Source organism: Bradyrhizobium sp. Ec3.3, from assembly GCF_000472925.1.
Taxonomy (GTDB): Bacteria; Pseudomonadota; Alphaproteobacteria; order Rhizobiales; family Xanthobacteraceae; genus Bradyrhizobium.
On sequence record NZ_AXAS01000031.1, the window covers coordinates 1 to 55,540 of the forward strand.

At 64.7% G+C, this 55,540-nt stretch carries 53 protein-coding genes, 1 tRNA gene, 2 pseudogenes and 1 riboswitch (1 of these 57 cut by a window edge); of the genes and pseudogenes, 32 read left to right on the plus strand and 24 right to left on the minus strand.

Going from position 1 to position 55,540, the window contains the following annotated elements; all coding sequences use genetic code 11:
- Window positions 1-409: pseudogene (locus tag YUU_RS51800) on the plus strand (acetyl-coenzyme A synthetase); the annotation flags it as partial.
- A gap of 427 nt (window positions 410-836) precedes the next feature.
- Window positions 837-1,352, plus strand: coding sequence for a L,D-transpeptidase (locus tag YUU_RS0126250; protein WP_027525051.1), 516 nt, complete (start codon window positions 837-839; stop codon window positions 1,350-1,352).
- Between the two features lie 47 nt (window positions 1,353-1,399).
- Here the strand turns inward: YUU_RS0126250 and YUU_RS0126255 are convergent, their stop codons facing one another.
- Window positions 1,400-1,993 carry a thermonuclease family protein gene (locus YUU_RS0126255; protein ID WP_027525052.1) on the minus strand — a complete coding sequence of 198 codons (594 nt, stop codon included), beginning with the start codon at window positions 1,991-1,993 and terminating at the stop codon, window positions 1,400-1,402.
- Between the two features lie 50 nt (window positions 1,994-2,043).
- On the minus strand, window positions 2,044-2,244 hold the full coding sequence (locus YUU_RS0126260) for a DUF1674 domain-containing protein (RefSeq protein ID WP_027525053.1): 201 nt from the start codon (window positions 2,242-2,244) through the stop codon (window positions 2,044-2,046).
- Window positions 2,245-2,438: 194 nt separating this feature from the next.
- On the opposite strand from YUU_RS0126260, the gene YUU_RS0126265 reads away from it, so the two are divergent.
- The 3 genes from YUU_RS0126265 to purH all read left to right on the plus strand — a co-directional run bounded on the left by YUU_RS0126265 (window position 2,439) and on the right by purH (window position 7,431).
- Complete coding sequence (locus tag YUU_RS0126265; RefSeq protein WP_027525054.1) at window positions 2,439-3,785, plus strand: RsmB/NOP family class I SAM-dependent RNA methyltransferase; 1,347 nt, start codon at window positions 2,439-2,441, stop codon at window positions 3,783-3,785.
- A 157-nt stretch (window positions 3,786-3,942) separates the two neighbouring features.
- The gene (locus YUU_RS0126270; protein ID WP_027525055.1) at window positions 3,943-5,661 is read left to right on the plus strand and encodes a heparinase II/III family protein; all 1,719 of its coding nucleotides are present in this window, start codon (window positions 3,943-3,945) and stop codon (window positions 5,659-5,661) included.
- Window positions 5,662-5,720: 59 nt separating this feature from the next.
- Window positions 5,721-5,802: riboswitch (ZMP/ZTP riboswitch) on the plus strand.
- 36 nt (window positions 5,803-5,838) lie between these two features.
- Window positions 5,839-7,431: a bifunctional phosphoribosylaminoimidazolecarboxamide formyltransferase/IMP cyclohydrolase gene (gene purH, locus YUU_RS0126275; protein WP_027525056.1), complete on the plus strand. Its 1,593-nt coding sequence runs from the start codon at window positions 5,839-5,841 to the stop codon at window positions 7,429-7,431.
- 44 nt (window positions 7,432-7,475) lie between these two features.
- Here purH and YUU_RS0126280 read toward each other — a convergent pair whose 3' ends face one another.
- On the minus strand, window positions 7,476-8,864 hold the full coding sequence (locus tag YUU_RS0126280) for an MFS transporter (RefSeq protein WP_027525057.1): 1,389 nt from the start codon (window positions 8,862-8,864) through the stop codon (window positions 7,476-7,478).
- 115 nt (window positions 8,865-8,979) lie between these two features.
- Between YUU_RS0126280 and ggt the strand changes: the two genes are divergently transcribed.
- On the plus strand, window positions 8,980-10,731 hold the full coding sequence (gene ggt / locus YUU_RS0126285) for a gamma-glutamyltransferase (protein WP_027525058.1): 1,752 nt from the start codon (window positions 8,980-8,982) through the stop codon (window positions 10,729-10,731).
- A gap of 106 nt (window positions 10,732-10,837) precedes the next feature.
- Here the strand turns inward: ggt and YUU_RS0126290 are convergent, their stop codons facing one another.
- A complete protein-coding gene (locus tag YUU_RS0126290) occupies window positions 10,838-11,503 on the minus strand; it encodes a glutathione S-transferase family protein (RefSeq protein ID WP_027525059.1) in 666 nt (221 codons plus the stop codon).
- Between the two features lie 151 nt (window positions 11,504-11,654).
- Between YUU_RS0126290 and YUU_RS0126295 the strand changes: the two genes are divergently transcribed.
- The 3 genes from YUU_RS0126295 (at window position 11,655) to panE (ending at window position 13,978) form a co-directional block, all read left to right on the plus strand.
- Window positions 11,655-12,239: a DUF2239 family protein gene (locus YUU_RS0126295; RefSeq protein ID WP_027525060.1), complete on the plus strand. Its 585-nt coding sequence runs from the start codon at window positions 11,655-11,657 to the stop codon at window positions 12,237-12,239.
- Between the two features lie 108 nt (window positions 12,240-12,347).
- The gene (locus YUU_RS0126300) at window positions 12,348-12,956 is read left to right on the plus strand and encodes a 2-hydroxychromene-2-carboxylate isomerase (protein WP_027525061.1); all 609 of its coding nucleotides are present in this window, start codon (window positions 12,348-12,350) and stop codon (window positions 12,954-12,956) included.
- A gap of 98 nt (window positions 12,957-13,054) precedes the next feature.
- On the plus strand, window positions 13,055-13,978 hold the full coding sequence (gene panE, locus YUU_RS0126305) for a 2-dehydropantoate 2-reductase (RefSeq protein WP_027525062.1): 924 nt from the start codon (window positions 13,055-13,057) through the stop codon (window positions 13,976-13,978).
- Between the two features lie 229 nt (window positions 13,979-14,207).
- Here panE and YUU_RS0126310 read toward each other — a convergent pair whose 3' ends face one another.
- From YUU_RS0126310 to YUU_RS0126325, 4 genes are all read right to left on the minus strand, one after another.
- A complete protein-coding gene (locus tag YUU_RS0126310) occupies window positions 14,208-14,807 on the minus strand; it encodes a c-type cytochrome (protein ID WP_027525063.1) in 600 nt (199 codons plus the stop codon).
- 166 nt (window positions 14,808-14,973) lie between these two features.
- Window positions 14,974-16,251, minus strand: coding sequence for a sorbosone dehydrogenase family protein (locus YUU_RS0126315; protein WP_027525064.1), 1,278 nt, complete (start codon window positions 16,249-16,251; stop codon window positions 14,974-14,976).
- Between the two features lie 278 nt (window positions 16,252-16,529).
- Complete coding sequence (locus YUU_RS0126320; protein ID WP_027525065.1) at window positions 16,530-17,516, minus strand: NAD(P)-dependent oxidoreductase; 987 nt, start codon at window positions 17,514-17,516, stop codon at window positions 16,530-16,532.
- 77 nt (window positions 17,517-17,593) lie between these two features.
- A tRNA-Gly gene (locus YUU_RS0126325) sits at window positions 17,594-17,668 on the minus strand.
- A gap of 276 nt (window positions 17,669-17,944) precedes the next feature.
- Between YUU_RS0126325 and trxA the strand changes: the two genes are divergently transcribed.
- Together trxA and YUU_RS0126335 are read left to right on the plus strand one after the other, a co-directional pair.
- Window positions 17,945-18,868 carry a thioredoxin gene (gene trxA / locus YUU_RS0126330; protein WP_027525066.1) on the plus strand — a complete coding sequence of 308 codons (924 nt, stop codon included), beginning with the start codon at window positions 17,945-17,947 and terminating at the stop codon, window positions 18,866-18,868.
- Window positions 18,869-19,053: 185 nt separating this feature from the next.
- Window positions 19,054-19,731: an LON peptidase substrate-binding domain-containing protein gene (locus YUU_RS0126335; protein WP_027525067.1), complete on the plus strand. Its 678-nt coding sequence runs from the start codon at window positions 19,054-19,056 to the stop codon at window positions 19,729-19,731.
- Between the two features lie 278 nt (window positions 19,732-20,009).
- Here YUU_RS0126335 and YUU_RS0126340 read toward each other — a convergent pair whose 3' ends face one another.
- Genes YUU_RS0126340 through YUU_RS0126350 form a run of 3 tightly spaced genes read right to left on the minus strand, consistent with a single transcriptional unit; the run spans window position 20,010 to window position 21,645 of the window.
- Complete coding sequence (locus YUU_RS0126340; RefSeq protein WP_027525068.1) at window positions 20,010-20,822, minus strand: SDR family oxidoreductase; 813 nt, start codon at window positions 20,820-20,822, stop codon at window positions 20,010-20,012.
- A gap of 3 nt (window positions 20,823-20,825) precedes the next feature.
- Window positions 20,826-21,284: a PaaI family thioesterase gene (locus YUU_RS0126345; RefSeq protein WP_051389906.1), complete on the minus strand. Its 459-nt coding sequence runs from the start codon at window positions 21,282-21,284 to the stop codon at window positions 20,826-20,828.
- A gap of 10 nt (window positions 21,285-21,294) precedes the next feature.
- A complete protein-coding gene (locus tag YUU_RS0126350) occupies window positions 21,295-21,645 on the minus strand; it encodes a hypothetical protein (protein ID WP_027525070.1) in 351 nt (116 codons plus the stop codon).
- Window positions 21,646-21,750: 105 nt separating this feature from the next.
- Here YUU_RS0126350 and YUU_RS0126355 point away from each other — a divergent pair, with 105 nt between their 5' ends.
- Complete coding sequence (locus YUU_RS0126355) at window positions 21,751-22,320, plus strand: TetR/AcrR family transcriptional regulator (protein ID WP_027525071.1); 570 nt, start codon at window positions 21,751-21,753, stop codon at window positions 22,318-22,320.
- A 68-nt stretch (window positions 22,321-22,388) separates the two neighbouring features.
- Here the strand turns inward: YUU_RS0126355 and YUU_RS0126360 are convergent, their stop codons facing one another.
- Window positions 22,389-23,219, minus strand: a complete 831-nt coding sequence (locus tag YUU_RS0126360) for an FTR1 family protein (RefSeq protein ID WP_027525072.1) — start codon at window positions 23,217-23,219, stop codon at window positions 22,389-22,391.
- Between the two features lie 10 nt (window positions 23,220-23,229).
- Window positions 23,230-23,577 (minus strand): cupredoxin domain-containing protein, encoded by a 348-nt coding sequence (locus tag YUU_RS0126365; RefSeq protein ID WP_027525073.1) that lies wholly within the window; start codon window positions 23,575-23,577, stop codon window positions 23,230-23,232.
- Between the two features lie 255 nt (window positions 23,578-23,832).
- On the opposite strand from YUU_RS0126365, the gene YUU_RS0126370 reads away from it, so the two are divergent.
- Complete coding sequence (locus tag YUU_RS0126370) at window positions 23,833-24,030, plus strand: Trm112 family protein (protein ID WP_027525074.1); 198 nt, start codon at window positions 23,833-23,835, stop codon at window positions 24,028-24,030.
- A 128-nt stretch (window positions 24,031-24,158) separates the two neighbouring features.
- Here YUU_RS0126370 and YUU_RS0126375 read toward each other — a convergent pair whose 3' ends face one another.
- On the minus strand, window positions 24,159-25,379 hold the full coding sequence (locus YUU_RS0126375; protein ID WP_027525075.1) for a ubiquinone biosynthesis hydroxylase: 1,221 nt from the start codon (window positions 25,377-25,379) through the stop codon (window positions 24,159-24,161).
- Window positions 25,380-25,646: 267 nt separating this feature from the next.
- On the opposite strand from YUU_RS0126375, the gene tesB reads away from it, so the two are divergent.
- A complete protein-coding gene (tesB, locus tag YUU_RS0126380; RefSeq protein ID WP_027525076.1) occupies window positions 25,647-26,510 on the plus strand; it encodes an acyl-CoA thioesterase II in 864 nt (287 codons plus the stop codon).
- A 3-nt stretch (window positions 26,511-26,513) separates the two neighbouring features.
- Here the strand turns inward: tesB and YUU_RS0126385 are convergent, their stop codons facing one another.
- Window positions 26,514-27,410 carry a DUF4339 domain-containing protein gene (locus YUU_RS0126385; protein ID WP_027525077.1) on the minus strand — a complete coding sequence of 299 codons (897 nt, stop codon included), beginning with the start codon at window positions 27,408-27,410 and terminating at the stop codon, window positions 26,514-26,516.
- 245 nt (window positions 27,411-27,655) lie between these two features.
- Here YUU_RS0126385 and YUU_RS0126390 point away from each other — a divergent pair, with 245 nt between their 5' ends.
- The 8 genes and pseudogenes from YUU_RS0126390 (at window position 27,656) to YUU_RS0126425 (ending at window position 32,406) form a co-directional block, all read left to right on the plus strand.
- Complete coding sequence (locus YUU_RS0126390; protein WP_027525078.1) at window positions 27,656-27,994, plus strand: P-II family nitrogen regulator; 339 nt, start codon at window positions 27,656-27,658, stop codon at window positions 27,992-27,994.
- Between the two features lie 195 nt (window positions 27,995-28,189).
- Window positions 28,190-28,504, plus strand: a complete 315-nt coding sequence (locus tag YUU_RS0126395) for a helix-turn-helix transcriptional regulator (protein ID WP_027525079.1) — start codon at window positions 28,190-28,192, stop codon at window positions 28,502-28,504.
- The gene (locus YUU_RS0126400) at window positions 28,501-28,857 is read left to right on the plus strand and encodes an SRPBCC domain-containing protein (RefSeq protein ID WP_027525080.1); all 357 of its coding nucleotides are present in this window, start codon (window positions 28,501-28,503) and stop codon (window positions 28,855-28,857) included. The genes YUU_RS0126395 and YUU_RS0126400 overlap by 4 nt, the downstream gene beginning before the upstream one ends.
- A gap of 41 nt (window positions 28,858-28,898) precedes the next feature.
- Window positions 28,899-29,501 carry an ATP-dependent Clp protease proteolytic subunit gene (locus tag YUU_RS0126405; protein ID WP_027525081.1) on the plus strand — a complete coding sequence of 201 codons (603 nt, stop codon included), beginning with the start codon at window positions 28,899-28,901 and terminating at the stop codon, window positions 29,499-29,501.
- Between the two features lie 4 nt (window positions 29,502-29,505).
- Window positions 29,506-29,656: pseudogene (locus YUU_RS62775) on the plus strand (ammonia channel protein); the annotation flags it as partial.
- 309 nt (window positions 29,657-29,965) lie between these two features.
- Window positions 29,966-30,304 (plus strand): P-II family nitrogen regulator, encoded by a 339-nt coding sequence (locus YUU_RS0126410; protein WP_027525082.1) that lies wholly within the window; start codon window positions 29,966-29,968, stop codon window positions 30,302-30,304.
- A 37-nt stretch (window positions 30,305-30,341) separates the two neighbouring features.
- Window positions 30,342-31,796, plus strand: coding sequence for an ammonium transporter (locus YUU_RS0126415; protein ID WP_027525083.1), 1,455 nt, complete (start codon window positions 30,342-30,344; stop codon window positions 31,794-31,796).
- A 205-nt stretch (window positions 31,797-32,001) separates the two neighbouring features.
- Window positions 32,002-32,406: a GFA family protein gene (locus YUU_RS0126425; RefSeq protein WP_027525084.1), complete on the plus strand. Its 405-nt coding sequence runs from the start codon at window positions 32,002-32,004 to the stop codon at window positions 32,404-32,406.
- Window positions 32,407-32,477: 71 nt separating this feature from the next.
- On the opposite strand, the gene YUU_RS0126430 is transcribed toward YUU_RS0126425, so the two are convergent.
- A complete protein-coding gene (locus tag YUU_RS0126430; protein WP_027525085.1) occupies window positions 32,478-33,263 on the minus strand; it encodes a GGDEF domain-containing protein in 786 nt (261 codons plus the stop codon).
- Between the two features lie 300 nt (window positions 33,264-33,563).
- On the opposite strand from YUU_RS0126430, the gene YUU_RS0126435 reads away from it, so the two are divergent.
- The 4 genes from YUU_RS0126435 (at window position 33,564) to YUU_RS0126450 (ending at window position 39,172) form a co-directional block, all read left to right on the plus strand.
- Window positions 33,564-34,778 carry an aminotransferase class I/II-fold pyridoxal phosphate-dependent enzyme gene (locus tag YUU_RS0126435; protein WP_027525086.1) on the plus strand — a complete coding sequence of 405 codons (1,215 nt, stop codon included), beginning with the start codon at window positions 33,564-33,566 and terminating at the stop codon, window positions 34,776-34,778.
- A gap of 4 nt (window positions 34,779-34,782) precedes the next feature.
- On the plus strand, window positions 34,783-37,254 hold the full coding sequence (locus tag YUU_RS0126440; RefSeq protein ID WP_027525087.1) for a DNA translocase FtsK: 2,472 nt from the start codon (window positions 34,783-34,785) through the stop codon (window positions 37,252-37,254).
- 170 nt (window positions 37,255-37,424) lie between these two features.
- Window positions 37,425-38,189 carry an outer membrane lipoprotein carrier protein LolA gene (locus YUU_RS0126445; RefSeq protein ID WP_027525088.1) on the plus strand — a complete coding sequence of 255 codons (765 nt, stop codon included), beginning with the start codon at window positions 37,425-37,427 and terminating at the stop codon, window positions 38,187-38,189.
- A gap of 167 nt (window positions 38,190-38,356) precedes the next feature.
- Window positions 38,357-39,172, plus strand: coding sequence for an exodeoxyribonuclease III (locus YUU_RS0126450; RefSeq protein WP_027525089.1), 816 nt, complete (start codon window positions 38,357-38,359; stop codon window positions 39,170-39,172).
- Between the two features lie 126 nt (window positions 39,173-39,298).
- Here the strand turns inward: YUU_RS0126450 and YUU_RS0126455 are convergent, their stop codons facing one another.
- On the minus strand, window positions 39,299-39,742 hold the full coding sequence (locus YUU_RS0126455) for a cyclic nucleotide-binding domain-containing protein (RefSeq protein WP_027525090.1): 444 nt from the start codon (window positions 39,740-39,742) through the stop codon (window positions 39,299-39,301).
- A gap of 58 nt (window positions 39,743-39,800) precedes the next feature.
- The gene (locus YUU_RS0126460) at window positions 39,801-40,487 is read right to left on the minus strand and encodes a response regulator transcription factor (protein ID WP_027525091.1); all 687 of its coding nucleotides are present in this window, start codon (window positions 40,485-40,487) and stop codon (window positions 39,801-39,803) included.
- Between the two features lie 201 nt (window positions 40,488-40,688).
- Here YUU_RS0126460 and YUU_RS0126465 point away from each other — a divergent pair, with 201 nt between their 5' ends.
- Window positions 40,689-41,249 (plus strand): L,D-transpeptidase, encoded by a 561-nt coding sequence (locus YUU_RS0126465; RefSeq protein ID WP_027525092.1) that lies wholly within the window; start codon window positions 40,689-40,691, stop codon window positions 41,247-41,249.
- 6 nt (window positions 41,250-41,255) lie between these two features.
- Window positions 41,256-42,041: a 2-keto-4-pentenoate hydratase gene (locus YUU_RS0126470; RefSeq protein ID WP_027525093.1), complete on the plus strand. Its 786-nt coding sequence runs from the start codon at window positions 41,256-41,258 to the stop codon at window positions 42,039-42,041.
- 159 nt (window positions 42,042-42,200) lie between these two features.
- Here the strand turns inward: YUU_RS0126470 and YUU_RS0126475 are convergent, their stop codons facing one another.
- Window positions 42,201-42,890, minus strand: a complete 690-nt coding sequence (locus tag YUU_RS0126475) for a YggS family pyridoxal phosphate-dependent enzyme (RefSeq protein WP_027525094.1) — start codon at window positions 42,888-42,890, stop codon at window positions 42,201-42,203.
- 107 nt (window positions 42,891-42,997) lie between these two features.
- Between YUU_RS0126475 and YUU_RS0126480 the strand changes: the two genes are divergently transcribed.
- The 4 genes from YUU_RS0126480 (at window position 42,998) to holA (ending at window position 49,007) form a co-directional block, all read left to right on the plus strand.
- Window positions 42,998-44,695 carry a diguanylate cyclase domain-containing protein gene (locus YUU_RS0126480; protein ID WP_027525095.1) on the plus strand — a complete coding sequence of 566 codons (1,698 nt, stop codon included), beginning with the start codon at window positions 42,998-43,000 and terminating at the stop codon, window positions 44,693-44,695.
- A gap of 115 nt (window positions 44,696-44,810) precedes the next feature.
- Window positions 44,811-47,435 carry a leucine--tRNA ligase gene (gene leuS / locus YUU_RS0126485; RefSeq protein WP_027525096.1) on the plus strand — a complete coding sequence of 875 codons (2,625 nt, stop codon included), beginning with the start codon at window positions 44,811-44,813 and terminating at the stop codon, window positions 47,433-47,435.
- Window positions 47,422-47,973, plus strand: a complete 552-nt coding sequence (lptE, locus tag YUU_RS0126490; RefSeq protein WP_027525097.1) for an LPS assembly lipoprotein LptE — start codon at window positions 47,422-47,424, stop codon at window positions 47,971-47,973. Before leuS ends, lptE begins: the two co-directional genes overlap by 14 nt.
- A gap of 5 nt (window positions 47,974-47,978) precedes the next feature.
- Complete coding sequence (gene holA / locus YUU_RS0126495) at window positions 47,979-49,007, plus strand: DNA polymerase III subunit delta (RefSeq protein ID WP_027525098.1); 1,029 nt, start codon at window positions 47,979-47,981, stop codon at window positions 49,005-49,007.
- A gap of 249 nt (window positions 49,008-49,256) precedes the next feature.
- On the opposite strand, the gene YUU_RS0126500 is transcribed toward holA, so the two are convergent.
- From YUU_RS0126500 to mnmE, 5 genes are all read right to left on the minus strand, one after another.
- Window positions 49,257-50,141, minus strand: coding sequence for a ParB/RepB/Spo0J family partition protein (locus YUU_RS0126500; protein ID WP_027525099.1), 885 nt, complete (start codon window positions 50,139-50,141; stop codon window positions 49,257-49,259).
- A 151-nt stretch (window positions 50,142-50,292) separates the two neighbouring features.
- Window positions 50,293-51,147, minus strand: coding sequence for a ParA family protein (locus YUU_RS0126505; RefSeq protein WP_027525100.1), 855 nt, complete (start codon window positions 51,145-51,147; stop codon window positions 50,293-50,295).
- A gap of 33 nt (window positions 51,148-51,180) precedes the next feature.
- A complete protein-coding gene (gene rsmG / locus YUU_RS0126510) occupies window positions 51,181-51,822 on the minus strand; it encodes a 16S rRNA (guanine(527)-N(7))-methyltransferase RsmG (RefSeq protein ID WP_245288103.1) in 642 nt (213 codons plus the stop codon).
- A gap of 109 nt (window positions 51,823-51,931) precedes the next feature.
- Complete coding sequence (mnmG, locus tag YUU_RS0126515; protein WP_027525102.1) at window positions 51,932-53,815, minus strand: tRNA uridine-5-carboxymethylaminomethyl(34) synthesis enzyme MnmG; 1,884 nt, start codon at window positions 53,813-53,815, stop codon at window positions 51,932-51,934.
- 495 nt (window positions 53,816-54,310) lie between these two features.
- Window positions 54,311-55,540, minus strand: partial view of a tRNA uridine-5-carboxymethylaminomethyl(34) synthesis GTPase MnmE gene (gene mnmE, locus YUU_RS0126520; protein ID WP_027525103.1) — the 3' portion only. It continues 171 nt past the right edge of the window; the window shows 1,230 of its 1,401 coding nt (coding positions 172-1,401); the start codon falls outside the window, past its right edge; it ends in the stop codon at window positions 54,311-54,313.

A 55,540-nucleotide genomic window follows, 5' to 3' on the forward strand; every position in this document is an offset into this window, starting at 1 on the left:
CGTCATCAACGTCTCCGGCCACCGCATGGGCACCGCCGAGGTCGAGAGCGCCTTGGTGGCGCATGAGAAGGTCTCGGAGGCCGCCGTGGTCGGCTTCCCGCACGACATCAAGGGCCAGGGCATCTACGCCTATGTCACCCTGATGGCCGGCGTCGAGCCGACCGAGGACCTGCGCAAGGAGCTCGTGACCTGGGTGCGCAAGGAGATCGGCCCGATCGCCTCGCCCGACCAGATCCAGTTCGCGCCCGGCCTGCCCAAGACGCGTTCCGGCAAGATCATGCGCCGCATCCTGCGCAAGATCGCCGAGGACGAGCCGGGCAGCCTGGGGGACACCTCGACGCTCGCCGATCCGGCAGTGGTCGACGACCTCGTCAAGAACCGCCAGAACAAGAAGCAGACCTCGGCGTAAGAACGCTCTCGTGCCCCGGACGCAGCGCAGCGCTTCTTCAGCGGTGCGCTGCAGAGCCGGGGCCTATCCATCCCCAACACTGGGTCCCGGCTCTGCGTCGCGTCATTCCATGCCGCGCCGCGTCCGGGACACGCGACTGCTTCCAGTCCGAAGCCATTTGATTCCGGCAAAACCCAACACCCTCACGCACTTGTCAGGGCGCGCGCCGGCGCGGCCGTATGTTTCCCGCCGAGTGTTGTTTTCCGGTCATTTACTTTAATTCGAACTTTTCCTTTGTTCCCCGTGCTGGCTGGGCCCAAGGCGCGGCGCGTGGAAACCATCCGGTTAACGCGCGCGGTTAAGAATGCGTGGGCGAGCGGGCGATTTCCGGGTTTTGCGTGCATTTTTTTGGACGACCCGTTCGGGGCAACGGATAAGGAAGCAAGTGATGTCGATGAGGATTGCGGTGGCGCTCGCCGCCACCATCGGGGCAGGGATATTGATGTCGACGGCGGCCGAGGCACGGCCGGAAATGGTGGGGCTGCACGGTGGCGAATATTCGCCGGGCACCATCGTGGTCAAAACCAACGAGCGCCGGCTCTATCTCATCCTCGATGGCGAGCACGCCATGCGCTACCCGGTCGGCGTCGGCAAGTCCGGCAAGCAGTGGGCCGGCACCACCCGCATCGACGGCAAGTACCGCAACCCGGCATGGTCGCCTCCGGCCGAAGTGAAGCGTGACAAGCCGAACATGCCCGACGTGATCCCGGGCGGCTCGCCGCGCAATCCGATGGGCGTCGCGGCGATGACGCTGGCCGGCGGTGAATACGCCATCCACGGCACCAACGTACCGGGCTCGGTCGGCGGCTTCGTCTCCTATGGCTGCATCCGCATGCTCAACGACGACATCAGCGATCTCTACAGCCGCGTCTCCGTCGGTACGACGGTGGTCGTCACGCGCTGAGAACCAACCGATTCAAGACGAAAAGCCGCGTCTTGACGCGGCTTTTTTCATTGCCAGAAGCGCCAGCTGCGCGCGCACCAGCCCTCGCGATGACCGCCATTGTAGCTGCGCGCATAACCGCCCGCGAGCAGCGCGGCCGAGACGTTGGGCGTGCGCTTGGTGGCAACATCGGCGAGAATGCGCCCGTATTTCTCTGGGCCAAGATTGTAGATCACAATGCCGCCCTGGCCGAGCAGATGGCGTAGCGCATCGGTGGCAGCTTCGGCCTTGTCCAACTCTTCCCGACAGGACGCCTTCATTTCGGGCGCATCGATGCCGCGCAGGCGAACCCGTGCGACGAGATCCCGCCCGTCGCGCTGATGCACGCGTGCGAGAAATGTGTCGCCGTCGATGGTGCGGATGACATCAACCGACTGGCGAATGTCGGGATTGCCTGCCTGCTGCAGGATGATCTCGGCGTCCTGCGCCCGTTCGTCACCGGCATGCGGCACGGGCCAGTTGGTGCCATGCCGGTAGATGAGCACGACCGCGGTTATGACAACGACCACGAACATCCACGGCAGCAAGCCCGCGAAGCGGCGGCCAAACGGTGCGCCACTGAACGAGGGCCGATACGGATTGATTCGGTCGCGGGGAGACATCAGCCGACGCTAGGGCTGAGTCGGGCGAGCCTGCAAGAGACCACCCGGTCTCAGAAATCCGAGGCGATGCCCTTGCGCTCCCAGTCGCCATAGCGCGTGGGCTCGGGACCCTTCGGCCCCTGCAATTCTTTTGGTGCGGCTTCGGCATTGGCCGCGGCGGCCTGCCGGCGTGCCTCGGCTTCCGCCAGCGCGCGCTGCGCGGCCGGCGTCAGCGGCTTGCGCTGGGGAGGGCTGGACGGAGTGTCGTTCATCTCTGGCTTCCTAGCCCAGGGACGCGCCGCGCGCGATCGGAAAAAACGCCGCGCATAGGGCAGAGATCGACATGCAGGGCTGAAAAAACCAGAGCCGATTCTTACATTTGGCATATTCGCGTGCCACAGATGCGCTTCTTCAGGCATGCGCCCATACCGGCGGAACTGCCGCTCGCTCAGAACCTTACCACCGCATGCCATCTCAACGTTTTGCTCCACCCTCCGAAGTGCCTGGTCTTGCGGCGCGGCGGATCGCCGCCGACATCGTCGACGGTGTCCTGCATAAGCACCGTACGCTGGACGACCAGCTCGACGGTGGCGGCGCCCATCCCGGGCTGAAGACGCTCGCCGATCGCGACCGCGCGCTGATGCGGCGCATGGTGGCAACCGTCCTGCGTCGGCTCGGCACGCTCGGCCACGTGCTGTCGCGTCTGCTCGACAAGGGCATCCCCGGCGAGGCGCCGCGCGCGCAAAGCGCGCTCCTGATCGGCGCTGCGCAAATTCTCTGGATGGATGTTCCCGATCACGCGGCCGTCGATCTCTCGGTCCGCCTGGTGCAATCCGATCGCCGAGCCGCGCGCTATGCCGGCCTCGTCAACGCCGTGCTGCGCCGCTGTGCGCGCGAGGGCAAGGCGCTGGTGGAGGAAGTCGCGACGCAATCGCTCGATCTACCGCCCTGGCTGCTAGCGCGCTGGAGCGCGCAATATGGCGAGGCCACCGCGCGCGAGATGGCGCTTGCGCTCGGCCACGAGCCGTCGCTCGATCTGACGATGAAGTCGGATGCCGCGCAATGGGCGAGCCGCCTGCATGGCGAGGTGCTGCCGACCGGAACCGTGCGCACGCTGCTGCACGGCTCGGTGACCATGCTGCCCGGCTTCAGCGAAGGCCAATGGTGGGTCCAGGACGCCGCAGCCGCATTGCCGGCCCGGCTGTTCGGCGATATCGCCGGCAAATCCGTCGCCGATCTCTGCGCCGCTCCCGGCGGCAAGACGGCCCAACTGGTGCTCGCCGGCGCGAACGTCGTCGCGGTAGACCGTTCGCCGGCGCGCGTGGCACGGCTGCGCGAAAATCTCGCCCGATTGTCGCTACAGGCCGAAACCGTCGTCGCCGACGCCGTGGAATGGGCCGGACCGCAGCACGGCTTTGACGGCATCCTGATCGATGCGCCCTGCACCTCGACCGGCACGATCCGCCGCCATCCCGATGTGGCCTGGCTGCGCCAGGAGTCGGATATCGCGGCGCTCACGGCGCTTCAGCAGCGCCTGCTGCTGAAATCCGTCTCATTGCTCAAGCCCGGTGGAACGCTGGTCTATTGCACCTGCTCGCTGGAGCCCGAGGAAGGCGAGCACGCGATCGCCGCGCTGCTGGCCGCCGAGCCGGCGCTGCGCCGCGTGCCGATCCAGCCGTCCGAGGTCTTTGGGCTCAGTGAGATCATTACCACTGAGGGCGACCTGCGCACCCTGCCGAGCCACCTGCCAAACGCCGACCCAAGGCTCGGCGGGCTCGACGGATTCTTCGCTGCCCGGCTCGTTAAATCCTGATTTTGCACCGGATTTTGCGCCACTGATGCTGATTCGCCACCTTTCAAGGTGGTGTCAGCCGGCGGATTTTGGGATTAAAAGGATTCGTCAGGAATCCTCTCCCCCTTCAAGGCAAGGCGTGTCGGTCGCTCAACGCAGACGCATCTCGACGCTGGTCATGAACCGCTTCGCGCGGAACATGCTTGCGCGCGCGAGCGGCGGTTCCGTGGCAGTGTCGCGGCTCTGGCCAGGCCGCACCGACCGGCTGATCATCGCGCCGCACGACCTGCGCACCGCAGACGCCACGCGCGCGGCCGAGATCTATGCCGGGCGCTTCGTGTTCGCCGGCAAGATCGTCAATTGCCACGGCCGCTCGATCTTCGATCTCGAGCCGCCGTCGGAAGACTGGGAGGTCGCCCTGCTCGGCTTCGGTTGGCTGCGTCACTTGCGCGCTGCCGACACCGCGCTGACGCGGGCCAACGCCCGCGCGCTGATCGAGGACTGGATCTCCAATCCCGCCAACAAGCGACGCGCCGTGGCTCGTCGCGCCGACGTGCTGGCGCGGCGCGTGATCTCGCTGCTGTCGCAGGCGCCGCTGGTGCTCAACGACACCGACAACAAATTCTATCGTCGTTACCTGCGGGCGCTGACGCGCGAGATCCGCTATCTGCGTTTCACCATGGTCGACATCCCGGATGGGGTGCCGCGGCTGCAAGTGTTGATCGCGCTCTGCTACGCCTCGTTGTGCCTTGCCAACCAGGCGCGCCACATCCGCAGCGCGTCGCGCAAGCTATCCGATGAATTACAGCGGCAGATCCTCCCCGACGGCGGACACGTCTCCCGCAATCCCGGCGCGTTGATCGAGCTCCTGATCGATTTGCTGCCGCTGCGGCAGACCTTCGCGGCGCGCAACATCGCGCCACCGCCGGCGCTGCTGAACGCGATCGACCGCATGATGCCGATGCTGCGTTTCTTCCGGCACGGCGACGGCAACTTTGCGCTGTTCAACGGCATGAGCGCGACGTCGTCGGATCTGCTCGCCACGCTGCTGGCCTATGACGACACCCACGGCGCGCCGATGGCGACCATGCCGCATACCGGCTTCCAGCGCCTCGATGCCGGAGCGTTGACGCTGATCATGGATACCGGTGCCCCGCCGCCGGCCAATGTCAGCCACGACGCCCATGCCGGCTGCCTGTCGTTCGAATTGTCCTCGGGCACGAGCCGCATCGTGACCAATTGCGGCATGCCGACGACGGGACGCGACAATTGGCGGCCATTCGCGCGCGGCACCGCGGCGCATTCGACGCTCACCTATCACGAAACATCATCATGCCAGTTCGTCGGATTGTCGGCGATGAAGAAGCTGCTGCACGGCGCGCCTGTGACCAGCGGGCCGGCCATGGTCGAGAATTATCGCGAGGTCGTGCAGAACGGCACGCTGCTGACGACGTCGCATGACGGCTATCTCGCCAAGTTCGGTGTGATCCACCGGCGCGTGGTGATGGTCGCCAATGACGGCACGCGGCTCGACGGCGAGGACACGCTGTCGCCGCCGCAGGGCGGACGCCTGAAGGGCGCGGGTACCGATTTCGCGCTGCGCTTCCATTTGCATCCGGCGGTGAAGGCGAGCCGGCTGTCGGATGCCCGCGGCGTGATGCTCGTGCTGCCGAACCGCGAGGTCTGGACCTTTGAAGCACTGGACGACAAGGTCGATCTCGAGGACAGCGTGTTCCTGGCCGGCAATGACGGCCCGCGCCGCACCGCGCAGATCGTGATCCGGCAGGACGCGCGCCAGGCCCCCTCGATCCGCTGGAGCTTTGTCCGCTCCACGGCTTCGCCCCAAGTCACCAATGCCCGCCGCAACGCCCGGCGCGAGCCGGAACTTCCGCTGTAAACGCGCGCGGCCCACGCCTATCTAGCCGTTGTGAAGAGCACCGAAAGCTGGTACCGAGCACCCGCTCGCGCGACTGGCGACCTTGGATGGAGCACCATCGGGAAGCGCGGGATTTATCTGCCGCGCGCCTGGGCATAGGTACTCCCGACACAGAGGATCTTGCCCATGACTGATGCGATGAATGACCATCCCCGCCGCGTTACCCGCGCCCTGCTTTCCGTTTCCGACAAAACCGGTCTGATCGAGTTCGCCAAGGCGCTTGCCGCCCATGGCGTCGAGCTGGTGTCGACCGGCGGCACCGCCAAGGCGATTGCGAGCGCCGGCCTCAAGGTGAAGGACGTCTCCGAGCTGACCGGCTTTCCCGAGATGATGGACGGCCGCGTTAAGACGCTGCATCCGAAGGTGCATGGCGGCCTGCTCGCGATCCGCGACAACAAGGAACATGCGGACGCGATGAAGACGCACGGCATCGCGCCGATCGATCTGCTCGTCGTCAATCTCTATCCGTTCGAGGCAACCGTCGACAAAGGCGCGGGCTTCGAAGAGTGCATCGAGAACATCGACATCGGCGGTCCCGCGATGATCCGCGCCGCCGCAAAGAACAATGACGACGTCGCCGTGGTCGTCGAGGCGCAGGATTACCAGGCCGTGCTCGACGAGCTCGCCGCCCACAACGGTGCGACCACGTTGAAGCTGCGCCGGCGCCTCGCCGCAAAGGCCTATGCGCGCACCGGCGCCTATGATGCCGCGATCTCCAACTGGTTCAACCGGCAGCTCGAGATCGATGCGCCCGACTACCGCGCCTTCGGCGGCAAGCTGATCCAGGCCCTGCGCTATGGCGAGAACCCGCACCAGACCGCGGCGTTCTATGCGACGCCCGACAAGCGGCCGGGCGTCTCGACCGCGCGGCAGCTGCAGGGCAAGGAGCTCTCCTACAACAACATCAACGACACCGACGCGGCCTATGAGTGTATCGGCGAGTTCGATGCCAAGCGCACCGCGGCCTGCGTCATCGTCAAGCACGCCAACCCCTGCGGCGTCGCGGAAGGCTCTGATCTCGTCACCGCCTATCGCCGGGCGCTGGCCTGCGACTCGACCTCCGCCTTTGGCGGCATCATCGCGATGAACCGCGCGCTCGATGCCGACACCGCGCGCGAGATCACAAAGATCTTCACCGAGGTGATCATCGCACCCGATGCCAGCGAGGAAGCGATCGCCATCATCGGCGCGCGCAAGAATCTGCGCCTGCTGCTCGCCGGCGGCCTGCCCGACCCGCGTTCGGCGGGTCTCACCGCCAAGACCGTTGCCGGCGGCTTGCTCGTACAGAGCCGCGACAACGCCGTGGTCGACGACATGACCTTCAAGGTGGTGACGAAACGTGCGCCGGCCGACGCCGAGATGCGTGACCTGAAGTTCGCGTTCCGGGTGGCAAAACACGTCAAGTCCAACACCATCATCTACGCCAAGGATCTCGCCACCGTCGGCATCGGCGCGGGCCAGATGAGCCGGGTGGATTCGGCGCGGATCGCGGCACGCAAGGCGCAGGATGCGGCGAACGAGCTGAACCTCGCCGAGCCTCTCACCAAGGGATCGGTCGTGGCCTCTGATGCGTTCTTCCCGTTCGCCGACGGCATGCTCGCCTGCATCGAGGCCGGCGCCACTGCCGTGGTGCAGCCCGGCGGTTCGGTGCGCGACGACGAGGTGATCAAGGCCGCAGACGAGCACGGCATCGCCATGGTGTTCACAGGGACGCGGCACTTCCGGCATTAACTCTCCACGAGTCGTCCCGGCCTTCGCCGGGACGACTGCAGAAATCACGGCTCCCTCACCCGCGTCAACAGCGCGAGCCCGGCGGCAAAGAACGCCACCAGCACGCCCATGCCGGCTTTTTGGCTCGCGGTCCCGGCCGTGATTGCGCCGATCAGCAGCGGGCCGATGAAGGACGTCACCTTTCCGGTGAGCGCGAACAGGCCGAAATACTGCGCGATGCGGTCCTTTGGCGCCAGCCGAATGAGGAGCGTGCGCGAGGCGGCCTGGAGCGGGCCGCCAGCGGCGCCGATCAGGCAGCCCAGCACGAGGTAGGCACGCTCGGCCGCGCCCGCGAACAGGGCGCCGCCCGGCTCGGGCGGCGCGACGCTGATGAACAAGATCGAATCCTTGTCGACCAGCAGGATCGCGGCGAGCGACAGCAGCAGGATCAGCATGCTGATGGCAATCACGCGCTTCGGTCCCAAGAGATCATCGAGCTTGCCGCCGAGCCACGCGCCGAACGTACCGGCGATCGCCAGGATGATGCCGAAGGTGCCGATCTGGATCGTGTGCCAGCCGAACGTGCCGGCGGCATAAATGCCGCCGAAGGCGAACAGCGACACCAGGCCGTCGGTGTAGATCATGTTCGCGAGCAGGAAGATCGCGAGCGATTTCTGCCGCGGCAGTTCGCCGAGCGATTGCTTCAGTTGCGCGAGTCCTGCGCGCAGCGCCGCGCGCACCGGCCGCTTGGCGGGATAGTCCGGCGTGAACAGGAACATCGGCGTCACGAACACGATGAACCAGAGTCCCGTCAGCGGTCCGGTGATGCGATCGCCCTCATGCATGGCCGGATCGAGCCCGAACAGCGGCTTGAAACCAAGCAGCGTGCGCCCCGTCTCAGGGTTCGCGGCGAGGAAGCCGAGCACGATGATCAGGCTGATGATGCCGCCGACATAGCCGGTGGCCCAGCCATTGCCGGAGAGGCGGCCGATTCGCTCCGGCGGCACAAGTGTCGGCATCATCGCATTGTTGAAGACTGTCGCGAACTCCGCGCCAACGCTCGCGAGTGCCACGGCCGCAAGCAGCGGCGGGATGATGGTGGGATCGCCGGGCTTGCCGATCCAGAGCGCCGAGGAGCCCAGCACCAGTATGGCGCCGAAAGCAGCAATCCAGGGCTTGCGGCGGCCCGCGGCGTCCGCAACGGCGCCTAACACCGGCGACAGCAGGGCGATGACCATGCCGGCTGCCGCCATCGCAAATCCCCACAGCGACTGTCCGGTCGCAGGGTCGGGCGCGACGCTGGTGGCGAAATAGGGCGCGAAGACGAACGTCGTGATCAGGGTGAAATAGGGCTGCGCAGCCCAGTCGAAGAAGATCCAACTGACAACGGCAACGCGCGGCGGATAGGTCCGCTCCTTATCGGCCATATCGGTGTCAGAGGCGATCGTCGTCATCAGCATTCCTTATCACGAACAGTTTTGCCTCTCTTGGCGCAAACGGTATAGCATTGCCGTGACGGCTGTGGAGTGACGGCAAGACACGACAGAAACAAGACACGGCGAAATTTTGATGATGTCGTTTGTCCTGACACGACGAAAAGTCGTAGCTGCCCTCACGCTTCTAGGTATCAGCCTGTTTCCAGCGCGCGCTCAGGATGCGCGCCGCATCTATGAACCGCCCGCACTCGGCACCGTTCACGCCATCGCCGCCGAGCACGGCATGGTGGTGGCGCAGGAGAGAATCTCCGCACAGATCGGCGCAGACATCCTGCGGAGCGGCGGCAACGCGGTGGACGCCGCGGTCGCGACCGGTTTCGCCATGGCCGTGACCTATCCGCGCGCGGGCAATATCGGCGGCGGCGGCTTCATGGTGATCCATTCCGCCGACCGCAAGGAAGACGTCGCGATCGACTATCGCGAGACCGCACCAGCTGCGACCACATCAGACATCTTCCTCGGCGCCGACGGCAAGCCCGATATCGCGAAGTCGCGCGATTCCGCGCTCGGCATCGGCGTGCCCGGCACGGTCGCAGGACTGTCGCTGGCGCTCGAGAAATACGGCTCCGGCCAGTTCACGCTGGCGCAATTGCTGGAGCCCGCGATCGCGCTCGCGCGCGACGGTTTCGTCATCAGCGACGACATCGCCGACACCTTGCCGGGCGCACACAAGCGATTTGCGCGCTGGCCGGCATCGGCGAAAATCTTCTCGCGACCGGACGGCACGCCGCTGCAAGAGAATGACCGGCTGGTGCAGGGCGATTTGGCGCAGACACTGTCGACCATCGCCGCCCAGGGTCCGCGCGGATTCTACGAGGGACCGGTCGCCGACAAGCTCGCCAAGGCCGTCACCGATGCTGACGGCATCATGACATCAGGGGATCTGCAGACATACAGGCCCGTGATCCGCGAGCCGGTGCGCGGCAGCTATCGCGGCTTCGACATCGTCTCGATGCCGCAGCCCTCGTCGGGCGGCGTGGTGCTGGTGGAGACGCTGAACATCCTGGAAGGCTTTCAGCTTTCCGATCTGAAGCAGGGCTCGCCGGCCTCGCTGCATCTGCTGATCGAAGCCATGAAGCGCGGCTATGCCGATCGCGCGCGCTATCTCGGCGATCCCGCTTTCGTCAAGGCGCCGATCGAGACCCTGATCGCCAAGGACTATGCGGCTAAACTTCGCGCCGGCATCAGGGCCAACAGCGCCACGCCGGCGAGCGAGATCGTGGCGAGCGCGACGCCGCCGCGCGAAGGCAGCAACACCACGCATTTCTCGGTCGTCGACAGCCGCGGCAATGCGGTGAGCAACACTTATACGCTGAACTTCAGCTATGGCGTCGGCCTGGTCGCCGACGGCACCGGCGTGCTGCTCAACAACGAGCTCGACGATTTCACCGCGGCGGTTGGCGCCTCCAACGCCTATGGCCTCGTCGGCTACGAGGCCAATCTGCCAGGGCCGGGCAAGCGGCCGCTGTCCTCGATGTCTCCGACCATCGTACTGAAGGATGGCAAGCCGGTGCTGGTCACGGGCTCGCCCGGCGGCAGCCGCATCATCTCCACCGTGCTCCAGGTGATCGTCAACGTGCTCGATTATCATATGGATGTCGCCGCCGCCGTTGCAGCGCCGCGGCTGCATCACCAATGGCTGCCGGATGAAGTGCGCGTCGAGCGCGGCTTTTCCGACGACGTGCTGTTCGAGCTGAAGGCGATGGGTCACCTCGTCGTCGAGCCGATGGGCCAGACCTCGGCCAACTCGATCGCGGTGACGCCGAACGGCCCGTTCGGCGCACCCGACCCGCGCACGCGGGGCGCTGCGGCGGAGGGGCAATAACTTTCATGGTTTGAGCATCGAACCCGGAATCACGCGCCACAACTTCGGGATTCCGGGTTCGCCCACGTAAGGACGCGGGCGCCCCGGAATGACGATGGGAACGACGCTACCGCCCGACCTGGTACGGCCCGCCCTTCTCCAGCGCGCGTTGATAGGCTGGACGCGCGTGGATGCGCTCGAGGAACGCCATCGCCTTGGGATGGCCCTGCTCCAGGCCGCCGCGCGCTTGCGCCGCTTCCAGCGGAAAACTCATCTGGATGTCGGCCGCGGTGAAGTCGGGCCCGGCGAACCACTCGGTCTTGCCGAGCTCGCCTTCCCAATAATCCATGTGCTGCTTGATCTGCGGATTGACCAGCGCGGTCAGCGCCTGGTTCGAGACCTTGCGCACCAGCGGACGGAGCAGCGCCGGCGCGCGCTTCGGCATCAAGGTGAACAGCAATTTGAGCAGCAGCGGCTGCATCGCCGAGCCTTCGGCATAGTGCAGCCAATAGGTGTAGCGCAGCCGCTCCGGCGTGTTCGGCGGCGGAATCAGGCGTCCCTGACCATAGGTGCCGACGAGGTATTCGACGATCGCGCCCGATTCGGCGATGGTGTTGCCGTTGTCAGTGATCACGGGCGACTTGCCGAGCGGGTGGATCGCACGCAGCTCCTTCGGCGCGCGCATGTCGGGCTGACGCTGATAGCGCACGATCTCGTACGGCACGCCCAGCTCCTCGAGCAGCCACAGCACGCGCTGCGAGCGTGAATTGTTGAGATGATGAACGGTCAGCATTTGAGGTCCCCCGCTGGTCTCGGGCGCGTTCGTGCCAGCCCGGCGGGCGAATGTCGAGCCGGACGGTCGTTATTTTTACCCGGGCATATTGACGCTTCTATTTTACCCGGATATTAAGTGGGCCATCGTGTCAGATTTCGCAGTGATTTCAATGCAGAGTACCTTCACAGCCTTTGTCGGCCAGCGGCGCCTGGCCTCCGGGCCGATCGCGGACGTGGTCCTGGCGGTCAAGCGCGCGGACGCGTGGGCGGGCTCGCCGATCGTGATCTTCAGTGACTTGAGCGGGCGGGCGGTCGATTTCGACCTGCGCGGCGACGACCAGGAAGTGCTGGCCCGCCTGCCGACGATCGCGCCGGCGCAATCCGACGGGCACATTGAGTTGCCGAGTGCGCCGCGCGGCCGCGGCCGGCCCAGACTCGGCGTGGTGGCGCGCGAGGTGACGCTGCTGCCGCGGCACTGGGAATGGCTCAACGCGCAGCCGGGCGGCGCCTCGGTCGCGCTGCGCAAGCTCGTCGACGAGGCGCGGCGTGCCCGCGGCGATCGCGACCGCGAGCGGCAGGCGCGCGATGCCACCTACCACTTCATGTCGGCGATGGCCGGCAATCTCGCGCATTTCGAGGAGGCCTCGCGCGCGCTGTTCGCAGGCGATCGCCGGCGCTTTGCGGCAGAGATCGCCGACTGGCCCGCCGACATCCGCGACCACGTCGTGAAACTCGCAAGCAGCGACCGCGCGTAGGCAGAAGGCGCCTCCGATCAAAGTAGTATTATGGCCATCATGAAACGGGTGGACCTGCCGCGCGCGCTGCGCCACAATGTGCGCAAAGCGAGCTCACGGGAGGACGGTTTGACGCGCGCGGCCCCACAATTCCTGTTCGATTTCGGCAGTCCCAATGCGTTTCTCAGCCATGAGGCGATCCCCGCGATCGAGACGCGGATCGGCGTGAAATTCGAGTATGTGCCGATCCTGCTCGGCGGCATCTTCAAGGCGACCAACAACAAATCGCCGGCCGAGACGCTCGCCGGCATCAAGAACAAGCGCGAATTCCAGGCTGTCGAGACCGAGCGTTTCCTCAAACGCTTCCACGTGCAGCCCTATGTCTGGAACCCGTTCTTCCCCGTCAACACGCTGAACCTGATGCGCGCGGCGATCGCGGCCCAGCTCGAAGGCGTGTTGGAACAATATGTCGAAGCCGCATTTCATCACATGTGGCGCGAGCCGAAGAAGATGGACGATCCGGAAGTCGCGATGAAGGCGATCACCTCGTCAGGCCTCGATGCGCAGAAGCTGTTCACACGTGCCCAAGAACCCGATGTGAAGGCAAGGCTGATCAAGAATACCGAGGAGGCCGTCGCGCGCGGCGCGTTCGGTTCACCGACATTCTTCGTCGGTAACGAGATGTTCTTCGGCAAGGAGCAGCTGCGCGAGGTCGAGGAGATGGTGTCGGGAAAGTGATTCTGACCCAACGAGCGAAGTGAGGTATCTCCCCGGTGTCGTCCTGGCGAAAAACATGACGACGGCGAAAAAAGAGCAAGAACAAACGGAGCACCCGCATGCGCATTCTCGTCGTCGGCGCCGGCGCCATCGGCGGTTATTTTGGTGGCAGGCTGCTGCAGGCCGGGCGCGATGTCACCTTTCTGGTGCGGCCGCGGCGCGCGAGCGAGCTTGCGAGCGCCGGCCTCGTCATCAAGAGCCCGAACGGCGATGCGATGCTGACGAACCCGCCGGCGGTGCAGGCGGGCAAGCTCACCGAAAAGTTCGATGTCGTGCTGCTGAGCTGCAAGGCGTTCGACCTCGACGATGCCATCAAATCGTTCGCGCCGGCAGTCGGGTCGAACACCACGATCATTCCCGTGCTCAACGGCATGCGGCATCTCGACTTGCTGGACCAGAAGTTCGGCGCCGAGCGCGTGCTCGGCGGGCTCTGCGCCATCGCCGCGACGCTGAACGAGAAGCGCGAGGTGGTGCAGCTCCAGCCGATGCAGGCGATCAATTACGGCGAGCGCGACGGGAAACTGTCGGCGCGTGTGAGGGCGATCGACGAAGTCTTCACCAGCGGCATCGCCGGGGCGAGCGCGAGCCACAACATCATGCAGGACATGTGGGAGAAGTGGGTTTTCCTCTCCTCGCTCGCGGCGTCGACCAGCCTGATGCGTACCTCCGTCGGCAACATCCTGGCGGTGCCCGGTGGCAAGGATTTTCTCTTAGGGATGCTGGACGAGACCAGCGCCACTGCGACCGCAGCGGGCTATGCGCCCGGCGGCCCGTTCTTCGAGCGGGTCAAGGGCTTGATCACCACCGAAGGTTCCCCGATGACCGCGTCGATGTTCCGCGACATCAAGGCGGGCCTGCCGGTCGAGGCCGATCACATCATCGGCGACCTCATCGCGCGCGCCGATACTGCGAAAGTGCCGGTGCCAAAACTGCGCATCGCCTATACGCATCTGAAGGCGTATGAGAAGCAGCGCGTGGGGTAGCTAACTCGCCCCACACATCCCCGTCGTCCCGGACAAGCGTAGCGAAGCGGAGCGCAGATCCGGGACCCCCGCGCGAGCGCTTGCGCTCGTCGCGATAGCACAGGGATTGGTTATGGCGCGAGCTGGTAACCACGAGTCTTCGTCAAACTCGATCCTGTGGTTATGGGTCCCGGGCTCGCGCATCGCGCGCCCCGGCACGACGGCCGGTGTTGGCGGCTACAGTTCTCCGCTACTGCAAATGCGCCAAGTAATGCGCGAGCGCGGTGATCTCTTCCTCGCTGAGCGAATAGGCGATGTCGGCCATGGCGGCGACGCCGCCGCCGACGCGCTGGCCGGCTTTGTAGTCGTGCAGCGCCTTCACCAGATATTCCTCACGCTGGCCGGCAAGGCGGGCGACGGCCTTGGTGCCGGCATAGCTGTCGGTGTGGCATGAGGCGCAGCGGCGGCCGCTAGCTGCTTCCTTGCCTTTCTTCGACAGGTCGGGATCCTTGTCCTCCGGGCCTTTCGGCGGCGTGAGCTGCGAAAAATAGGCACCGAGACTGCGGATGTCCTCGTTGGCGATCTCTTCCGCAATCGGCTGCATCTGCTCGTTCTTGCGCGAGCCGGCGCGGAAGAACACGAGCTGCCACTGCAGGAACTGATCCGGCTGGCCGGCGAGCGAGGGGATGTTCTCGGTCTGCGAGATGCCCTTGTCGCCGTGACAGGCGGCGCAGACCGCGGCCTTCTCCTTGACGTCGGCAGCGTGCGCGACAAAAGCGGGAAGACTGACGAGCGCTGCGATCGAAAAAGCGAGCGCGCTGAGTGCGCGCGAAACAGGTTGCCGGTGCATGACGAGATTCCGATTTGCTCGTCATTCCGGGGCGCCCGAAGGGCGAACCCGGAATCTCGGGATTCCGGGTTCGATGCTCCGCATCGCCCCGGAATGACGAGCGTGTAACTTCAAACGAAAGGCTGCGGCGGCCTCCAGGCAACCGCAGCCTCATGTTCACGTCGCGCTACTTCTTGCTGTAGCTGATGCGATAGATCGCGCCGGCCCAGTCGTCGGCGACGAGGATCGAGCCGTCCTTGGCGAGGATGATGTCGTCGGGACGGCCGAGATAGCCCTGGTCACCTTCGAGCCAGCCGGAGGCGAACACCTCCTGCTTGGGGTTCTTGCCGTCGGGCCCGACGATCACGCGCACGATGCGCGCGCCCTGGTACTTGTGCCTGTTCCAGGAGCCGTGCTCGGCGATCAGGATGTTGTTCTTGTACTCGGCGGGGAACTGGTCGCCGGTATAGAACTTCATGCCGAGCGGAGCGACGTGCGCGCCGAGATTCAGCACGGGCGGCGTGAACTCCGAGCACTTGTGACCCATCGCGAATTTCGGGTCCGGCAGATCGCCCTGGTGGCAATAGGGATAGCCGAAATGCTCGCCGATCTTCGAGATCATGTTCAGCTTGTCTGACGGCAGATCGTCGCTGACCCAGTCACGCGCGTTCTCGGTGAACCAGTATTTGCCGCTGCGCGGATCGACGTCGCCGCCGACCGAATTGCGGACGCCAAGCGCCCAGACTTCGGCGTTGCCGGTCTTGGGATCGACGCGCCGGATCTGCGAGACGCTGGTCGGCGGAATGCCGACGTTGAAGGGCGGTCCGAACGGCAGGAAGAACCAGCCGTCCTTGTCGGTCGCGATGTACTTCCAGCCATGCGCGGCATAGGACGGCATGTCGTCATAGACGACCTTGCCCTGGCCGAGATTGTCGAGGTTGGCTTCGGCGTTGTCGTAGCGGATCAGCTTGTCGACGGCGATGACATAGAGCGCGCCGTCCTTGAAGGCGAGGCCGGTCGGCATGTTCAGACCCTTGAGGACGGTCTTGACCTCGCGCTTGCCGCCATTGTCCTTGATCGCATAGACGTTGCCGAGGCCGAACGAGCCGACGAACAGCGTGCCCTTGTCGCCCCAGGCCATCTGCCGCGCGGCGAGAACGCCAGGCGCCCAGACCTCGATCTTGAAGCCGGCCGGCAGCTTGATCTTCTTCACGATGTTGGCGAGCTCGGCTTCGGACGCGCCGGTCGGCGGGCCCGATGGGGGCGCAAGACCCTTCTGCGCCTCGGTCTCATCCCCTAAGAACCAGTCATCCGGCGGATGCGTCCAGAATTCCTTGGTGCCGGATTCGTATTTCTTCAGCGCCCGGTTCTTGTCCTGCTGCTGCTGCGCATTCACGACGCTTGTCCCCGCGAGCAGGGCAACCGCCGCAAACGCAAAGATGGATCGATGGAATATGGATTTCATCGCGTCACTCCCCTAAGGCGGCCGTGGCGGCCACACCATTATTGTTTTGCTATTCGAGAGGCGAAGTTCGGAGTCTGTCGACAGAGGCAGACTCAAAAAGGTTAGCACATCTGCAAGCGCTGAGAAGCATGCGCTGCACATCGCGATCAGCCTCAATAAAAATTGAGAGAGAGTTTCTCCGCATGCATGGCATGCGCGTGCGCGCGTTCTCGCTGCAACGCGGAATCATGAAGCAAGCGGCTATTTGGCAGGCAGCGCTCGCGTGCACGCGATGAGAATTATGAGACTACGGGATAAGGCCCGCGCTCGAAGACCGTGTCATGATAACCTTTTGAGCCGACCTGACGCGCCAGCTCGCTGCGAAAATCGCGAGTCTTCCGCAGGCTGCTCAGCACATGGGCAAAGTCGAATGCGGGCCGCCAACCCAGCTCGCGGCGCGCACGATCGTTGACGTAGACGCGGTCGATGGTCGGAAACAGGCGCCAGCCCCGCGCCGCGTAGAGTTTTGCGCAATCGGGATAGAGCGTATGCACGAGGCGCGCGGCGTCCTCAGCCAGGGCGACGAGGTGGCTTTGCGTGAACGGGCTCGTCGCCGAGACGATGTAGCGCGCGAAGCCGATGCTGGTAGCGCGCTCGTCGGCGAGGAGGTGGGCGCTGACAGCGTCCGCTATATCCAGCCGGCGATAAAGCAGCTCGTTGGCCTGCGCGTTCTCGGTCGCAAAATTCTCCCGCGCGGCCGCATCGTCGTCCTCCTCCGGAAAGAAGCGCGAGGTTCGCAAGACGATGACGGGAAGCCCGCGCTCGCGGAAGAACAGCTCACACAGATTCTCCGCCATCAGCTTGGAGGTGCCGTAGATGTTCTTCGGCACCGAGGGCAGATCCTCGGTGACCCAGACGGCGGCGTTCCCCGCCTCGGGCCGAAGCTGCGAGCCGAACGCGCTGGTGGTGCTGGTGAAGACGAAGCTCTTCACGCCGGCCTCAGCGGCGGCCTCGAGCAGGTTGAGCGTGCCGGTGACGTTGGTGTCGATGAAGTCCTGCCTGGAATGCGTGGCGACATGCGGCTTGTGCAGGGTGGCGGTGTGAATGACGGCGGTGACGCCCGCCATCGCGGCCCGCACAAAGCCGGGATCGGTGATCGAGCCCACCTGATCGGTGAACTCCGATTTCTTCAAATCAACCCCATGCACAGTAGACCCGCGCGCGTGAAGTGTCCGGAGAATCGCTTCCCCGAGGTGGCCTGCGCTGCCGGTGACCAGAATTGTCATTCTCACGTCCAACGTGCGTCCCGGACGGAGCCGCCAGACGGCGATCCGGTCCTGTCAGGCTTGACGCTGGGAGAAATTGGAGCGGGCGAAGGGGCTCGAACCCTCGACCCCGACCTTGGCAAGGTCGTGCTCTACCACTGAGCTACACCCGCGTCCTGTGTCGGTCGCGTGACGCGCCGGCAACGGCTGTCGTATGCCAAAAGCGGGCGGCGAATGCAACAGCTACCGGCGGCATCTATTCGCTTTCGGAGACCTAAATGAGCCCCGAATCGGGTCGAAAGCGACCCGAAACGCCCAGGAACCACCGAATCACGCACCATGGATTGAAATTCGGCCGTCCCGGCCCAATTTAGGAGCCGGGACAGCAGCATATGGGACGGCGTCGTGCTAAAGAGCCGCCTTTCCGGACATCAGACGAGGGGACTCCTGTGACGATCATTGACCAGGGCAACGGAGCGGCGGGCCAGGCTGCGCCCGATCTGATCAAGGACACGACCACCCAGACCTTCGTCAAGGACGTCATCGAGGAATCGAAGCGCCAGCCGGTGCTGATCGACTTCTGGGCGGAGTGGTGCGGCCCGTGCAAGCAGCTCACCCCGGTGCTGGAAAAGGCCGTCAAGGCGGCCAAGGGCAAGGTCAAGCTGGTCAAGATGAACATCGACCAGCATCCGGCGATTCCGGGCCAGATGGGCATCCAGTCGATCCCGGCCGTGATCGCCTTCGTCAACGGCCAGCCGGCCGACGGCTTCATGGGCGCGGTGCCCGAGAGCCAGGTCAACGCCTTCATCGAACGCCTGACCAAGGGCGTCACCGCGCCGGGCGAGGTCAATGTCGCAGAGATCGTGAAGGAAGCAGACGCCGTGCTCGCCGAGGGCGACGTGGCGGCCGCGGCGCAGATCTATGCCGAGGCGCTGTCGCACGATGCGACCAACATCGCCGCGCTCGCGGGCCTTGCGAAATGCTACGTCGCGTCGGGTGCCATCGAGCAGGCCAAGCAGACGCTCGCCATGGTCCCGGAGTCCAAGCACGGCGATGCCGCGGTGAAAGCGGTGCAGGCCGCGATCGATCTTGCCGAGCAGGCCGAATCGCTCGGGCCGGTCGCGGAGCTGGAACAGAAGGTCACCGCTAACCCGCTCGATCATCAGGCGCGGTTCGATCTTGCAACCGCGCTCAATGCGCAAGGCGACCGGGCGGCCGCGACCGACCAGCTGCTCGAGATCGTCAAGCGCGATCGCAAATGGAACGATGATGGCGCCCGCAAGCAGCTCATCCAGTTCTTCGAGGCCTGGGGCGGCGCTGACGATGCGACCGTCGAGGGACGCAAGCGGCTGTCGACGATCCTGTTTTCCTAAAGTGCGATGAGATTAGGACAAATCGTCATCGCGCTTTGGCTTATTGTTTGAGTATGATCTCCGCGCAAACGCGTTCCACGTTTGTCGCGAGGGAAAGCCGCTTCGCACTTTGCGCTGACGCGGCCCTTCGGGTCCGGATCATGCTCTAAGGCCACGGACGCCATGTAGATCAGCGGGGAGCGGGTATGCCGATCAATATCGAATATCGCGGGCCCGCCGATCTTCCCGAGATCATCCCGGTGTTTCCGCTGCCCGGCGCGCTGCTCTTGCCGCGCGGGCAGATGCCGCTCAACATCTTCGAGCCGCGTTATCTGTCGATGGTCGACGACTCACTTCGCGATGGCCATCGCCTGATCGGCATGATCCAGCCTGATGTGGCGCATTCGCCGAAGAACTCGGACAAGCCGGTGCTGTTCAATGTCGGCTGCGTCGGCCGCATCACTCAGCTCGCCGAATCCGGCGACGGCCGCTACATCCTCGAGCTCACCGGGATTGCGCGCTTCAAGGTGGTCCAGGAGCTCGAGGTGCTGACATCCTACCGGCAGTGCAAGGTGGACTTCTTCGCTTTCACCGATGATTTCACCGCGCGCAAGGGCGAGGACGCGGTCAATCGCGAGGCGCTCCTGGTGGCGCTGGCCGACTTCCTGAAGGCCAACAACCTCAAGGTCGACTGGGAAGGCGTCGAGAGCGCACCCAACGAGGCGCTGGTCAATGCGCTGGCGATGATGTCGCCCTATGGTCCCGCGGAAAAGCAGGCGATGCTGGAAGCGCCCGACCTCAAGACCCGCGCCGAAATCCTGATCGCCGTCACCGAGATGGATCTCGCCAAGAAGCGCACGAGCGGCGATCCGCCGCTGCAATAGTGCGGAATGCCTTTAGGTTGAATCGATCGAGCCGCGGGCTCGCCCAACCTCTCCCGCTTGCGGGGAAGGCATAGGCCGCCTTTGGCGGCCGTCCTCATAAGAGACGCCGAGGCGACGCCTCGGCTATGGCGAAGCGCCGGGTTGAGGCTTTCTCGGCATTGGGAGTCTCATTGCGGAACCACCCTCACCCCGACCCTCTCCCGCAAGCGGGAGAGGGAGCGCACCGACTTTGCGGACGCAACAGGACCTGATTTCATCACGCTCTGGCGCTCGCGGCATCACGCCGCGCGGCGAACGTCCGGATATTGCCGGCGCAGCCAGCCCGCCCAGGACAATTTGCCGCGCACGCCCTGGCTGACGACAAAGCCCATGCCGCGGGCTCGCGTTTCCGACAATGATATCGGCAAGATCTTCCGGTGGAGACCACGCGCGTGCTGATACTGGCGCGCAAACTCGGTAAGGCTGAGATCTTCGGGACCGCCGATCTCCGCTCGCGCTCCACGCGCACCATCGAAGGCACAGGTCACGACGTAGTCGGCGACATCAGACGTATCGACCGGGTTGAACACCGTCGTCGGCATGGGCCACGCCGGAAGCCAGGTCTGGCGGGCCAGCAGCTTGTCGAGCAGGTAATAGAACGGCATTGCGCGAACGACGGACCATGACAGCGTCGAACTGCGGACGAGCTTTTCGCCGGCGAGCTTGACGCGGGCATAGGGCAACGTCGCCGCATCGAGGCCGACGATCGAGACGTGGAGAAAGTGCCGGATGGATTGGTCGCGCGACAGTGACAAAAGGCGCTCGGTGCCCTCGACGTCGACGGCGGAAGGCGAGCTGAAGAAATCCACCGGCCTGAAGCCGCCCCGGCGCGCGATCGGCGAGTAGGTCGCTGCATTGATGACGGTGTCGACACCGTGCAGCGCCTCCGGCAGCCCGGCGCCTGTGGCGAGATCACCGACTGCCCATTCGACATCTGATCGAGGACCCGGCGTTCTTGCCAGAACGCGGATGCGATGCCCGGAGGAGACGAGGCGATCGACGATATCCTGGCCCAGATGTCCAGTGCCCCCGGTTACGAGCGTCAATGGCATGTGTCACTCCTCATCTCGGTCGCCGTCCTGGTCACGCAGGGGAACCAGAATGGTTTCACCGGTTGCGACCAGCGAAATGTTTCCAAGCCTGTCTTCGGTAAAGAGTTCCGCCCGGGCAAAGACCTGCCTGCACCCGGCGCGCATCAATCTGCCCTTGGCAACGAGAGCGCTGCCCACCGCCGGCCTCATGCAGTTCATCGAGAAATGCGATGCGGTCACCGAACCGACCTTCGTGGCCGCGGCGAACCCACAAGCGGTATCGAGCAGGGCAGCGATCATGCCGGCATGGAGATGTCCGGAATATTGCGTGAAGCTGTCGTTCCACTTCATGCGAATTTCAGCTTCACCGTTTGCGGCCGCGACCACCTCGAACCCTGCGCGCAGATTGAAGTTGGCCCAGGCATTGACGGCGGCGAGATGCCAGAGATCCAGGCCGGCGTCGGAATGGTCGCGCTGCTCCATCGCGACCCCGCTAGTAACCCGCGACCGCCAGCGCGACCACCGCGCTCATCCCGATCCAGCCGGGATGCACCGTGCGCGTCGCCCACGCATTGGCGATAGCGGCAAAGCCGAACACCACCGCGAGCGTTGCGATGATCCAGTGTCGCGCCGCGTCCGATCCCATCCAGGGTGCGGCGATCAGGAGCACGCCGCCGGCAAACCACGCCACCGTACCGGCCTGCCAGACCAGACGGATGAGCGTTCGCAGTCGCGGCGGCTCGATGGTGGCGCGGGCAAAGACCTGGGTCTCGCCGAGCACGGCATGGCCAATCGTGACGAGGATCGCGATGACGCCCGCTGCTTGCAGAAGCAGATCGCGCATTGGCACCTCCATCTCCTAACATACAGTACTGTATGGTTTATAGAGAAATGCTGGCGCCTGTCAATACAGTTATGTATGGTGCGGCATCATGGGAGGCAGGAACCGATGGCCGATCAGCTCTCGGCGGGGGATTGGGTCGATCTGGGCCTGAAGACGCTGGCAAAGAGCGGCTTCACGGCGCTGAAAGCCGATCCGCTGGCTAAGGCGATGGGGGTTTCCCGCGGCAGCTTCTACTGGCACTTTGCCGATCTCGCCGCATTCCATGCCGCCATCCTCTCCCGCTGGCGCGAAGTCGCCACCGAGCAGATCATCGCCGCCGTCGAGGCGGCCAGGAGCGGGAACAAGAGCGAGAACTTGGGCGATAGCGGGGGCCAGGACCCGCTCGCGGTGCTGCTGAAGCTGACCTTCGGCAGCAAGCTCATGCTGGAAAAGGCGGTGCGGAGCTGGGCCGCCAACGATGCGCGGGCGCGCGCCGCGGTCGTCGCGGTCGATCGCCGCAGGCTCGACTATATCGAGAGCCTGCTGAAGCAGGCCGGGCTCACTGAGGAGGTCGCACGCCCGCGCGCGCAGATCCTGTTCTGGGCTTTCTTCGGCTTTGCCCTTTCGGACCAGACACTGCCGGCGGACAAGCAGCAGGCAGCGCTCGACGAGCTCCGGCGAATTGTCGCACGATGAAGCTTGCGGATGGCCTCGAGCTAAAGCGGGAGAGGGAGCGCATCGTCCCCGTGGTAGCAGTCTAGCACTCAGCCTGCGGCGACCGCGTGCCGGGGCGGCTCGGATCCGACCAGCCGCATCAAGGCGATCGTGACCAGGACGACGGCGGCGTAGATCACGAGCTGCATCCCGGTCGGCTGGTCGGTGTAGCCGATCAGCGTGTGCAGGGTGCGGCCCAGGATGCTGTCCTCGGAGAGCAGCCAGCTCGTGTCCCACACCACGGTGTCGAGCGCGGTGAGCCAGTTGGCGCGTTCGAGAAACGAGACCGCCTGCGCGGCCATGCCGGCGGCGAGCAGGGTGATCAGCACCGTCGTGGTCGTAAACAGCGCGCGTGGCGGAATCCGCAAGAGGCCGAAATAGGTGAAGAGACAAACTGCGCCGCCGAGCACGAGGCCGAGCAGGCCGCCGACCAAGAGGCTCATCGCCGATCCGCCGTCGGACGCGGCAACGCCATAGAGAAACAGCGCCACCTCGCTGCCTTCGCGCAGCACCGCAACCCCGACCACCACGGCAAGCGCCAGCAGCGATTTGGATCCTTCGGCGACGGCCTGGCCGACGGCGCGCAATTCGCCCGCCATCTCCTTGCCGTGCCGCGCCATCCAGACATTGTGCCACGTCAGCATGACGACGGCGACGCCGAGAATCGCCGCGTTGAACAGCTCCTGTCCCATGCCCTCGAAGAGCTGCGACAGGGCACCCGCGAACGCCGCGACCACGCACGCGCCCAGAACGCCCGCCAGCACCCCGCCGGCGATCCAGCGGTTGCGACGCTTAACCGAGCGCGTCACCGCGAGCACGATGCCGATGATCAGACCGGCCTCGAAGACTTCGCGGAAGACGATGATGAGCGCGGCGAGCACGAGCTGAGCCTTATTCGACGACGAGGGTGCCGCGCGCCTTCTCGTTGAACTCGTCGAAGAACTCGTAGCGGCCGGCCTTCTGCGCGCGGACGTTGACGACGGCCTCACCCTTCGACGGAATGACCTTCTCGACCTTGAGCGTCTTGCTCTCGAACTCCATCGCCTTGGCGGTGTTGTTCTTAACCTTGACGGTGATCGGCTTGCCGGCCGGTGCGCGCAGCTCGTTCGGCTGGAACGCGCCGTCATAGGTGATCTGGATTTCGGTGGCCTGCTGCGCGTTCGCGGCGGAGAGCGGCAGCATCGCGGCGGCGCAGAGCGTGGCGAGGGCGAAAGTCCTTGTCGTGAGCGAAGCAAACATGGATCGGCGTGTCCCCGGCTAAATGGTCAAAATCGATGGCAAGCGCAGGCTGCGCTCGCCCCGTCCTGCAAACCAAAAATCAGCGCTGGCGGCTAGGCTGCGCCCTCGCAAAAGGACTTACTCTAAAGCTATTCTAAGTTATGACGACACGCGGAAAGTGCTGTCACACCAGGGATCGCAGAGCGGCCGAGAGCCTTGTGCGGCGACACGCCGCAGCTTTCTGTGCTAAGGGCTGGACCACCGCCGGAGACCATCATGACCACGCCAACCGAACGCCCCGAAGCCACCGTCGATCCCAAGCTGCTGGAGATCCTGGTGTGCCCGCTGACCAAGGGGCCGCTCGAATTCGACGCCGCCAAGCAGGAGCTGATCTCGCGCTCCGCCAAGCTCGCCTATCCCATCCGCGACGGCATCCCGATCATGCTGCCGGAGGAGGCGAGGAAGATTGATTGATTGGATGCGGCGCATTGCGCGAGGGCCGCTCCAAACATTCGGTGTCATCCCGGCGGAGGCCGGGATCTACGCTCCGCTTCGCTGCGCTTATCCCTGATGGCGAGAGGAGGGAGTTGCGCTGGCCCGCCTTACAACGCCTCACCCTTCAACAGCCTCGGCACTTCGCCGGTGAGACCGGCGGCCTGGCGGATGAAGAGATTTTTGAGCGGCGGGGCGCGGTCGACGATGCCGAGGCCGATGTCGCGCACGGTGCGCAGAAGTGTCGACCTGTTGGAGAACAGGAAGTTCAGCGAATTCGTCGCAAGCCCCATCGCCATGGTGTCGAAACGCCGCCAGCGCTGATAGCGCTCGAGCACATCGCTCTGGCCGATATCCATGCCGAGCCGCGCGGCATCGACGACCACTTCGGCGAGCGCGGCGACATCCTTCAGGCCCATGTTGAGGCCCTGGCCCGCGATGGGGTGAATGACATGCGCGGCATCGCCGACCAGCGCGAGGCGCTCGGCGATGAAGGAGCGCGCCACGAAATAGGACAGCGGAAACGCGCGCGGCTTGTCCAGCGCCTTGATCTCGCCGAGATGCAGGCCAAAGCGCTGCTCGAGCTCGCCGTGGAATTCGTCCTCACTCAATGCCGTGATGCGCGCGGCCTCAGTGCGGCCCTCGGTCCACACCAGCGAGGAGCGCTTTCCCGTGAGCGGCAGGATCGCGAAGGGACCGGCGGGCAAAAAATGCTCCTCGGCGCGCCCTTCATGATCGCGCTCATGACCGACGGTGACGACGATGCCGGATTGATCGTACTCCCAGCCATGGGTGACGATGCCGGCGCGCTCGCGCAGCTTCGACTTCGCACCGTCGGCCGCGATCAACAGGCTCGCCGCGACCACGCTGCCGTCGCCCAGCGTCACGTCGATGCCGTCGGGGCGCGCGTCATAGGAGGTGACAGCGGTCGCCCGGAGATCGATGCCTTCGGCCTCGGCGCGCTTGACCAGCACGTCAATGAGCTGGCGGTTCTCGATCATGTGAGCAAAGGGCTCGCCGGGCTCGACATCGCCGGCGAAAGTCAAAAACACCGGACGCGTGGCGTCCTCCAGCTTGGAATCGGTCACGACCATGTCGAGGATCGGCTGCGCGCCGCCCTTGACGTCGTCCCAGGTGCCGATCGCCTCGAACAGCCGCCGGCAGGCCGCGACGATGGCGGTGGCACGCGGGTCGCGGCTCGGCCGCGTGGCGAGCGCCGGATCGGCGACGATCACCGGAATGTCGGGACCGAGGCCCTGGCGCAATGCGAGCGCGAGCGCGAGGCCCGCAAATGCGCCGCCGCCGATAACAATGCTACCCTGTACTGACATACCCTAGATCCCGGCTAACTCTTGGTCTTGCTAGCAGACTTGAGCTGGGCGAAACAGTGCGGTGAAACAAGGGCCGCAAGGCCTCATGCAGTCATTCCGGGACGCGCGACCCGAACTCGGGTTTACCCGAGTTCGGCTTGTTAAGTTAACCAAGTCGGCAACAGCCGACTTGGTTGGCGAACCCGGAATCCAGAGTTTTATCGGCTCGAGATTCCGGGTTCACGCTTCGCGTGCCCCGGAATGACGAAATCCTTCGAAAGTGCCACCATGTCCAAAAGCCTGATCGACCTCATCTCCATCCTCGATATCGAGCCGCTCGAGGTGAATTTGTTCCGCGGCAACAGCCCGAAAACGAGCTGGCAGCGGGTGTTCGGCGGGCAGGTGATCGGGCAGGCGATGGTCGCGGCCTGCCGCACGGTGGAGGGCCGGCTGCCGCATTCGCTGCATTGCTATTTCATCCTGCCGGGCGACCCGCAGGTGCCGATCATCTACCAGGTCGAACGGCTGCGCGACGGCAAGAGCTATTCGACGCGACGCGTCACCGCGATCCAGCATGGCAATGCGATCTTCTCGATCATGGTCTCGTTCCATGCCGAGGAGGAGGGCGCCTTCGACCACCAGGACAAGATGCCCGATGTGCCGCCGCCGGAGAAGCTGACGGCGGAGGAAGTGTCGAAGCAGCCGATGTTCCGCGAGATGCCGGACTTCATCCGCCGCTACTACGAATCCGACCGTCCGATCGAGCTGCGTCCGGTCGAGCTCGGCCGCTATTTCGGCCAGAAGATCGAGGACGGCCGCATTCACGTCTGGATCAAGACCGCAGCGAAGCTGCCGGACGATCCGGCGCTGCACATGTGCGCGCTCGCTTATGCCTCGGACTTCTCGCTGCTCGATGCGGTGATGGCGCGCTACGGCCGCACGCTGTTCGACAAGCGCATGATGCCGGCGAGCCTCGATCATGCGATGTGGTTTCACCGCCCGTTCCGCGCCGACGAATGGCTGCTCTATTCGCAGGATTCGCCGAGTGCGCAATCAGGCCGCGGCTTGACCCGCGGCCTGATCTTCAAGCCCGATGGCACGCTGGTGGCCTCCGTCGCGCAGGAAGGCTCCGTGCGCGAGCGGAAGAGCTGAGCGCTAAACCGACCCCTTCGGCACGAGCTCGGTCTGGGAGGCCAGCCAGCCCATCATCCAGCGATACATCCAGGGAATCGGGATGATGAAGCTGCAGAGGATGGCGGTCACGATCGCGCGCCAGAGAAACTCGAGGCCAGTGCCCTTGAAGACGATGTCGCGCCGTGTGCCCTCGATGTTGCGGCACATCCAGCGGATCTGGGCGACCATGACCCACGCCCAGCCGATGATGGTGATGAAGGAGATCGCCACCAGCAGGTTCCAGCCGATATAGATCCAGACCGGGCCCGTGAAGCTGAGGCCCATCGGCTGCCCGTTCGAGGCGAGGTTCGCGACCATCCATTTGAGGAGCAGCCAGGCCAGCCCGATCTCGACGATGGAGATCAGAGTGTTGAGCAACTGGATGCCGGTGAACCTGACCGCGATCACCAGAACGACGAAGCCGAAAAACCAGGGCACCAGCGTCATCGCATTGCCAGTGAAGCTGAGGTTCGGCCGTCCCGGAACCTTTACGCATGGCACAATCCACTGCAGGTACCAGACGAACACCCAGGGCGCGGGAATGACCAGCATCGAGCCGATCACCATGACGATGGTGCGCCAGCTGAACTCGAGGATCTCGAAATCGATCGAGGGCGAGGAGCCGCCGCCGCTGTAACCGCCGCCGCCATAGCCCCCGGCGGAGGCCATCGCAGGCGGCCCGCCTGCCGGAATGATCGGCGGCGCGCCGCCGCCAGCCATCAATCCCGGAATTTCGGCAGCCCTCTGCCAACCGGCCATGCCCTCGGTCCACACCAGTGTGTCGGCGCGGACCACGCCCTGGGCAATGAGATCGCGGAATTGCCCCTCCGGATAGGGCCCCTGCTGCTTGCCCTCAGATGCGTAGAACCAACTCGCCATGACGCGCCCCTTCCCTCAAACATACTTTTGTGCCGGCCGGGACGGTTCGGTTCACCGCATCCATGCCAAAAAATGCATTTTGGAGGAGGTCCGGCTGCTCTGTACAGGGGCGGCGGCCCTGGTTGCTTCAGCTTTTTCTCTCTTCAACCTGCAACATTTTTGTGCCATTTGCCCGGAAAGATGCCAGATTGACGCAGCGCCACCTGCGTATTGCGTGGCGAAGCTCCGGGGAAACAGGCCTGACCATGAAACTCGTCGTCGCGATCATCAAACCCTTCAAGCTCGATGAGGTCCGCCAGGCGCTGACGGCGATCGGCGTGCACGGCATGACCGTCACCGAAGTGAAGGGCTACGGCCGCCAGAAGGGTCATACCGAAATCTATCGTGGCGCTGAATATGTCGTGAACTTCTTGCCCAAGCTCCGGATCGAGATCGCGGTCCCCTCCGACATCGCCGAGAAGGCCGTCAACGTCATCACCGCGACGGCGCGCACCGGGCAGATCGGCGACGGCAAGATCTTCGTCACGCCGATTGACCACGCGCTGCGCATCCGCACCGGCGAGACCGACAGCGACGCGCTCTAATTCTTTGCTTCGAAACGCGCGAGCGACGCCGCCACAGCGTGCGTTTGATTTGCATGCTGGGGAAGGCCTCGACATTTCCCAGCAGGGTGAGGCGTTGCAGTAGGACCGTCCGCTGCCTGCGGGCACCGCAAGCACTGGAAAGCCTCGGATCGCTTCGGGCTTGCGCAACACATAAGTGTATGCTTATGTGTTGCCATGATCGAAGCCGACATCTTCAAGGCGCTGGCCGACCCGACGCGCCGAAAGGTCTTTGAAAAGCTCGCTGGCGGAAGCCTGAATGCCAGCGCTTTGCGCGACGGATTGGAGATCAGCCAACCGGCGATGTCGCAGCATCTCGCGGTTTTGCGTGAAGCAGGTCTCGTGCGCGAACAGCGGCAGGGCCGATTTGTGAACTACGAGGTCGACCCGGACGGCATCGCCACCATCGGAACATGGCTTGCCCGCTACCGCGCCTACTGGCCGAAGCGCATGGAAGCGCTCGGCGACCTGTTGAAGGACATGGATCAATGAGCGACGCAGCCAAGCCTGATCACGCCGACACAGACCTGGTGCTTGAATATGACTTCGACGCGCCGCCCGAAAAGGTCTGGCGCGCCGTGACCATTCCGGCGCTGCGCGAACGCTGGCTGCCGGATGCCGACCTGGTTGGCGCCGAGCCCGAATCATCGGTCGCCGGCGAAGAGGTGCGTTACCGGCTCCGCGATTCCGAGCCCCCGTTTCGAGAAAGCCACGTCACCTTCAGGATCGAACCGAACGAGGCCGGCGGCACCCGCTTTCGTATCATCCAGCAGTCCTGCGACATCCGCACGAACTTGCCGAAACCGGCCAACACCAATTGCTGCCTGATGCGCGCGGCGGCCTAACAACACAACGACTTCATCACCTGCAGACATGGAGGTCGCCGATGCGCGACATGCTTCAGCTCGTCCCTATGGTCGTCGAACAGTCCGCGCGCGGCGAGCGATCCTTCGATATCTACTCCCGGCTCTTGCGCGAGCGCATCATCTTCCTCAACGGCGAAGTCAATGATGCAATGTCAGGGTTAGTCTGCGCGCAGCTGCTTTTCCTGGAGGCGGAGAACCCGAACAAGCCGATCAATCTCTACATCAATTCCTACGGCGGCGTGGTCACCAGCGGGTTTGCGATGTACGACACCATGCAGTTCATCAAGGCGCCGGTTCATACGCTGTGCATGGGCACCGCGCGCTCCATGGGGTCGTTCCTGCTGATGGCCGGCGAGCCCGGTCACCGCGCCGCCCTGCCCAATGCGAGCCTCCACGTGCATCAGCCACTTGGCGGCTTTCAAGGCCAGGCGTCCGACGTCCTGATCCATGCCACTGAAATGCAGGAAACCAAGCGGCGCATCATCCGGCTCTATGCACGACATTGCGGGCGCCCCGAGCAGGAGGTGGAACGGACCCTGGACCGCGACCACTTCATGACCGCGCAGCAAGCGGTCGAATGGGGACTGATCGACAGGGTTTTTGCGGAACGCGACGCCGCCTGATCGAGGTCACCCGCAGCAACTCCTGATCCAGCTTTGCGGGGCTGCCGAGCTTCGTCCTGCTCTAGCGGGTCGCGCGATTCATGCCTTTGCGCGTCTCGCGTGGGCACGAATTGGAAGGCCTCGGCATTTCCCAACGCGGCGAGGCGCTTCGGTGAGCGCTGTCACGTACCTAAATACCGTTTTGTTGCCCGACACGTGAGCAACATTGTGTCGGTAGCCTGCCCTGCATTCGTTTTAAGCAGGCATGACTACGTTTTAGGCGCGACGTATTAGCGCAGTGCAGCGCGACACCCGTAAAGCGGGAAAAGTCTCGCATTCATAATCCGTTAGGCAACGCCATCGATCTGGCACGGCATTTGATTCTCAGGGCCCGGCTGTGCCCGCGGTGTGAAGCTTCTCCTCGTGGTGAACCAGTCGAGAACGCCCGGCCACGTCCGGACCGGGCCCAAGCGGGGATAGGACCCATGAAAATTGTTATGGCGATTATCAAGCCATTCAAGCTGGAAGAAGTCCGGGACGCCCTGACCGCCATCGGCGTTCACGGTCTCACGGTGACGGAAGTCAAGGGATACGGCCGGCAAAAGGGCCATACGGAAATCTATCGCGGCGCCGAATACGCCGTGAGCTTCCTGCCCAAGATCAAGATCGAGGTGGCCGTCGCCTCCGACCAGGTCGACAAGACCATCGACGCCATCACGTCGGCTGCGAAAACCGGACAGATCGGCGACGGCAAGATCTTCGTCATCAGCCTCGACCACGCGGTCCGCATCCGCACCGGCGAGGCCGACGCCGCGGCACTTTGATTTCGCGCTCAACCTTATCGAATCAGGAGAAAATGAAATGACGTTTAAGCGTCCCTATGGCGCGGGACTGGCCGCCCTCGCAGTCGGCATGTTCGCTGCGACCGCTGCCTACGCCGAGCCAACGGTCAACAAGGGGGATAACGCCTGGATGCTGACATCGACAGTGCTCGTGCTGTTGATGACGATCCCGGGTCTTGCGCTGTTCTATGGCGGTCTCGTCCGCTCCAAGAACATGCTCTCGGTTCTCGCCCAGGTGTTCTACACGGTCTGCGTCGTCACCGTGCTCTGGGCCCTCTACGGCTACAGCCTCGCCTTCACCGGCGGTTCCGACTTCATCGGCGGCTTCTCCAAGGCCTTCCTGATGGGTGTTACGACTGATTCGAAGGCGGCAACCTTCAGCGCCGACGTCAATATCTCGGAGCTGGTCTATGTCTGCTTCCAGATGACCTTCGCGGCGATCACGCCCGCCCTCATCGTCGGCGCCTTTGCCGAGCGCATGAAGTTCTCGGCGGTTGCGCTCTTCATCCCGCTCTGGGTCACGCTGATCTACTTCCCGATCGCGCACATGGTCTGGTACTGGGCCGGTCCGGACGCGATTTCTGCTGCGCTCAAAGCGGTAGAAACAGCGGCTGACGACACCGCCAAGAAGGCAGCTACCGCAGCATTCGAGACAGCCAAGACCGACTTCCTCGCCGACGCTGGCTGGATCTTCAAGAAGGGCGCGATCGACTTCGCGGGCGGCACCGTGGTGCACATCAACGCCGGCATCGCCGGTCTCGTTGGTGCGCTCCTGATCGGCAAGCGCACCGGCTACGGCAAGGAGCTGATGGCCCCGCACTCGCTGACCATGACCATGATCGGCGCCTCGCTGCTCTGGGTCGGCTGGTTCGGCTTCAACGCCGGCTCCAACCTGGAAGCCAACGGCGGCGCAGCCCTCGCCATGACCAACTCCTTCGTCGCCACCGCAGCCGCCGCGCTGTCGTGGATGTTCGCGGAGTGGATCGTGAAGGGTCATCCCTCGGTGCTCGGCGCGCTCTCCGGCGCGGTCGCAGGCCTCGTGGCGGTGACGCCGGCGGCCGGCTACTCCGGCCCGATGGGTGCGATCGTGCTCGGCCTCGTCGTCGGCATCGTCTGCCTGTTCTTCTGCACCGTGGTGAAGAACGCGCTCGGCTACGATGACTCGCTCGACGTGTTCGGCGTGCACTGTGTCGGCGGCATCGTCGGCGCCCTCGGCACCGGCATCCTGGTCAACCCGGCGCTCGGTGGCACCGGCGTGATGGACTACACCATCGGCAAGGTCGGGGAGTACGTTCTGGCCGACCAGATGATCGCCCAGGTCTGGGGCGTCAGCACCACGCTGGTGTGGTCGGGCATCGGCTCGGCGATCCTCTACAAGGTCGTCGACGTGATCGTCGGCCTGCGCGCCAATGTCGAGACCGAGCGTGAAGGCCTCGACATCACCGAGCACACCGAGCGCGCCTACAACATGTAACGCTCTCCTCCCGGGTGCGATCTCCCTCGGGGATCGCATCCAGAACTACGGTTTGGGCACATACCCGGCAATGCCCCGACCGTTGAGGGGCTCCAGCGCAAGTTGGAGCCCCTTTCTTTTTGCGGTGTCACAAAAGAAAAACTTGCCAAGCAAGCCGGCTAGCGCAGAAATAACGACCTCAACGAACAACAAAATGGAGGTCGTCATGCGTTTGGAAGGTGGATGCTATTGCGGCGAGGTGCGCTACGTCGCGGAGGGCGACCCGATGATGCAGGCGCAATGCCATTGCCGCGAATGCCAGTACATCTCTGGCGGCGAGCCCAACACCTTCATCGCGATGCCGGCGAACGGCTTCACCTACATCACCGGCCAGCCCAAGCAATTTACCCGCAAGGACCTCGAACGCGCGGTGACGCGGGAGTTCTGCGCCGAATGCGGCACCCACCTGGTGACGAAAGTGCCGGGGTTGCCGGCCGCGATCGTGAAGGTCGGCACGCTGGACGATCCCGCGCAGTTCAAGCCGCAGATCGCGATCTATACCTGCGACAAGCAGGAGTTCCACCAGATCCCCGCCGGCATCCCGACTTTCGAGAAGCTGCCACCACGCTAGACCGAGATGATTCTGGTTGAATCGGTGCGAGCCCAGGGCGCAGATCACCTCTCCCTACGGGAGAGGTGATCTCACGCGGCCACGAGCGCCCGCTCGTCGGCTTCGACGACGCGATCACGGCCGCGGCGCTTGGCAGCGTAGAGCGCGCGGTCGGCGATCCGGATCAGCTCGGCGAGCTCGGCATCGGCACAGGACACCGTGAAGCCGAGGCTGATGGTGACGCGCTCGAGATTCTCGCCGATCGGGATTTCGCGGGTCGCGCAGGTCGTGCGCAGCGCCTCCGCATGCCGTTCGGCCTGATCGCGAGTGACGCCGACCATGAGGCCGGCAAATTCCTCGCCGCCATAGCGCGCGACCAGCACGCCTTCGGCCCGGGCGAGCTGCCGCAGCACGTCGGCGACCTCGACCAGCACCTTGTCGCCGGCGTCATGGCCGAAGCGGTCGTTGATCGACTTGAAGTGATCGATGTCGCACAAGAACACGGTCACCGGCACGCTGCGCTTGCGTGCCGAGGTCAGCGCGAGCGCGGCCGCATCGTCGAAGCCGCGGCGGTTGAAGAGGCCGGTGAGCTGGTCGGTCTGGGAGATGCGCGCGAGCTCGCTGCGGGTCAGCGTCAGTTCCTGCATCAAGAGCCCCGAGCGATAGCTGAGCGCGGCGGACAGCGAGGCCGAGATTGCGGTCGCAATGCAGAGACTGAAGCCGATGATGTAGCCGACGCTCATCGTGGCGCTGAAATCAGTGCCGAGATGCAGCAGCAGCGTCGATGCGGTCATCACGATGGTCAGGCTCGCCGCGATCGCCGCGCGCCTCGCCGTGTGGCGAAGCACATCGCCATGTGTCGCAATCTGAATCGTCACGCGCCGCCCCCGCTTGTCGTCAGCAGCCATAACACCGGCGGCGCCAGCGAATCGCGAACACGAAAACCTTCTTGGAGGAGGGGGTTAACGATGGGCGACGGTCTTGCCTAAAATGCCGGGAAACGGAACCGTCGATGGACCGTATCTCCTTGTTAACGAGCGGCAATTATTCGGCTCTGGACGGGGGGACCGACCGATGGTTAATCGCGTCTTAACCTCGCCCTATCTATGGTGAACTGAACCGCTTCCGGCCGGTGCGACCTGCAACCGGCAGTTCCAAGAGTGCTGGCGCCCCAACGTATGGCTATGACCGCTTCATCCCGTGCGCCGCAGGGCAGTGGAAGCTCTGATACCGAACGCTCGCCCTTTGTCCGGCTGAACGAGCTGCTGGCTCCGCACCAGCCGGGCAAGCCATTGATTTCGCTCGCAGTTGGCGAACCGCAGCATCCGGTGCCTGACTTCGTCGGGCCGGTGCTGGCAAAGCACATCGCCGATTTCGGCCGCTATCCGCTGAACAATGGCATCGAGCCGTTCCGGAAAGCCGCCGCAAGCTGGCTCGGCCATCGCTTCAAGCTGCCGCGGCCGATCGATCCCGAGAGCGAGGTCCTCGTTCTCAATGGCAGCCGCGAAGGGCTGTTCTTCGCCGCGATCACGGCCGCGCGCTATGTCGGCCCGCGTCCCGGCAAGCCGGCGATCCTGATGCCGAACCCGTTCTATCCGGTCTATGGCGCCGGGGCCCGCGCAGCCGCTTGCGAGCTGGTCTACCTGCCGACGACGGTCGAGAACGGTTTCCTGCCCGACCTCGATGCGATCGACGAGACGACGCTGGCGCGCACCGTCGCCTTCTACATCGCCTCGCCCGCCAACCCGCAGGGCTCGGTCGCCTCGCGCGATTATTTCACCCGCCTGAAGAGCCTTGCCGACCGCTACGGCTTCGTCATCCTGAGCGACGAGTGCTACTCGGAGATCTATACGCGGGAAGCGCCCGGCAGCGCGCTCGAATGCGCCGGCCCCGACTTCACCCGCGTCGTCGCCTTCCAGTCACTCTCCAAGCGCTCGAACCTGCCGGGCCTGCGCGTCGGCTTCGCCGCCGGCGACAAGAAATTCTTGCGCCAGTTTCTCGAGCTGCGCAGCGTAGCCGCACCACAGGTGCCTGTGCCGCTCCAGCATGTCGCAACCGTTGCCTATGGCGACGAGGCCCATGTCGAGGAGAACCGCAGGCTGTACCGCATCAAGTTCGATCTCGCCGATCAGATCCTTGGCAACCGCTACGGCTATCGCCGGCCCGAGGGCGGCTTCTGCGTCTGGCTCGACACCTCGCCGCTCGGCAACGACCAAGCGGTGACCTTGAAACTCTGGAAGGAGGCCGGCGTGCGCGTCGTGCCGGGCAGCTACCTGGCGCGGCTCCAGCCGGACGGTTTCAATCCGGGCGCGGGCTTCATTCGCCTGGCGCTGGTGCAGAGCGGCGAGATCACCGCCGAGGCGCTGCACCGGCTGGTCGCAACGTTGGGTTAGGCGGATGAGCATGTCGGCAATCGAACGTGTCATCCCACTGGTCGCTCACCTGCCGCCGTCGATCCGTGACGCGCTGACGCGCCGCGTGCGCGAGCTGACCGGTCTTGGCCTGGTCGCGCTTTCCGGCGTCGCCGCGACCGCGCTGATGACGTGGTCGGTGCAGGATCCAAGTTTGAGCCACGCCACCTCGCGGCCGATCCGCAACATCCTCGGCTATGCCGGCGCGATCGGCGCCGATCTGGCGATGCAGATTCTCGGTCTCGGCGCGATCATGCTGATCCTCACCGTGGCGGTGTGGGGCTGGCGCATGATGACCCACCGCCCGTTCGATCGCGAGGCGCTGCGGCTCGGCTGCTGGATCCTCTGCACGGTGATCGCGGCGGGTTTTGCGAGCTGCTGGCCGCATGGCGGCGCATGGCCGCTGCCGACCGGCCTCGGCGGCGTGGTCGGCGACGCGCTGGTGCGCGCACCGGCCGTGATCTTCGGACCCGCAGGCGCCATCTATCGCATGGTATTCGGGACGATCCTGTTCGTCGCGATGGCCACGACGTTCCTGATCGCCTGCGGCCTCGGCGCGCGCGAGCGTGACGACGACGAGCTGACGCCGATCGAGGACGACGACACCCCGTTCGAGGAAGAGGGCGAGGATCGTGGCTCGGTGTCGCTTGGATGGCTGTTCCACGCGCTGATGAGCACGAAGGCGCGGATCGTCTGGCTGTGTAGTGCCGCCTATCGCTCACTGGTCTCGAGCGGGTCAAAGCCGCGCGCCGCGGCTTTCGATCGCCAGGAGCCCAGCCTCGGCGGCCGCGCCGCGCCCTCGATCTCGCCGCATGCCGAGGACGAGGAGTACGAGGAAGAAGAGGAAGAGAGCGACGGAGAAGAAGAGGAGGAGGTGCCGGCCGCACGCGCCCCGCGCAAGAAGGCTGCGCCGAAGGCCGCTGCCAAGAAATCCTCCGACAAGTTCGACCTTCCGTCCGTCTCCATGCTGGCCGCACCAAAGGCCGGCGATCGTCAGCCACTCAGCAAGGCCGAGCTGGAAACCAATTCGCGTTCGCTCGAAGGCGTGCTCGGGGATTTCGGCGTGCGCGGCGAGATCGTCAAAGCCAATCCGGGTCCGGTCGTCACGCTGTATGAATTGGAGCCGGCGCCCGGCATCAAGTCGTCGCGCGTGATCGGCCTTGCCGACGACATCGCACGCTCCATGAGCGCGCTGTCGGCGCGCGTCGCCGTCGTGCCCGGCCGCAACGCCATCGGCATCGAATTGCCGAACGCGCATCGCGAGAAAGTTTACCTGCGCGAGCTGCTGGTGGCGAAAGAGGCGACCGAAACGGTGGCAAAACTGCCGCTCTGTCTCGGCAAGACCATCGGCGGCGACCCCGTCATCATCGATCTGGCGCGCACGCCGCACATGCTGATCGCCGGTACCACCGGCTCCGGCAAGTCGGTCGCGATCAACACCATGATCCTCAGCCTGGTCTACCGGCTGCGCCCGGACCAGTGCCGGCTGATCATGGTCGATCCGAAGATGCTCGAACTCTCCGTCTATGACGGCATCCCGCATCTGCTCACCCCCGTCGTGACCGATCCGAAGAAGGCGGTGGTCGCGCTGAAATGGGCCGTGCGCGAGATGGAAGAGCGCTACAAGAACATGGCCAAGCTCGGTGTGCGCAACATCGACGGCTACAATGCGCGCCTGCTCGAAGCCAAGGGTAAGGGCGAGGAGATGACGCGCACGGTGCACACCGGCTTCGACAAGGAGACCGGCAAGGCGATCTACGAGGAAGAGAAGCTCGCGCTCGATCCGCTGCCCTACATCGTCATCATCGTCGACGAAATGGCCGACCTGATGATGGTCGCCGGCAAGGACATCGAAGGCGCGGTGCAACGCCTCGCACAGATGGCGCGCGCCGCCGGCCTGCACGTGATCCTCGCGACGCAGCGTCCGTCGGTCGACGTCATCACCGGCACAATCAAGGCGAACTTCCCGACCCGCATCGCCTTCCAGGTCACCTCCAAGATCGACAGCCGCACGATCCTGGGCGAGATGGGCGCCGAGCAGCTGCTCGGCCAGGGCGACATGCTCTACATGGCCGGCGGCGGCCGCATCAGCCGCGTGCACGGCCCGTTCGCCTCCGACGAGGAAGTCGAGAAGGTGGTGCGTCACCTCAAGACGCAGGGACAGCCGGAATATCTCGAAGCGGTCACCGCGGAAGAACCTGCCGAGGACGAAGACGGCGCGGTTTTCGACGCCACCGGCATGGGTGCGGATGGCGGCGGCGACCTGTTCGCGCAGGCCGTTGCGATCGTCAAACGCGACCGCAAGGCCTCCACCAGCTACATCCAGCGCCGGCTCCAGATCGGCTACAACCGCGCCGCCTCGTTGATGGAGCGCATGGAACTGGAAGGTATTGTCGGACCGGCCAATCATGCCGGCAAACGCGAGATTCTGGTCGAGGAAGAGGACAGCCATATGTGAGGCAAGGCGCAAAGCGCCGAACCGGGCCTCACAATGAGTTTTTCACGCAAAAACGATATCTGCTTTTGACCGAAACCACGGTAAAAGGGCGCCCAGCCACACAGGACGACGCTTTGACTGGAAATCCCGATATTCGATCCGCTGCCTGTTTCGCCGCGCGCAGCGCGCGGCTGGCGGGTGCGCTCGTCATCGCCGCCTCGATCACTGCCGCCAGCGCGACGTCGTTCGCGCAGACCGTGCCCGTTCCGAAACCCGCGCCGAAGGGCCGCGACGGCGGACAGATGAGCGGCGGGCCCGCCACGACCGGCGCCACCCAGACTCCGCCCAATCCGATCATTCCGGATCCGCGCCGCAACGTGCCGAGCAGCATCTTCCAGACTTTTGACGACAAGCAGAAGGCACAGGCCGCCAGGGTCAGCACCTATCTGTCGTCGTTGCAGACACTGGTCGGTAATTTCGTGCAGGTCGGGCCCGACGGCAGCAAGACGCAAGGCGACTTCTACATCCAGAAGCCCGGCAAGATGCGCGTCGAATACGATCCGCCCAGTCCGATCGACATCATCGCCGACGGATCCTCGCTCGTGGTCCGCGACCGCAAGCTCGCGACCCAGGACGTCTATCCGCTGTCGCAGACGCCGCTGCGCTTCCTGCTCTCGGACCGCATCGACCTGATGAAGGACACCAACGTCATCAACGTCAGCGCGGACGATCTCTTCATCAGCGTCACCATCGAGGAGAAGCAGGCGCTGATCGGCACCAGCCGCCTGCTGCTGATGGTCGGCGCCAAGGACGGCCAGCTGAAGCAATGGACGGTAACCGACCCGCAGGGCTACGACACCACCTTCGCGGTCTATAATCTCGACAGCACCAAGAAGCTCGATCCGAACATGTTCAAGATCGACTTCACCAATTACAACGTCCCGTCGCCGGGTTGAGCTCTTGTAGGGTGGGTTAGCCGAAGGCGTAACCCACCGCTTCTGTCGCCGCTGAAACCAAAGAGGTGGGTTACGCTTCGCTAACCCACCCTACGAAGCCACAAGCGCTTCGTCGCCCTGTGGACAAGCGTCTCCACCGCATCAATCCATGCTATGACGCATCCCCCATGCGTCTTTCCCTGACAACCTGGAACATCAATTCGGTGCGGCTGCGCATCGATCTCGTCGCCAAATTCCTCAAGAGCGCGCGGCCGGACGTGCTGTGCCTCCAGGAGACCAAGTGCATCGACGATGCCTTTCCGCTGAAGCGCTTCAAGCGGCTCGGCTATGAGCACGTCGCGCTGAACGGGCAGAAGGGCTATCACGGCGTCGCCATCGTCTCGAAAATTCCGTTCGAGGCAACCGATATCCGCACCTTCTGCGACAAGATCGATTCACGGCACATCTCGGTGTCGTTCGGCGAGAAGGCGCAGATCGCAAAGCCGCTGGTGCTGCACAATTTCTACGTTCCCGCCGGCGGCGACATTCCCGATCCCGCGCTGAACGAGAAGTTCGACCACAAGCTTCGCTTCCTCGACGAGATGAAGGCGTGCGACCCGCTGCATCCGCGCGGGGAGGATCGCCACATCCTGGTCGGCGATCTCAACGTCGCACCGCACGAGAACGACGTCTGGTCGCACAAGCAGCTGCTGAAGGTGGTCTCGCACACGCCGATCGAAACCGAGAAGCTGCTGGCAGCGCTCTCCGCCGGCGAATGGGTCGACGTCGCGCGCGAGCGCATTCCGCTGTCGGAGAAGGTTTATACGTGGTGGAGCTACCGCGCCGCCGACTGGACCGTCGGCGACCGCGGCCGCAGGCTCGACCACATCTGGGTCTCGCGCGCGCTCAAGGACGCGGTCAGCGACTTCAGCATTCTTCGCGATGCGCGGAGCTGGGAGCGGCCGTCGGACCACGTGCCGGTGACGGTGACGCTGGAGGTCTAATCGTCGCCCTGGCGAAAGCCAGGGCCCATTACCACCAGTCTTCGTTGTTGCACCAGGACGTCGGCAACCGCACCAAGCCACAAGCATTCGGGGTAATGGGTCCTGGCTTTCGCCAGGACGACCGAGTCAGTTATTCAGCTTCGAGCCCGCCATCAAAATATCGCTCGCGATCTGGCTCGACCTTATCGCGAACTCGTCGCGCAGGCGGAGGGCGGCGGCCGGATCGCTCTCCAGCACGCGCTGGAACAGGCTGCGGGCGACGCGGATGACGGAGGAATGCTCCAGCGCGATCGCGCTCGAGGGACGCTTCATCGGCACCACCAGCGCAAGCTCGCCGATCAGGGTACCGGGGCCGGCGATCATCTCGGCACCGGCGCCGTCCTCGACGCGAAAGGCGCCGCGCTGAACCACGAAGCCGGCGTCCGCGTCTTCGCCCTGATTGAAGAGGACATCGCCGCGCACGAAATCGCGCTGCTCGGAGCCGATCGCCAACATGCGCAGCGAGGCGTCTCCCAACAGGCGCAGTGTCGGGACACGCTCGAGCAGCGCTACGTCGTCGTCGATTGACATTCAGGTCCGTGGCTCAAAGGCCCGCGATTTCAAACGATTCGCGGGACGTTCGAGCGTATCACGGCACCAGCTTGTAGCCACCGGCTTCCGTGACCAGGATTTCCGGGTTGGCGGCATCCTTCTCGATCTTCTGGCGCAGACGGTAGATGTGGGTTTCCAGCGTGTGGGTGGTGACGCCGGAATTATAGCCCCAGACCTCCTGGAGCAGCGTCTCGCGCGAGACCGGCATCTGGCCGGCCCGGTAGAGGAAACGCAGGATCGCGGTTTCCTTCTCAGTCAGCCGCACCTTGCGGGCGTTGGCGGCGGTCAGCATCTTGGAGCCCGGGCGGAAGCTGTAGGGCCCGACCGAGAACACCGCGTCTTCGCTCGCTTCGTGCTGACGAAGCTGGGCGCGGATGCGCGCCAGCAGCACCGCGAAGCGGAAGGGCTTTGCCACATAGTCGTTGGCGCCGGATTCCAGGCCCAAAATCGTGTCGGAATCCGTGTCGTGTCCGGTCAGCATGATGATCGGCGCCTTGAAGCCGCCCTTGCGCAGGCTGCGCACCACCTCGCGGCCGTCGGTGTCGGGCAGGCCGACATCCATCAGCACGAGATCGGGGGAATTGGCCTTTGCGGCGCTCGCGCCCTTCGCGCCGGTATCGACGGCGGAGGCCTCGAACTCTTCGTGCAGCGATAATTGCTCCACCAACGTATCGCGCAGATCGGAATCGTCATCCACGATCAGGATCTTGCGGGCATTGGCCATGGGGTCATCCTTTTGGAGTCGAACTCCGACGCGCGCATGCCGCGTGAGAGCTGCGATTGGTAAGTTAGAGGTCGCCGTTATTATTGTTGTTCGTGTTGAAGTAGTGGGCTGTTACCGATTCTCAAGCCAGAACTACTCTAACGCAGAATAGCAGGGCTTTTCGATGAATGTCCTGTAATGAAGCCGACACCGCGCATTCACATGAAACATCAAGATATCTCAATAGCTTACGCCAAGAACAGACCGCTTTCCACGATCCGGGTGAGGGCGTCGGCTGGTAATCCGCGGCGGGGCTGGCTGACCGCCGGACCCCTGACGATTCTCGTGGCGCTCGGCCGCGGCGGCATCCGCGCCAACAAGCGCGAGGGTGACGGCGGCACGCCGAAGGGCAGCTTTCGGCCGCGGCAGCTCTGGTGGCGGGGCGACCGCCACAGGCGGCCACGGACCTTTCTGCCGGTCCGCGCCATTCAGCCTGACGACGCCTGGTGCGAAGATCCAGGCGACCGCCATTACAACCGGCCGATCCGGCGCGGGGTGGGGCAGGGCGGCGACCGGCTGACGCGCGCCGACCGGCTCTACGACTTCATCGTCGAGATCGATCACAACACGCGGCCGCGCATTCCCGGACGCGGCAGCGCGGTGTTTTTGCATCTGGCGCGCGACAATTTCGGGCCGACGGCCGGCTGCGTGTCGATGACGCAAGCGGCGATGCTGCAATTGTTGCGGCGCCTGGGACCAAAGACCAGGATCATCATCGGGTGAGGGACCATGCTCGACGAGAACCAGATCAGGGCTGCCTCGCATATGCTCGCGGGTCATTGGCGCGCCGGCACCAAGGTTGACGTGCTCGAGAGCTCCTTGCGGCCGCAGACGCGCGGCGAGGGCTACGCCATCCAGGCCGCGCTTGAATCCTCTTCAAGCGGCAAGCTGTTCGGCTGGAAGATCGCGGCGACCAGCGAGGCCGGGCAGAAGCACATCAACGTCAGGGGACCGATGGCCGGGCGCATCCTGAGCGACACCGTCATCGCCGATGGTGGCACGGCCTCGATGAGGGGCAACGAGATGCGGGTGGGCGAGCCGGAATTCGCCTTTCGCATGGCGCGCGATCTGCCGCCGCGATCTTCAAGTTATGGCGTCGATGAGGTGCTTGCGGCGGTCGACACGCTGCATCCCGCGATCGAAATTCCGGACTCGCGCTTTTCTGATTTCGTCAGCGCCGGCGAGGCGCAGCTCATCGCCGACAATGCCTGCGCGCATCTGTTCGTGCTCGGGCCGCCGGCGACGGCAAACTGGCGCGCGATGGATCTCGTGGAGCAGCGGCCGGAGATCACGCTGCGTGGCCAGCGCTATGTCGGCCACGGCAAGAACGTGCTCGGCGATCCCCGTGTCGCGCTCGCCTGGCTTGCGAATGAGCTGCGCGCGCTCGGGATCACCCTCAGGGCAGGGGAGGTGGTGACGACGGGCACCTGCCATCCACCGCTGCCGATTCAAGCTGGCGATCACCTCGCCGCAGATTTCGCTGTGCTGGGGAAGGTGTCGGTGAGGTTCGCGTAAGCGCCACCCCATCGTCGTCCTGGCGAAAGCCAGGACCCATACCGCGTGATCTCTGCAAGGGGCAGGACGGTCGTTGCCAGAGTCTTCGCCAAACTTGCTATCGGGGTAATGGGTCCTGGCTTTCGCCAGGACGACCAAAATCAAATACGCCCACGGCTACTACCGATGACCGAAGATCGCCGACCCCACGCGGACATGCGTGGCACCTAGCATGATGGCGGTGGCGAAATCGGCGCTCATGCCCATCGACAGATTCTTCAATCCGTTGCGCGCGGCGATCTTGGCGGTGAGGGCGAAATGCGCGGCCGGCGGCTCGTTCGCCGGCGGGATGCACATCAGGCCGGATATGTTGAGCCGATAGGTGTCGCGGCAGCTTGCGATGAAGGCGTCGGCCTCGCCGGGCGCGACGCCGGCCTTCTGCGGCTCCTCGCCGGTGTTGATCTGGACGAAGAGCTGCGGGTGCCTGTTCTGGGATTCGATTTCCTTGGCTAACGCTTGGCAAATGCTCGGACGGTCGACCGAATGAATGGCGTCGAACAGCGCGACCGCCTCTTTCGCCTTGTTCGACTGCAGTGGCCCGATCAGATGCAGTGCGATATCCGAGTAACTCGAAATTAACGCCGGCCACTTCGCCTTGGCTTCCTGCACGCGATTCTCGCCGAATACGCGCTGTCCGGCCGCGATGACCGGTGTAATTGCATCCGCAGCAAACGTCTTCGACACCGCGATCAGCGTCACCGCGGCGCGCTCGCGCTGCGCGTCCTTGCAGGCGCGCGCGATCTCCTGCTCCACGGCGGCGAACGCATTTGGTGAATGCCCGGTTAGCGGCAAGGCGTTGGCTTCTGTCATGACGTCGCTCGAGACCGTGTCTAACGGAGGTAGTTCCAATTTTACCGAGTTCAAGAAAGGCTTCTTGAACCCTTGGAACTAGGTTGCGCGCGGGGTGGGTAGCACAAATGGCCAACATCAGTCTCAACCGCAAACGCGCGAAACTCAAGCAGGTTCTCGGAATCCGGGCGCGGTTCGCCTTGCTCGCGGTGATTCTGGTGGCACCCTTGATGCTGGAGCGCATCCGTTCACTCGAGGACGCGCGCGCAAAACAGATCGCGCAGGCGACGACCGAGTTCACCACCGTCGCGAGGCACAGCGCGGACGCGCAGCGCGAAGTGATTTCCTCGGTCGAGACGATTCTGAAATCCGAGGCCTTCATCCGCGCTTCCGCCGGCGGCGTCAGCAAGAGCTGCGACGTGCTGCGCGCGAGCCTGCCGGCCAGCCTGCCCTGGATCCGCACGCTGCTGATCGCCGGCCAGGACGGACGCATCCAGTGCTCGACCAACAACATGTATGTCGGCCTCGACTTGAGTGACCGGCCCTATTTCCAGCAGGCGCAGGAGACCGGCCGCTTCGTGCTATCCGATTTCCTGCTGTCAAAACCCTCGCAGACGCCGACCGTGATGGCGGTCTATCCGGTCTCCGCGCTCTCGGGCACCTCCGACGCCGTCGTGCTGGCGACCGTGAACCTCGACTGGATGTCGAAGATCATGAACAATTTGGGTGGCCGCTCCGGCATTTCGGCCGTGCTCGTCGACAGCGCCGGCACGGTGCTGGCCGCGCCCGCCGATCAGTCCAGCTCGGTCGGTCGTCCGCTCGACAATCTGCCGCTGATGTCGGCAATTGCCGACATGGCGCTGCGCTCGGACCAGGACGAGGGATCGCTGTCCTTCATCGCGGTCGACGGCTCGCGCCGCGCGGTCAGCTACATCCGCATCGCCGGCACCAATGCGCGCCTGATCGCCAGCATCGACGAGGACAAGGTTTCCGCCGCGGTCAACCGCGACATCCGCACCGCCTATCTGCAGCTCGCCTTCGTCGTCGTGTTCGTCCTGCTCGGCGCGCTGATCGCGGCCGAGAAGCTGGTGATCAAGCCGATCGAGATGCTGGCCGACATGGCCAAGCGTTTTGGCGAGGGCGACCTGTCGGCCCGCGCCGCGCGCAACCGCCTGCCCGCCGAGTTCGTGCCGCTCGCCCGCGCCTTCAACGCAATGGCAGCCCAACTCGGCCAGCGCGAGCGCGAGCTGATCGCGAGCAACGACCGACTTACTGTCATGGCCTCGATCGACATGCTGTCGGGCCTTGCCAACCGCCGCGGCTTCCAGAGCCGCCTCGATTTCGAATGGATGCGCGCGCAGCAGTACGACAACGACCTGTCGCTGCTGATGATCGACGTCGACCATTTCAAGCTCTTCAACGACACCTATGGCCATCTCGAGGGCGATTCCTGCCTGACCAGGCTCGGCGAGACGCTGTCGGGGATCGCGGCCGACACCATGGGTTTTGCCGCGCGCTATGGCGGCGAGGAGTTTTGTCTCCTGCTGCCGAACACTGATCTGGCCCGCGCCATCGAGATCGGCGAGACCGTGCGTGCCGCGGTGCTGCGGCTGTGCCTGCCGCACATCACCTCGAGCCACATGATCGTCACCGTCTCGATCGGCGTCGCCGCGGCGCGGCCCAGCGAGGCCTTGCGTCCGGGCGATCTGATCGAAGCGGCCGATGCCGCGCTCTACGCCGCCAAACATCGCGGCCGCAACACCGTCGTCGAGCACGGCTTGGTGCAGGACAGCGAAGGCGCCGCGGAGATCGCGATGGCGGGCTGAAACAGCCCCTGCTCAGGCCGTTTTGAAGGCCTTAGACGTTGACCCCACAGCGGTTTTTGTGGCCTAGTCCGCCGTCTTTAGGACGGCCCGAACCCTAGAAAACCGCAACGATTCCATGACCTCCGAACGCTACAACGCCCGCGATTCCGAACCGCGCTGGCAAGCCGCCTGGGACGAAAAGGCGATCTTCGTCTCCCGAAACGACGATTCGCGGCCGAAATACTATGTGCTCGAGATGTTCCCCTACCCGTCCGGGCGCATCCATATCGGCCATGTCCGGAACTATACGCTCGGCGACGTGCTGGCCCGCTTCATGCGCGCCAAGGGTTTCAACGTGCTGCACCCGATGGGCTGGGACGCCTTCGGCCTGCCGGCCGAGAACGCCGCGATCGAGCGCAAGGTCGCGCCGAAAGCCTGGACCTACGACAACATCGCCGCGATGAAGAAGCAGCTTCGCTCGATCGGGCTGTCGCTGGACTGGAGCCGCGAGATCGCGACCTGCGATCCCTCCTACTACAAGCACCAGCAGAAGATGTTCCTGGACTTCCTGCGCGAAGGCCTCGCCGAGCGCGAGAAGCGCAAGGTGAACTGGGACCCCGTCGACATGACCGTGCTCGCCAACGAGCAGGTGATCGACGGCCGTGGCTGGCGTTCGGGCGCCGTCGTCGAACAGCGCGAGATGAACCAGTGGGTCTTCAAGATCACGAAGTACTCGCAGGAGCTGCTCTCAGCACTGGATACGCTCGACCGCTGGCCGGACAAGGTGCGGCTGATGCAGCGCAACTGGATCGGCCGCTCGGAGGGCCTCTTGATCCGTTTCGCGCTGGATCAGGCGACGACGCCTGCCGGTGAGAGCGAGCTGAAGATCTTCACCACGCGCCCGGACACGCTGTTCGGCGCAAAGTTCATGGCGATCTCGGCCGATCATCCGCTGGCGATCGCGGCCGCCGCCAAGAACCCGAAGCTTGCGGAGTTCGTCGCCGAGATCAAGAAGATCGGCACCGCGCAGGAAATCATCGACACCGCCGAGAAGCAGGGCTTTGACACCGGCATCCGCGCGGTCCACCCGTTCGATCCCAGCTGGAAGCTGCCGGTCTATGTCGCGAACTTCGTGCTGATGGAATACGGCACCGGCGCGATCTTCGGCTGCCCGGGCCACGACCAGCGCGACCTCGACTTCGTCAACAAGTACAATCTCGGTGTCACGCCGGTGGTGTGCCCCGAAGGCCAGGATCCGAAGACGTTCGTCATCACGGACACCGCCTATGACGGTGACGGCCGGATGATCAATTCACGCTTTCTCGATGGCATGACCATCGACGCGGCGAAGGAAGAGATCGCAAAGCGCCTGGAAAACGAGATGCGCGGCAACGCGCCCGTCGGCGAGCGGCAGGTGAATTTCCGCCTGCGCGACTGGGGCATTTCGCGCCAGCGCTATTGGGGCTGCCCGATTCCCGTCATCCACTGCCCCAAATGCGACGTCGTGCCGGTGCCGGATTCAGACCTGCCGGTGAAGCTGCCTGATGATGCGACCTTCGACAGGCCGGGCAACGCGCTCGATCATCATCCGACCTGGAAGCACGTCACCTGCCCCAAATGCGGCGGCCACGCTAGCCGCGAAACCGACACCATGGACACCTTCGTGGATTCGTCCTGGTACTTTGCGCGCTTCACCGATCCCTGGAACGAGGCCTCACCGACGACGCCTGCGGTCGCCAACCGGATGCTGCCCGTCGACCAGTATATCGGCGGCGTCGAGCACGCGATCCTGCATCTGCTCTACAGCCGCTTCTTTACCCGCGCGATGAAGGCGACTGGGCATATCGCGCTGGACGAGCCGTTCGCCGGCATGTTCACCCAGGGCATGGTGGTGCACGAGACCTACCAGAAGGCCGACGGCACCTATGTGCAGCCGGTCGAGGTGAAGGTCGAGACAGGTGGCAACGGCCGCCGCGCCACGCTGCTTGCGACCGGCGAAGACATCCAGATCGGCGCGATCGAGAAGATGTCGAAGTCGAAGAAGAACACGGTCGACCCCGACGACATCATCGAGACCTACGGCGCCGACGTCGCGCGCTGGTTCATGCTGTCGGACTCCCCGCCCGACCGCGATGTGATCTGGAGCGACGAGCGCGTCCAGGGCGCCTCGCGCTTCGTGCAGCGGCTGTGGCGGCTGGTGAATGAATCCGCCGAAGCCTCCAAGGGCGCGCCGGCGGCCCGGCCGGCGAGCTTTGGCGCCGATGCGCTGGGCCTGCGCAAGGCCGCCCATGGCGCGCTGGACAAGGTCACGGTCGGAATCGAGCGGCTGCACTTCAACGTTTGCCTCGCCCATATCCGCGAATTCGCCAATAGCCTGTCCGAGGTGCTCCAGCGCCCCGGCCAGCCGGCGGACGACCTCGGCTGGGCGATTCGGGAGGCCGGGACCATCCTGGTCCAGCTGTTCTCCCCGATGATGCCGCACCTGGCCGAGGAGTGCTGGCAGGTGCTGGGCCAGACCGGCTTTGTTTCGGAGGCCTCATGGCCCCAAATCGAACGCGATTTGCTGGTTGAAGACGCCGTGACCCTGGTGGTCCAGGTCAACGGCAAGAAGCGGGGTGAGGTCACGGTTGCAACAGTGGCCCAGAATCCGGAAATCGAGGCTGCCGTTTTGGCGCTCGATGCGGTAAAATTGGCCCTGGACGGCAAGCCCGTCCGCAAGGTGATCATCGTCCCCAAGAGGATCGTGAATGTTGTCGGCTAGGATCCGCATCGCAGCCCGCCTCGTCGCGGTCGCCGCCCTCGCGGCGCTCACGGCCGGCTGCTTCCAGCCGATGTATGCCGAGCATACCGACGGTACTCCGGGATTGCGCGACAAGCTGATGGGGGTGGAACTCCCCCCCGTCGACAAACCCAACGCCTCGCGCGAGGCCAGGGTCGGGGTGGAGATTCGCAACGCCCTCGCCTTCAAGCTTTATGGCACAGCTACGGGCGCACCGCCGACCCATCGCCTGGTGCTGCGATTCTCGACCAGCCGGTCTTCGCTGATCGTCAGCGCTGCGACAGGACTGCCGACCAGCGAGAATTACGGCATCGACGTTCAGTATAATCTGATCGACAACGCGACTGATAAATCGGTAATGACCGGTACCACGTTCTCGCGAGTGTCCTACGACATTCCGGGCTCCTACCAGCGCTTCGCCCGTCAGCGCGCCGTTCGTGATGCGGAAGACCGTGCCGCCAACGAGGTCGCCGAGAACATCTCGACCCGCCTCGCCGCGTTCTTTACCGCCGGCACCTGACGTTCTTGGTCGCGCTGCGCGGAAAAGAGATCGACGCTTTCCTGGCCCGGCCCGATTCGGGCCGCCCGATCATCCTGCTCTATGGCCCCGATGCTGGCCTCGTGCGAGAGCGCGCCGACGCGCTGATCGCATCCGCGGTCGATGATCCCAACGACCCCTTCTCGATGGTCAAGCTCGACGGTGATGAGCTCTCGGCTGAGCCCTCGCGCCTCGTCGACGAAGCCATGACCGTGCCGCTGTTCGGCGGCCGCCGCGCCATCCGCGTGCGCGCCGGCTCACGCAGCTTTGCCAGCGGCGTCGACACGCTGGCCGAGATGAGTGTGAAGGACTGCCGCATCGTGATCGAGGCTGGCGAGCTGCGCCCGGAATCGCCGCTGCGCAAGGCCTGCGAGCGCGCCAAGACGGCGGTCGCGATCGGCTGCTATCCCGACACCGAGCGCGATCTTGCCAAGCTGATGGAGGACGAACTCCGCATCGCCAACTTGCGTATCGCGCAGGACGCGCGCGCCGCGTTGATGTCGTTCCTCGGCGGCGATCGCCAGGCCTCGCGCAACGAGCTGCGCAAGCTGACGCTCTATGCTCACGGCAAGGGCGAGATCACGCTCGACGCCGTGATGGCTGTCGTCGCCGACGCGTCCGAGCTGAAGCTCGATCCGATCGTCGACGGCGCCTTCGCCGGACGCCCCGACATCGTCGAAAGCGAGTTCGCCAAGGCGATGATCGCCGGCACCTATCCCGGCATGATCATCTCGGCCGCGCAGCGCCAGGCGGCGTGGCTGCACAAGTCGGCGCTCACCGTCGCCGAGGGCACGCCGATCTCCGCCGTGCTCGAAGGCGGGTTTCCGCGGCTGCATTTTTCACGAAAGCCCGCAGTCGAAACCGCGCTGCGTAATTTCAGCGTGGCGCGGCTCGCCGGCGTCATCGAGCAGCTCGCAACCGCCGCGCTCGACACCCGCAAGCAACCATCCCTCGCCGCCGCGATCGCCCAGCGCACGCTGATGGCGATCGCCGCGAACGCGAAGCGGCGGGGCTGAGGCTCTACTCTATCTACGAGTCATTGCGAGCGCAGCGAAGCAATCCAGAGTCCCTCCGCGGAAAGATTCTGCATTGCTTCGCTGCGCTCGCAATGACGATGTGGAGGCAGATGCGCGCCAAATGCTCGATGTCATTCCGGGGCACGCGAAGCGTGAACTACGGCGCGCAATTGCGCGCCTGAGAATCTCGCGCCACAATCTCTGGATTCCGGGTTCGCCCTGCGGGCGCCCCGGAACGACGATCGTGGCTTAGAGCGCGCCCTTCGCCAGCCGCTTCATCACCTCGTCGAGCTGCTCGAGGTTGCGGTAGTTGATCTGCACGGAGCCGCCGGGATCGCGGTGGTTGACGGTGACCTTGAGACCGAGCGCGTCGCTGACGCGCTTCTCCAGATCAACCGTATCGGGATCCTTCTCCTTGGCCCCGGCGCGCGCCTTTTGCGGCTTGCGCTCCGGCACGCCCTCCTCGTGCGCCAGCGCTTCGGCCTGGCGCACGTTGAGGCCTTCCTCGACGATGCGCCTGGCGGCGGCGAGCGGATCGGGCACGCCGATCAGCGCGCGGGCGTGGCCGGCGGTCAACTGCCCGGTCGCGATGAAGGCCTGCACCTCCGCCGGCAGCTTCGTCAGCCGCATCATGTTGGCGACGTGGCTGCGGCTCTTGCCGACGACTTTCGCGATGTCGTCCTGGCTGCGTTTGAACTCATTGGCGAGCGCGTGATAGCCCTGTGCCTCTTCCATCGGGTTGAGGTCTTCGCGCTGCACGTTCTCGATGATCGCGAATTCCAGCGCGTCGCTGTCGCTGATGTCGACCGGGACGATCGGCACCTCATGCAGGCCTGCGAGCTGCGAGGCACGCCAGCGCCGCTCGCCGGCGATGATCTCGTAGCGGTCCTGCGAGCCCTTCACCGGTCGCACCACGATCGGCTGGATCACGCCATGCTGCTTGATGGAGTCGCTGAGCTCCTTGAGCTCGGTCTCCGAGAAGGTGCGGCGCGGGTTGCGCGGATTGGCCTTCAAGAATTCGATCGGCACCTTGCGCTGCGCGCGCGGCCGCTCGACATGCGCAGCCTCGCCGCCGACGTCACCGATCAGACTCGCAAGACCCCGGCCCAGTCGCGAACGCGCTTCGTCGGCCATCGCCAGCTCCCTTGGATTCACTTGGCAGCACTCCAGAACTGAATTTCAAAAACTTGTAGGATGGGTAGAGCGAAGCGAAACCCATCTCGCGGGCGACAATGGTGATGATGGGTTTCGCTGCGCTCTACCCATCCTACGGATCAACGTCGCTTCAATGCGTGGTGCGCAGCTCACGCTCGCGCTGGATCACTTCCGTGGCGAGCCGCAAGTACGCTTCGCTGCCGACGCATTTGAGATCGTAGACCAGCACCGGCTTGCCGTAGGACGGCGCCTCGGAGATGCGCACGTTGCGCGGGATCATGGTCTTGTAGACCTTCTCGCCCATGAACTGGCGGACGTCGGCGACGACCTGGTTCGACAAATTGTTGCGCGAGTCGAACATGGTCAGCACGATGCCGTGGATCGATAGATTGGGATTGAGCGTCGAGCGCACCTGCTCGACCGTCTGCAAAAGTTGCGACAGACCTTCGAGCGCGAAGAACTCACATTGCAGCGGCACCAGGATCGCATCGGAGGCCGCCATCGCGTTGACCGTGAGCAGGTTGAGCGAGGGCGGGCAATCGATCAGCACATAGGTGTAGTCGGCATCCGGCGAGACGTTGTTGTTGAGCGAAGAGATCGCATCGCGCAGGCGGAAGGCGCGGCCGGGCGTGGTGCCGAGCTCGAGCTCGAGGCCGGAGAGGTCCATGGTCGAGGGCGCGATGGCCAGCCGGGGCACCGCGGTCGCGACCACCGCTTCGCGCAAGGCCGCTTCGCCAACGAGTACGTCGTAGATCGAGCAGGAGCGATTGCGGCGATCGATGCCGAGACCGGTCGAAGCGTTGCCTTGCGGATCCAGATCGACGATCAGGACGCGCTCACCAATCGCTGCGAGTGCCGTGCCGAGATTAATCGCCGTGGTTGTTTTTCCCACGCCGCCCTTCTGATTCGCGAGCGCCAGGATCCGCGGATGGCCCTGCGGCACCGTCTCGGTATGCTCCTGCTGAGGTTCGTCAATCACGGTCATGCCACTTCCCCACTCGACCCCGGTTTCCGGGCCTCACCCACGCCGCTGGATAGTGTCCAGCTCCACGATCCAACCGTCGCCCGTCCGGCTTTGATGGAGCTTGGGCTGAATAGTCCAATATTTAGCGGCTTCGGTCAATTCAGCCTCTACATCTTGACCCTTGGGAAACAACGCTTTTGCACCGCTGCGAACCAAAGGCTCCGCAAAGCCGATGAGTTGATGTAGCGGAGCCAGCGCGCGCGCGGTGACGCAATTGACCGGGCCGGTGATTCTATCCACATTATCCCCGATCTCGGCGAGATGTACGACCCCCGGCGAACCCGTGACGCGGATGGCCTCGCGCAGGAACGCGGCCTTCTTGGCGATACGTTCAACGAGGTGGACGCTCGCGCCCGGCACCTCCGCCATCACGCAGGCCAGGACCACACCTGGGAAGCCGCCGCCGCTGCCGAGATCAGCCCAGTGCTTCGCTGATGGCGCGAGCGAGACGAGCTGGAGCGAATCAGCGATGTGGCGGGTCCAAAGATGCGGCAGCGTCGAGGGCGCGACCAGATTGGTCTTGGCCTGCCATTCCCGAAGCAGAGCGACGTAGCGATCAAGACGCGCCTCCGTTTCACGTGAAACGGGGGCGAGCTTGAGGGCTGCGGCCTTGTCCGCCGCCAGAGCCGAGTCCAACGCCTGCTCGCCTTGCGATGGCGCCGGCTTCCGGACCCCCTCGCCCGCGTCAGATTGCCGTGATGAGGATTTGCCCCTGGCCGGTCCGCGCTGTTTCACGTGAAACGCCCTAAGCAGTCGCCTTGGAGGTCTTGCGGCGTGCCTCGCGGCGCAGATAGGCCGCCAGGATGCCCAGGGCGGCCGGCGTCATGCCGTCGATCCGGCCCGCTTGCCCGACCGTGAACGGCCGCGCCTTCTCCAGCTTGGCTCGCACCTCGTTGGAGAGCCCGGGCACGAGCTGGTAGTCGACATCGGCCAGCACCAAGCCCTCGTCCCGGCGGAAGGCCTCGACGTCGGCGCTCTGGCGTTCGAGATAGACATCGTACTTGGCGTCGATCTCGAGGTGGGTCGCGATCACGGGGTCAATGGCCGACAGCTCCGGCCAGATCGCGCGGACCTGGCTCCAGCCGACGTCCGGATAGGCCAATAGCTCAAAGGCCGACCGGCGCTGGCCGTCCCTATTCAAGGACAGACCGTGCTTAGCCGCTTCGTTCGGCGTCAGCGTCAGGGATTTTGACAGCGTCTTGGCCGCCCCGAGAGCCGCCATCTTGGCGCGATGGTGCTTGGTCCGGGCGCTGCCGACGCATCCGAGGTCAATGCCCTTCTCGGTCAGGCGCTGGTCGGCATTGTCCGCCCGCAGGGTCAGCCGGTACTCGGCGCGTGAGGTGAACATCCGGTAGGGCTCGGAGATGCCCCGGGTGACGAGATCGTCGATCATCACCCCGAGATAGCCGTCGGCGCGGTCGAACACCGTCAAAGCGGCCCCGCTCGCGGCCAATGCCGCGTTCAGACCGGCGACAATGCCTTGGGCCGCAGCTTCCTCGTATCCCGTGGTGCCGTTGATCTGTCCGGCCAGGAACAGCCCCCGCACCCGCCTGGTCTGGAGGGTCGGATCGAGCTCCCGCGGATCGATATGGTCGTATTCGATGGCGTAGCCCGGCCGGACCATCTTTACCCGCTCGAGACCCGGGATGCTGGCGAGGATCGCGAGCTGGACTTCCTCCGGCAGCGAGGTCGAGATGCCGTTGGGGTAGACGGTCGGATCGTCGAGCCCTTCCGGCTCCAGGAAGATCTGGTGGCCGTCCCGATCGCCAAAGCGGACGATCTTGTCTTCGATCGACGGGCAATAGCGCGGCCCGGTGCTCTTGATCTGGCCGGAGTACATCGGCGAGCGGTGGACGTTGGCCCGGATCACCTCATGGGTCGCAGCCGTGGTGCGGGTGATGCCGCACTGGATCTGCGGGGTCGTGATCCGCTCCGTCATGACCGAGAACGGCTCCGGCGGATCGTCGCCGGGCTGCATCTCCACGGCGGACCAGTCGATCGTCGTGCCATCGAGGCGTGGCGGCGTGCCGGTCTTGAGCCGGCCCAGTGTGAAGCCGGCCTGCTCAAAGGACTTAGACAGACCCATCGCCGGCGCCTCGCCGACGCGGCCGGCTGGCCAGTTCTTCTCACCCAGATGGATCAGGCCGCGCAAAAAGGTGCCGGTGGTGACCACGATGGCCCCTGCCCGGATCGTCCGGCCATCGGCCAGACGGAGCCCTGTGACGCGACCATCCGAGACGATCAGCTCGTCCGCCTCGCCTTCGATCACGCTGAGACCATCGGTCTGTCGGATCGCGGCCTGCATCGCCGCCGCATAGAGCTTGCGGTCGGCCTGGGTCCTGGGACCGCGGACGGCCGGACCCTTGCGACGATTGAGCATCCTGAACTGGATGCCCCCGGCGTCCGCCACCCGGCCCATCAGACCATCGAGCGCGTCGACTTCGCGGACCAGATGGCCCTTGCCGAGTCCGCCAATGGCGGGATTGCAGGACATCGCGCCGATGGTCGAAAACCGATGCGTCACCAGAGCAGTCGCCGCACCCATCCGGGCAGAAGCAGCCGCGGCCTCACAGCCGGCATGGCCGCCGCCAATGACGATGACGTCGAAACTCTCTGGCTCTGTCCGCATGGCCGGACTTCTAGCTCAGGGAGGAAGAAGCCGGAAGTGGAAACTGGGTGAGTGGCTGTTTCACGTGAAACAGGGTCGCTGGGGCAAAGCGGTTTCGCGAAAACAACCCCATGCAAAGTAGAAGGACTAGCGCTCGCGCTGTTTCACGTGAAACAAGTTGGGGCGTGCGGCAGGAAAGGTGTCACGAGGAAGTCATAGCGCCCCACCCACCAGACAATTCGATCGGCAGCGCCACGACACTATAGTCATTGCGAGTGGAGCCAAGCAATCCAGACTATCTACGCGGCGAAAGCCTGGATTACTTCGTCGCAAGGGCTCCTCGCAATGACGAAATTGAGGCCCGCGTCCAAGCTCAGCCGCCATCCCTCCGCGCGACGATGTCAGATCGCCCCCAGGGACCCGCGAAATCCGGGCTACGCCAATCACGGTCGCTCGTGTTTCACGTGAAACACAAGGAGTGGGAACAAGCGATAGTTCTACAATGAAGAACTAGCGCTACTTTCCGATACAGAATTTCTGGAAGATGGCGCCGAGGACGTCTTCGACGTCGACCCGGCCCAGCAATCGGCCGAGTGCGTAAGCGGCGGCGCGAAGCTCCTCCGCGGCGAGCTCCTCGCCTTCACTGAGAAGACCGAGGCTCCGCTCCAATGATTCGGCGGCCTGGCTCAACAGATCGCGCTGCCGGGCGCGGGTGACCAGCGCGCCCTCGCTCGTTCCGAAGAACTCGGCAGCGAACTCCACCAATGCCGCGATCAGCTCGGGCAGTCCCTCGCCGCGCCGCGCCGAGATCGCAAACATCGTGGCGCGCGGGTCAGGCCCAATAGCCTTGTTCGCCTTCGGCCTCAAGGCCGCATGCGAGATCTCCTGCAAAGTCTCCCGCAAGCTCTCTTGCAAGCTCTCTTGGCCAAGGTCGATCTTGTTGCGCACCGTCCAGACCGGCGCGGTCCCGGCCGGCCGGCCCTCCTCGCTTCGATCGGCATCAGCCAGCCACAGCACAAGATCGGCGTCCGCCGCCCGTGCGCGGGCGCGACGCACGCCTTCCTGCTCGACGGGATCGTCGGTCTCGCGAATGCCGGCGGTGTCGATCACAGTCACGGGATAGCCGTCGAGGTCGAGTTGCACCTCGATCACGTCGCGCGTCGTGCCGGCGTGCGGCGAGACGATCGCGACCTCGCGCCGCGCCAGCTGATTGATCAGCGTCGACTTTCCGACGTTCGGCGGCCCGGCGATCGCGACCACGAGGCCATCGCGCAGACGTTCAGCCTGGCCCTGCGCTGCAAGCACTTTTGCGATTTCGTCATGCAGTGCCTTGATCTTCACGCGCGCCGGCGCCAGCAATTCCGCCGATACGTCCCCTTCATCGGAGAAGTCGATGCCGGCCTCGATCAGCGCGGACGACTCGATGATTCGCCCGCGCCAGTCGCGCGCGCGTTCACCAAGCAATCCCTGCAATTGGCGCAGCGCCTGGCGGCGCTGCCGGTCGGTGTCGGCGTGGATGAGATCGTCGAGGCCCTCGGCCTCGGTAAGATCGAGCTTGCCGTTCTCGAAGGCACGGCGGGTGAACTCGCCTGGATCGGCCGCGCGCACATTCTGATTATCAGAAATCGCTGCGAACAGCGCTGCCAGCACCGCCCGGCCGCCGTGAACGTGGAATTCGGCGACGTCCTCGCCGGTCGCGCTCGCAGGCCCCGGAAACCAGAGCACCACGGCATCATCGATCGCCTG

What these genes read in the sequence shown, in the direction of transcription:
- YUU_RS0126410 (WP_027525082.1), top strand. Translation starts at nt 29,966, where the DNA reads ATGAAAATTGTTATGGCGATTATCAAGCCATTCAAGCTGGAAGAAGTC.
- YUU_RS0126365 (WP_027525073.1), bottom strand. Translation starts at nt 23,577, where the DNA reads ATGTTTGCTTCGCTCACGACAAGGACTTTCGCCCTCGCCACGCTCTGC.
- YUU_RS0126450 (WP_027525089.1), top strand. Translation starts at nt 38,357, where the DNA reads ATGCGTCTTTCCCTGACAACCTGGAACATCAATTCGGTGCGGCTGCGC.
- ggt (WP_027525058.1), top strand. Translation starts at nt 8,980, where the DNA reads ATGATGTCGTTTGTCCTGACACGACGAAAAGTCGTAGCTGCCCTCACG.
- YUU_RS0126270 (WP_027525055.1), top strand. Translation starts at nt 3,943, where the DNA reads ATGAACCGCTTCGCGCGGAACATGCTTGCGCGCGCGAGCGGCGGTTCC.
- YUU_RS0126280 (WP_027525057.1), bottom strand. Translation starts at nt 8,864, where the DNA reads ATGACGACGATCGCCTCTGACACCGATATGGCCGATAAGGAGCGGACC.
- YUU_RS0126295 (WP_027525060.1), top strand. Translation starts at nt 11,655, where the DNA reads ATGCAGAGTACCTTCACAGCCTTTGTCGGCCAGCGGCGCCTGGCCTCC.
- YUU_RS0126460 (WP_027525091.1), bottom strand. Translation starts at nt 40,487, where the DNA reads ATGGCCAATGCCCGCAAGATCCTGATCGTGGATGACGATTCCGATCTG.
- YUU_RS0126400 (WP_027525080.1), top strand. Translation starts at nt 28,501, where the DNA reads ATGAGCGACGCAGCCAAGCCTGATCACGCCGACACAGACCTGGTGCTT.
- YUU_RS0126480 (WP_027525095.1), top strand. Translation starts at nt 42,998, where the DNA reads ATGGCCAACATCAGTCTCAACCGCAAACGCGCGAAACTCAAGCAGGTT.
- YUU_RS0126475 (WP_027525094.1), bottom strand. Translation starts at nt 42,890, where the DNA reads ATGACAGAAGCCAACGCCTTGCCGCTAACCGGGCATTCACCAAATGCG.
- purH (WP_027525056.1), top strand. Translation starts at nt 5,839, where the DNA reads ATGAATGACCATCCCCGCCGCGTTACCCGCGCCCTGCTTTCCGTTTCC.
- YUU_RS0126345 (WP_051389906.1), bottom strand. Translation starts at nt 21,284, where the DNA reads ATGGAGCAGCGCGACCATTCCGACGCCGGCCTGGATCTCTGGCATCTC.
- YUU_RS0126390 (WP_027525078.1), top strand. Translation starts at nt 27,656, where the DNA reads ATGAAACTCGTCGTCGCGATCATCAAACCCTTCAAGCTCGATGAGGTC.
- lptE (WP_027525097.1), top strand. Translation starts at nt 47,422, where the DNA reads ATGTTGTCGGCTAGGATCCGCATCGCAGCCCGCCTCGTCGCGGTCGCC.
- mnmG (WP_027525102.1), bottom strand. Translation starts at nt 53,815, where the DNA reads ATGCGGACAGAGCCAGAGAGTTTCGACGTCATCGTCATTGGCGGCGGC.
- YUU_RS0126500 (WP_027525099.1), bottom strand. Translation starts at nt 50,141, where the DNA reads ATGGCCGACGAAGCGCGTTCGCGACTGGGCCGGGGTCTTGCGAGTCTG.
- YUU_RS0126265 (WP_027525054.1), top strand. Translation starts at nt 2,439, where the DNA reads ATGCCATCTCAACGTTTTGCTCCACCCTCCGAAGTGCCTGGTCTTGCG.
- YUU_RS0126375 (WP_027525075.1), bottom strand. Translation starts at nt 25,379, where the DNA reads ATGTCAGTACAGGGTAGCATTGTTATCGGCGGCGGCGCATTTGCGGGC.
- leuS (WP_027525096.1), top strand. Translation starts at nt 44,811, where the DNA reads ATGACCTCCGAACGCTACAACGCCCGCGATTCCGAACCGCGCTGGCAA.
- YUU_RS0126250 (WP_027525051.1), top strand. Translation starts at nt 837, where the DNA reads ATGTCGATGAGGATTGCGGTGGCGCTCGCCGCCACCATCGGGGCAGGG.
- YUU_RS0126320 (WP_027525065.1), bottom strand. Translation starts at nt 17,516, where the DNA reads ATGACAATTCTGGTCACCGGCAGCGCAGGCCACCTCGGGGAAGCGATT.
- YUU_RS0126355 (WP_027525071.1), top strand. Translation starts at nt 21,751, where the DNA reads ATGGCCGATCAGCTCTCGGCGGGGGATTGGGTCGATCTGGGCCTGAAG.
- YUU_RS0126405 (WP_027525081.1), top strand. Translation starts at nt 28,899, where the DNA reads ATGCGCGACATGCTTCAGCTCGTCCCTATGGTCGTCGAACAGTCCGCG.
- YUU_RS0126425 (WP_027525084.1), top strand. Translation starts at nt 32,002, where the DNA reads ATGCGTTTGGAAGGTGGATGCTATTGCGGCGAGGTGCGCTACGTCGCG.
- YUU_RS0126340 (WP_027525068.1), bottom strand. Translation starts at nt 20,822, where the DNA reads ATGCCATTGACGCTCGTAACCGGGGGCACTGGACATCTGGGCCAGGAT.
- tesB (WP_027525076.1), top strand. Translation starts at nt 25,647, where the DNA reads ATGTCCAAAAGCCTGATCGACCTCATCTCCATCCTCGATATCGAGCCG.
- YUU_RS0126290 (WP_027525059.1), bottom strand. Translation starts at nt 11,503, where the DNA reads ATGCTGACCGTTCATCATCTCAACAATTCACGCTCGCAGCGCGTGCTG.
- YUU_RS0126310 (WP_027525063.1), bottom strand. Translation starts at nt 14,807, where the DNA reads ATGCACCGGCAACCTGTTTCGCGCGCACTCAGCGCGCTCGCTTTTTCG.
- YUU_RS0126465 (WP_027525092.1), top strand. Translation starts at nt 40,689, where the DNA reads ATGAAACATCAAGATATCTCAATAGCTTACGCCAAGAACAGACCGCTT.
- YUU_RS0126350 (WP_027525070.1), bottom strand. Translation starts at nt 21,645, where the DNA reads ATGCGCGATCTGCTTCTGCAAGCAGCGGGCGTCATCGCGATCCTCGTC.
- YUU_RS0126315 (WP_027525064.1), bottom strand. Translation starts at nt 16,251, where the DNA reads ATGAAATCCATATTCCATCGATCCATCTTTGCGTTTGCGGCGGTTGCC.
- YUU_RS0126505 (WP_027525100.1), bottom strand. Translation starts at nt 51,147, where the DNA reads ATGACCGTGATTGACGAACCTCAGCAGGAGCATACCGAGACGGTGCCG.
- YUU_RS0126440 (WP_027525087.1), top strand. Translation starts at nt 34,783, where the DNA reads ATGAGCATGTCGGCAATCGAACGTGTCATCCCACTGGTCGCTCACCTG.
- YUU_RS0126455 (WP_027525090.1), bottom strand. Translation starts at nt 39,742, where the DNA reads ATGTCAATCGACGACGACGTAGCGCTGCTCGAGCGTGTCCCGACACTG.
- panE (WP_027525062.1), top strand. Translation starts at nt 13,055, where the DNA reads ATGCGCATTCTCGTCGTCGGCGCCGGCGCCATCGGCGGTTATTTTGGT.
- YUU_RS0126385 (WP_027525077.1), bottom strand. Translation starts at nt 27,410, where the DNA reads ATGGCGAGTTGGTTCTACGCATCTGAGGGCAAGCAGCAGGGGCCCTAT.
- YUU_RS0126255 (WP_027525052.1), bottom strand. Translation starts at nt 1,993, where the DNA reads ATGTCTCCCCGCGACCGAATCAATCCGTATCGGCCCTCGTTCAGTGGC.
- YUU_RS0126470 (WP_027525093.1), top strand. Translation starts at nt 41,256, where the DNA reads ATGCTCGACGAGAACCAGATCAGGGCTGCCTCGCATATGCTCGCGGGT.
- YUU_RS0126435 (WP_027525086.1), top strand. Translation starts at nt 33,564, where the DNA reads ATGGCTATGACCGCTTCATCCCGTGCGCCGCAGGGCAGTGGAAGCTCT.
- YUU_RS0126370 (WP_027525074.1), top strand. Translation starts at nt 23,833, where the DNA reads ATGACCACGCCAACCGAACGCCCCGAAGCCACCGTCGATCCCAAGCTG.
- YUU_RS0126395 (WP_027525079.1), top strand. Translation starts at nt 28,190, where the DNA reads ATGATCGAAGCCGACATCTTCAAGGCGCTGGCCGACCCGACGCGCCGA.
- YUU_RS0126260 (WP_027525053.1), bottom strand. Translation starts at nt 2,244, where the DNA reads ATGAACGACACTCCGTCCAGCCCTCCCCAGCGCAAGCCGCTGACGCCG.
- YUU_RS0126415 (WP_027525083.1), top strand. Translation starts at nt 30,342, where the DNA reads ATGACGTTTAAGCGTCCCTATGGCGCGGGACTGGCCGCCCTCGCAGTC.
- YUU_RS0126335 (WP_027525067.1), top strand. Translation starts at nt 19,054, where the DNA reads ATGCCGATCAATATCGAATATCGCGGGCCCGCCGATCTTCCCGAGATC.